The sequence below is a fragment of the Lolliginicoccus suaedae genome, assembly GCF_008312885.1.
GTDB classification, from domain to species: Bacteria; Actinomycetota; Actinomycetes; order Mycobacteriales; family Mycobacteriaceae; genus Lolliginicoccus; species Lolliginicoccus suaedae.
Map to the genome: position 1 here is coordinate 342038 of NZ_VSSO01000004.1, position 56834 is coordinate 398871.

A 56834-nucleotide genomic window follows, 5' to 3' on the forward strand; every position below is an offset into this window, starting at 1 on the left:
CGCCGTGACAGGGCGGCGCGCTAACCAACTGCGCCACAGGGCCATGCATCGTAACTCTACTACGCCTAGACCTAGGAGAGCGTACCCCCTACGGGATTCGAACCCGCGTTACCGCCTTGAAAGGGCGGCGTCCTAGGCCTCTAGACGAAGGGGGCCTGCCAGTTGCCTGGCCGGCATCCCCAACAGGTTTCCGTTGGGAGCGGGACTAGCATAGGACAGAACTTGGAGAAAACACAAAACGCGTGGTCAGTCGCTGTTATCGCTGGTAATCGCGCCCCACGGCATCCCCGGAGGCCATGCCAGCGCCACGCACGGCGATGCCATCGGACGCCAGCAAGGAGGCCCGCGCTCCAGTCGACAGCTCCGCAGCTGCCGATCGTGGGCACGGCCTTGCGGAGCCACGCGGCCGCGAGCTCACCGTGGGCCTGGAACGGGCATTCGCCCCGGCTGCCCGGCCGCATGCAGGGAGCGTGGTCCGCGCCATAGCGCCATATACCCCAGAGGGTATACTCTGGGCCTAGAAAGCACCGGCGGAACGACGGGAGAACGCATGGCCACCACCATCACCGTTGCCACGCTCGGGATCGCCATCGGCATACTCCTTGGCCTCCTCGGCGGAGGCGGCGCCATCCTTGCCGTCCCCGCCCTCGTCTACGTCGTTGGCATGCCCATCCACCAGGCCGTGCCGCTCTCCCTGATCGTCGTCGCGCTCGCCTCCGCAACCGGAGCGCTCCCCCGCATCCGCGCCCGCGCCGTCAACTGGCGCCTCGCGGGCATCTTCGCCGCCACCGGCATCCCCGCAGCATTGCTCGGCGGATGGCTCGGCCGCGCCATCCCCGAGGACCTGCTCCTCGCCGGATTCGCCACCATCATGGTGCTCGCCGCCTACCGCATGCTCCACAGTCCCGACCACACCGGCACCGCGTGCGCAGTCACCGATGAGGGCAGCGGGCCACCCCATATCAACTGGAAGCGCTGCTCCTCCCGGTCGATCCCCGCCGGGCTGGGCGTGGGCGTGCTCACTGGCATGTTCGGCGTGGGCGGCGGATTCCTCATCGTCCCGGCGCTCGTGCTGCTCCTCGGCCTGCCCATGGCCACCGCCGTCGGCACGTCGCTGCTCATCATCATCGCGAACTCGCTGGCCGGGCTCGCCTCCCACCTCGGCACCGTCGAGCTCGACTGGACGATCACGGCGGTCTTCGCCGCCACCGCCATCGTCGGCTCGCTCGCCGCGCAACGCTTCGCCAGCCGCATCAGCGCGCACCAGCTCCAGCGCTGGTTCGCCTACCTCGTCCTCGCCCTCGCTGCCATCATCCTCGGCGACGTCGTCATCGGGCTCTTCCGCTAGACGCCCAGCTCTGCTAGGTGCCCGGCTCCGCTAGCAAACCAGCCACAGGATCCTCGCGGGGGTCAGCGCCCTTGCCGAATTCCACGACCGCATCGCCGTCCAGCACCACCGCCGCGTTCGCACCCCCGCGCAGCCTCGCGCCCAGCGCCACCGCGTCGAACGGCGCATCACTGCCGAGCACCACGACGTTCCCCGGACGACGCCCCTTCAACGTGGCCTGATCACCGACGAGCAGTACATGGCCGAACCGTTCCAGCACCGTCGCCACCTCCTCCCGCGCCTCGCGCAGCCCCCGCAGCGCCCCACAGTTGACGGCATACATCCCGCCCGGGGCGAGAACCAGTCGCGCAGCATCGAGGAAGCCCGTCGTCGTCAGCGCTCGCGGGGTCTCGTCGCCGGCGAAGACATCCCGCACGATCACATCCCTCGTGCCCGGCGAGAGCCCCTCCACCACCTCGCGGGCCTCCCCCACCCGGATCCGCAGCCTCGGTGCCCGCGGCAGGTCCGACCACTCCCGCGCCAGCCGCGCCAGCTCCGCATCGATCTCCACCACGAGCTGCCTCGCCCCCGGGAGCGCCTCCGCCACATACCGCGGCAAGGTGCACGCGCCCCCACCGAGATGAAGCACGCGCAGCCCCTCGCCGTCGCCCGGCCACTGGCATTCGATGGCGGCCGCGATCCATTGCATGTAGCCGAAGCCGAGCTGCCGGGGATCACCCTCCGAGATGAACGAGCTTGGCGCGCCGTTGACATACAGCACCCAGCCTCCCTCGCCCTCCGCCACGAGCTCGCACGTGCCCGAATCGATGGGGCGCGCACCGGTGGTCCACGGATCCGCGCCACTGGGATCCTGGCGGTCCAGGCCGGGGCGGCGGACGATCGGGCGGGCTGCTGGCGGGCGGGAGCCCTGGCTGCGGCGGGACTGGCGGCTCATGGGCCCATTGTCGCGCACCCGGCCGGGCTACCCGCGAATCGTGAAGATCCAGCCACGTGGGACGTGGCTGGATCTTCACGGTCGGGGCGATGGAAGCTCTGCCCCTAGACTGCGGCGTGCTCCTCGAGCCAGGCGTTGTAGCCGCCCACGAGGTCGCTCACGCCGTCGATGCCACGGGCGCGCAGCAGGCTAGCGGCGACGCTGGAGCGCCATCCGCCGGCGCAGTGCACCACGATGGGCTTGCCCGCGGGCAGCTCGCTGATGCGTGCGTCGAGCTGGGCGAGCGGGATGTGCACGGAGCCCTCGATGTAGCCACCCTCGCGCTCGCCGGGGTTGCGGATGTCGACGAGCGTCACCGAGTCGAGGTTGCCGACGAGGTCGCGCACCGTGTAGCGCGGCGCGGGAGCCACCCGCTCGGCGAGCGCTGCGGGGAAGCTGGTGCCGGTCACGTTGAGGTAGCCGATGACGTTGTCGTAGCCGATGCGGGAGAGCCGCATCGCGGCGTCCTGCTCCTCGCCGGGGTAGGTGACGACGATGATCTCGTCGTGCAGCCCGGCGACCATGCCGCCGGTCTCGGCGAAGCGGCCGTCGAAGCCGACGTTGACGGAACCACGGACGTGGCCGTCGGCGAAGTCGTCGGGCGAGCGGGCGTCGAGGACCACGCCGCCGTTGTCGAGGTGCTGGGCCACGTAGGCGGCGGTGAGCTCGGGGACCTGGCGGTCCTGGGCGAGCAGGGCGTGGTTGCGGCGGTTGAGCTCGGCGTCGGTGAGGAAGTAGCCGGGCACCGCGGGCTGGCCGTCGGTGATGAGCTTGACGAACTCGTCCTCGCTCATGGGCTGCACGGACAGGTTGGTGCGGCGCTGCTCGCCGATGGTGGAGGTGAGCTCGTCCGACAGGTTCTTGCCGCACGAGGAGCCTGCGCCGTGGGCGGGCATGACGATGACGTCATCGGGCAGGGGCAGCAGGACGTTGTGGACGGTGTTGTACATCGCGCGGGCGAGGTCGGTGTTGCTGCCGTCGCCGAGGTTGGCGAGGTCGGGGCGGCCCACGTCGCCGATGAACAGGGAGTCGCCGGTCAGGACGGCCGTGGGGCTCGCTTGGGCGTTCTCGCGGACGAGGAGGCTGATGGATTCCCAGGTGTGGCCGGGCGTCTCGAGGATCTCGATGTCGACGTCGCCGAGGCTGATGCGGTCGCCATGGTGGAGCCGCTTGATGGGGTACTCGGTGTCGGCGCGGTGGCCGAAGCCGATCCAGGCGCCGGTGGCGTCGACGAGCTCGAGGTGGCCAGAGACGAAGTCGGCGTGGAAGTGGGTGTTGATGATGCCGATGATGGTCAGCCCGTTGGCCTTGGCGTCGGTGAGGTACTCGGTGATGTCGCGCCGGGGGTCGACGACGATGGCATTGCCGGTCTTCTCGTCGCCGATCAGGTATGACGCGTGCGAGAGGCAGTCGATGTAGTACTGCTCCAGGATCATCCTGGCCTCCTCGTGGTGGGGTTCGCTCGGGGATTCTGTTCCGTAACCCCCTGGGGTATGCATCCCATGTAACCATATACCCCCTGGGGTATGCAAGGGTCGGTGGAGCCACGCTCGCCCGCCGGTGTGCTAAACAACCGCCACGTTCGCTAGCATGGGAGCCGCCCGCACAGGGCATGCCCCTTTAGCTCAGTTGGTAGAGCTACGGACTTTTAATCCGCAGGTCCTCGGTTCGAGCCCGAGAGGGGGCACACCACTCCCCCCGCCTGGACATTCCGGGCGGGGGATCCCGCTTCCCCGGCACTGGCGGCTAGTCCCGTTCCACCCCGCGCGGCTATCGTCGTACGTGACTGCCCGCTCCAAGGAAAGGTCCCGCCATGGCCGCGCTCGACGATCTGCTCCGCCAGGTCCCCATCAGCCAGATCGCCCGGAAGCTCGGGGTGGATGACTCCACCGCGGAGGGCGTGGTGAAGCAGGCCCTGCCCACGCTGCTCGGCAGGCTCGACCGCAACGCGCAGGACTCGCAGGGCGCGGAGTCCCTGGCGCACGCGCTCGACGGCCGGGACACGACGCTGGCGGACCGCGAGATCAACATCGACGAGGTCGACACGAACGATGGCGAGAAGATCGTCAACAGGATCCTCGGCGAGGACAAGGACACCGCCATCCATGCGCTCGCGGGCAGCTCGGGCGGCGGCGACGAGTCACTGGTGTCGAAGGTGCTGCCGATGATCGCGCCGATCGTCATGGCGTACCTGGCGAAGCAGTACATGGGCAGCAAGGGTGGCCTCGGCGGCATGCTCGGCAGCGTCCTGGGCGGGCAGCAGTCGCAGGGCGGCCTCGGCGGAATGCTCGGTGGGGTGCTCGGCGATGCGCTCGGCGGGGGCAACGACACCAACGATGACAAGAACAAGGGCGGCCTCGGCGGAATGCTCGGCGGGGGCAAGAACTAGCAGATGGTGGCATCCATGACGTCCCGCGCTCCGCTGCGCATCGGCTCGCTCGAGCTCGGCAGCCCGGTGGTGCTCGCCCCGATGGCCGGCATCACCAATGTGGCGTTCCGCACGCTGTGCCGGGAGATCGAGACAGCGCGGGCGGGCTCGACAGCGGGCTTGTACGTGTGCGAGATGGTGACTGCGCGTGCCCTGGTGGAGCGCAACGAGGCCACGATGCACATGACGACGTTCGGCCCGACCGAGACGCCGCGCTCGCTGCAGCTGTACACGGTGGATCCGCGCTACACCTACGAGGCGGCGCGGATGATCGTCGAGGAGGATCTCGCCGATCACATCGACATGAACTTCGGCTGCCCCGTGCCGAAGGTGACCCGCAAGGGCGGCGGCGCGGCGCTGCCGTACAAGCGCAACCTGTTTGGCCAGATCGTTGCTGCGGCGGTGCGGGCGACGGAGGGAACGTCGATCCCGGTGACGGTGAAGTTCCGCATCGGCATCGACGCGGATCACCACACGCACCTCGATGCTGGACGCATCGCGGAGGGCGAGGGCGCGGCGGCAGTGGCGCTGCATGCCCGCACGGCGGCGCAGCGCTACTCGGGCGTCGCTGACTGGGACGAGATCGCTCGCCTCAAGCAGCACGTCACCTCCATCCCGGTGCTCGGCAATGGCGATATCTTCGCGGCGGAGGATGCCGAGCGAATGATGGCGAGCACGGGCTGCGACGGCGTGGTGGTCGGGCGGGGCTGCCTCGGCAGGCCGTGGTTGTTCGCGGAGCTGAGCGCTCGGTTGAACGGCAAGCCGGTGCCAGTACCGCCGCGGCTGGGCGAAGTGGCCGAGATCATGCAGCGGCATGCCGAACTGCTCGTGGACCATCACGGCGAGCACCGGGGCACGCGGGAGATGCGCAAGCACATCGCGTGGTACCTGCGGGGGTTCCCGGCCGGCTCGGACCTACGGTCGGCACTGGCACTGGTGGAGAGCCTCGATCAGTTGAAAACGCTGCTCAGCGAGCTTGAGCCGGAGGTTCCCTTCCCTGCTGCGGCGGAGGGGCCACGGGGGCGGCAAGGGTCGCCGGGGAAGGTGATGCTGCCGGACGGCTGGCTGGAGGATCCCGATGATTGCGCGGTCCCGCAGGGCGCGGACCTGATGCATTCGGGCGGATGACCGTTCTGCAACACTCGCACCATTAGTAACAATTGCCACCATTCCTGGGGGCAGGGATCCGTCGATGATGGCGCGTGCACTGGTGTGCATGCTTACTCTAGTAGGAACGACACTGCCCGCGGACCGGCCCACCATCGCCGGGGTCGTGGCGCGCACCAGGACCCGAGGATGGATGAGTGAGCGAATCGCCTAGCAGCGGCACGCACCGCGCGGCTGGACAGGTCGGCGTGGTCATGCCGCCCTCGCCCGTCGCGCACCGGCATCCCCGCATCCTCATCGCCGCGCGCATCCTGGTCACGCTCGTCTCGCTGAGCGCGCTCGTTCTCACGGGGACCGTGTGGAACTACATCCGCAGCACGAACAACGATCTCACGATCGTCGAGGCGCTCGATATGGGCTCTGATGATGTGCGCAGCATCGACGACCAGGCCGGCGACGAGACCTTCCTCGTGGTGGGAGTCGATAGCCGCGCGGGCATCAACGCGCAGATCGGCGGCACCGGGTGGATGCACGAGGGTGCCCGCTCGGACACGATCATGCTCGTTACCGTCCCCGCTGACCGTCGCCGCGTCGTCGCCGTCTCCTTCCCGCGCGATCTGAACATCACCCGCCCGTCCTGCCAGCGGTTCGACAACGATTCCGCCACCTACTCCGAGGACTACGTCCCCTCGGAACGCAACGTCAAGCTCAACGACGCCTACTACACCGGCGGACCGAAATGCCTGATCAAGGCGGTCCAGCGGATCTCGGGAATGAACATCAACCGCTTCGTGGGCATCGACTTCGCGGGCTTCCAGGACATGGTCGACACCATCGGCGGCGTCGAGGTATGCGTCACCCAGCCGATGTGGGACGACGAGCTCGGGCTCATCATCCCGGAGGCCGGACGACAGGTCATCAACGGGCCCACCGCCCTCGACTACGTGCGCGCCCGCCACGTTCCTGCCGAGGGCACCAACGACTACGGCCGCATGCACCGCCAGCAAGTGTTGTTGTCCTCGCTGCTGCGCGAGGTGCTCTCCAGCCGCGTCCTGCTCGACCCCACCAAGCTCAACAGCTTCATCGAGGCGTTCGTCAGCCACACCTTCGTCGAGAATGTCGACTCGGAGTCACTGCTGATGCTCGCTCGCTCGATGCAGGGCGTCGATGCGGGGCAGGTCACGTTCCTCACCATTCCCACCGCCGGCCCAAACGAGCAGATGAACGAGATCCCCCGCGACCGGGACGTCGATGCGATCTTCGACGCGATCATCTACGACTGGCCGCTCCCCGGCGAGGAGGACCCCGCGCCGAGCAACAACGACAACACCGATGATGCTCCCGCCGCTTCCTCCGGGGATGCGCAGCCCGCCGCCGGGCAGGACGAGCCACGCGATGCGGAGGCGGAATTCCCCAGCCAGGTGAGCGTGCAGGTCTCCAATGGCTCGCGCACCTTCGGCCTCGCGGGGAACGCAGCGAGCGCGCTCGCGGGCTACGGCTTCCAGATCTACAGCGTCGGCGACCACTCGCGCGTGCTCAACCAGACCGTGATCCGCTACTCGGAGGGCAACGAGGCCGAGGCCGCTACCCTCGCTTCCTCCTTCAGCAACGCGGTGCTGCAAGAACGTCGCGGCCTCGGCAGCATCGTCGAGGTCATCCTGGGCACCGACTTCGATGCCTCGATCTCAGCACCGGCAAGCCCGGGAACTATGGTGTCGATCATGGACGACGGTGCCGTGGTGCCGCAGGTGCCGCTTCCCGACGATCTCTCCGTCACCAACGCCGGTGACCTTTCCTGCACCTGAATTCACGCGTCGTTCAACGCGCACGAATGACGATTCCCGCTCGGCAACGTAGGCTAGGGCACCATGCGAGCTGCCTACACCGAGAAGATCGCCGACCTGTCGCTCTCTCTCGCCACGATGTGCCGACAGGCCGATGCGGCGATGGCGTCGGCCACCCAGGCGCTGCTGCAGGCCGATCTTGCGATCGCCGAGAAGGTCATATCCGACCACGATGAGCTCGACGCGATGCGAGCCTCGTGCGAGGAGAAGGCATTCGCGCTGCTCGCCCTCCAGGCACCCGTAGCCGGGGACCTGCGCTCGGTGGTATCCGGCATCCAGGCCGTGAATGATCTCGACCGGATGGGGCGCCTCGCGCTGCACGTCGCGAAGATCACCCGGCGCCGCCACCCCAAGCAGGCCCTCCCCGAGGAGGTCAAGGCCTACTTTGCCGAGATGGGCCGCGTGGCCGCTCACCTCGCCAAGGGCGCGGCGGAGGTGCTCGAGAACCACGATGCCGAGCAGGCCCTGCAGCTGCTCGACGAGGACGATGCGATGGACGACCTGCACCGTCACCTGTTCAGCGTGCTGATGGATCGGGAGTGGAAGCATGGCGTGGCGGCGGCTGTCGATGTCACGCTGCTTGGTCGCTACTACGAGCGGTTCGCCGATCACTCCGTCGAGGTTGCCCGCAAGGTCATCTACCTCGTGACAGGCAAGATCCCGGAGGACTCGGTCTAGCAGGTCCGGCAACCAGCCAGGCCGGGGGCCTGGTCCGCTCTAGACGGTGTAGGCCACGTCGGTGAAGAACCGCTCGAAGCCCAGCTTCTCATAGGTGCGCAGGGCGGCCAGGTTGTCGGACTCGACGTACAGGCTCACCATCGGCAGCCCCTTGTCCTGCAGGTAGCGCATGCCCTCCAGGGTCAGGGCGCGCCCGATTCCACGGCCATGCGCTGCGGGATCGACGCCCACGATGTACACCTCGCCCATCGCCGGTTGATCACCCTCTGCCGCGTGGATCTTCGTCCAGTGGAACCCCAGCAGGCGATCAGCGTTGTCCTGGCAAGCATCGCCCGCGTCAAGAGCGAGGAACAGGCCGCGCGGATCGAACCACGGCAGGCCACGGCGCTCCACCACGTCGCGCACTGACCATCCGCCTTGCTCCGGATGCCACGCGAATGCCGCATTGTTGACCCGCACGATCTCGCGGTCCAGGGTCGCATCCCTAGCGCTGTCGGCATAGCTCATGATCCGCGCGCCCTCGATCGCGACCGGCGCGGGCAAGGGTTTGGATCCCTCGCCGAGGGGACGGCGCATCTGCAGCAGCTCCCGGGTACGCGCGAGCCCCCGGACCTGGGCCAGCGCGCGCGCCGCCGGAAGATCGCCGTGGGACCACACCTGCGCGCCATGCTTGCCGATCGCGCTAGCAGCCCCGAGCAAGACACTGCCCGCTCCCCTGCGCCGCTCCCCCGGATGCACCACGAGCTCGATGTTCGCCGTGCCGTTCTCCCAGCGCACCGTGGCGACGCCGATGATCCTGCCGTCGTCGAGGAGGGCGATGTTGCGTGACACGATCTCCTCCGCGAGCGCCCGCAGGCCCTGCTCGGAGACCGGATCGGCCTGATCGTGGGCCCGCGCCGCACCGAGCACCGCGGCGACGTCGTCCTGGTCGTCACTATCGAGCGGCACGAGCTCCATCGGCGGCACTACCTCACTGGTCCTCGTCGGCTGCTTCGTCCTCCGCGATGCCTGGCTCGTCGCTGGCATCCCTGGCGGCCGGTTCCTGCACTACCTTGCTGGACTTGGTCGGTCGCACGGCCTTGTAGCCCACGTTGCGGACCGTGCCGATCAGCGACTCGTACTCCGCACCGAGCTTGGCGCGCAGCCGCCGCACATGCACATCGACGGTACGGGTGCCGCCGAAGAAGTCGTATCCCCACACCTCCTGGAGCAGCTGCGCGCGGGTGAACACCCGGCCAGCGTTGAGCACCAGGTACTTGAGCAGCTCGAACTCCTTGTAGGTGAGATCGAGCGGCCTGCCCCGCAGGCGCGCGGTGTAGGTGCCCTCATCGATGATCAGATCGCCCAGGGTGACCAGTCCGGTCTCCTCCTCGGGCGCCGCCATCGTGGTGCGGCCCACCAGCAGCCGCAGGCGGGCATCGAGCTCGGCAGGGCCGGTGCCGGGCAGCAGGATGTCCTGGATCCCCCAGTCTGAGCTCACCGCGACCAGTCCGCCCTCATTGAGCACCGCGATCACCGGCACCGAGGCGCCCGTGCTCGCGAGGATCCGGCACAGCCCGCGCGCCGAGGCAAGATCGCTGCGCGCGTCGACCAGCGCCACATCCGCGTTGCTCGTCTCCAGCAACGAGGACACGTCAGCCGCCGCGGGGCGGACCGTATGGGGCAGCAGAGCCAAGGACGGCAGGACCGCTTCCGGGTTTGGATCGGCCGTCAGCAAGAGCAGCTCCACGCCGTCCCCTTTCCTCATCTCCACTGGTAGCCAGCAGCCCAAGGTGCCCTGCCACGAGGCATGAGCATGGCTCGAACCCACACAGACTAACGCGTCAGTCTCACAGTACGGACGTTCTACCGCCCGGTGTCAGTAACAATAAGGGAGTGCGCAAGTTGATCCTAGGTGTCCTCGTCCTTCTCGCCGCTGCCATCATCGCCGAGCTCGGAACCGCAGCATATACCGAGCACAGGATCTCCCGTGCCCTGCGCGATAGTGCTCAGCTCGACTCCGATCCACACGTCATACTGCGGGGATTCCCCGTGCTCCCACAGATCATCTCCGGCCAGTACGACAAGATCGACATCCAGGTCGACCATGTGCCCACCGACTACGCCGGGCGTGTCTCACTGGAGGCAGCCCTGACTGGTGCGCGGATCACCCCGGGCCGCTGGTACCAGCAGCGCATCACCGCGCTCTCCGCCGAGGAGCTCACCGGACGGGTCGTCATGGGCCAGACCGAGCTCGGGCGCCGCTTCGACCTGCCCGACCTGCGGCTGTCCTTCTTCCCCGTCACGTTCATCGACGCGTTCGATGCCGCCACCGAGGAGGTCATCAACAGGTTCCGCCCCGTCATGCTCACCGCCACGCCACCCGGATCGACCGACGGCGAGCCCGTCACCGTCGAAGCACGCCTGCGCCTCGACGGCAACATGCTCACCATCGCGCCCCTGCGCTTCTACAACGGCCCCAACCGCGATCGCGAGATCCCCATCCCCGAGGAACAGCGCGAGCAAGTCCTGCGTTCCTTCGAGATGACCATGACAATCCCCGAGGTGCCCTTCAGCCAGCAGCCCGCCTACGCCTACCCGCAGGGCGGTCGCATCATCGTCGAGGCGATCACCGAGAACGTCACGCTCGACCTCGACCACGACAGGGCCCCCACCACCGCAGGACAGCCATGACCGGAATCCTCATCCTCGGCACCGCCACCGCCATCGCCACCGCTGTGGGCCTGCTCTGGCAGCGCCGCCACGGCAGCGTCATCGCGACCAGCCCCGCGGCACATCCCCGCGAGCCACACCATGAGGGGCTCGCCGAGGCCGGAGTGCTCCCTGGCCACGCCACGATCGTCCACTTCACCGCGGACTGGTGCGGCCCGTGCGCCGCCGTGCGCCGCGTGATCGAGGACACCCTGCCCGAGTTTCCGGACGTTGCCCACATCGAGCTCGACATCGACGCGCACGCGCAGCTCAGCCGGGATCTCAGCATCCTCTCGCTGCCGACGACGCTGCTCTTCGATACCCACGGCCACCAGCGCTTCCGCATCCCCGGGGTGCCCACGCGGGAAGCCCTCGCCGACGCGCTCGTCTCAATAAGTGGACAGGAAAGCTGACAAAACGAGAGAGCGCGGTATGGTGAGAAACGTGCAGACCAACCATGAGCTCATGCTCACCCGACGCCGCACGGTAGACCTGTGCCGCCTCGGTGGTTGTTGTTGTCTCTGTTCCTGAGCTGGAACAGCATGTGACGCGCAAGCGCCGCTGTTCCGCCACGCCCAGACGAATACCCGTCCAGGCCCATCGTTGACCCCGTGCCGCGCGCGGGAACCTCAACACCAGGAGCAGACCCCATGGCACTCACCCAGACCACACCCGGCATCGACGTGCGCGGTCCCCGCTTCGCCGCGTGGATCACCACCGCCGTCCTTGCCATCGTTCTCGCCACCAACTGGTGGCCACTCCTCGCCGCCCAGGCCGTCATCTTCGGCATCGGCGCTACCCGCGGCCCCCGGCACTCCCCCTACGGGATGCTCTACAGCCGCATCGTGGCGCCCCGCCTCGGCCCGGTTACCGAGCGCGAGCCCGCGGCGCCGGTACAGTTCGCCCAGTTCGTTGGGCTCACCTTCGCCGCCGCCGGACTCGTCGCCTACCTCGCTGGCGCCATCCTCGCCGCACAGGTGCTCGTCGGCTTCGCGTTCGCGGCGGCGTTCCTCAACGCGGCCTTCGGCATCTGCCTCGGCTGCCAGATCTACCCCCTCGCGGCTCGCCTCGCCCCCACCGGGCGCGGAACCGCAGCGTAACCATCCGCGCACACCCCTCACGAAAGGAAACCCATGGCTCGCTCCGACGTCCTGGTCACAGCTGACTGGGCCGAGCAGAACCTGAACCAGCCCGGCATCGTGCTCGTCGAGGTCGACGAGGACACCTCCGCCTACGACGGCGGCCACATCGAGGGTGCTGTCAAGATCGACTGGAAGCAGGACCTGCAGGACCCCGTGCGCCGCGACTTCGTCAACCAGGAGCAGTTCAACGCGCTGCTGTCCGCGAAGGGCATCTCCAACGACGACACCGTCGTCCTCTACGGCGGCAACAACAACTGGTTCGCGGCCTACGCCTACTGGTACTTCAAGCTCTACGGCCACCAGGACGTCAAGCTCCTCGACGGCGGCCGCAAGAAGTGGGAGCTCGACGGGCGCCCCCTCGTCACCGAGGTCCCCGACCGCGAGGCCACCGACTACAAGGCCCAGCCGCAGGACGTCACCATCCGTGCGTTCCGCGACGAGGTCATCGCCGCCATCGGTGGCAAGAACCTCATCGACGTCCGCTCGCCCGACGAGTTCTCCGGCAAGATCCTCGCGCCCGCGCACCTCCCCCAGGAGCAGTCGCAGCGCGCCGGCCACATCCCCACCGCCATCAACGTGCCGTGGAGCAAGGCCGCCAACGAGGACGGCACCTTCAAGAGCGACGACGAGCTGCGCGAGCTCTACAAGACCGAGGGCCTCGACGACGGCAAGGACATCATCGCCTACTGCCGCATCGGCGAGCGCTCCAGCCACACCTGGTTCGCGCTCCGCGAGCTCCTCGGCTACGACAATGTCAAGAACTACGACGGCAGCTGGACCGAATACGGCTCACTCGTCGGCGTACCGATCGAACTGGGAGCAGCAAAGTAATGTGCGGAGCACCTGTGCAGGGCCACAACCTGCCCTCCGGCGTTGACGCCGAGAAGGAAACAGTCATCACCGGCAAGGTCGTCAACCAGGACGGCACCGCGGTAGGCGGCGCCTACGTCCGCCTCCTCGACTCCACCGGCGAGTTCACCGCCGAGGTCGTCGCCTCCGGCAGCGGAGACTTCCGCTTCTTCGCCGCCCCCGGCAGCTGGACCGTCCGCGCCCTCTCCAACGCCGGCAACGGCCAGGCCACTGTCGCTCCCGAGAGCAACGGCGTCCATGAGGTGAACATCACCATCGGCGCATAGCAGCACCCGTGCTGGCCCGGGTTCGTCCCTCGTCCAGCGCGCGCTAGCCACCGGCACAGCCATCCACGGATGGACACGTCGGCACCAACGCTGGCCCGTACCGTCACGAACGGTGCGGGCCAGCGTGCTGTTCGCGGGGGCTTGCTGGGGTGCTGGCCGGGTGGCTTGGGTGGCTGGCGGCCGGGGCGCGGGTGGCTAGCTCCGGTGGCTTGGGGCCCCGCCACCTCTCCCAGTGGAAACGTTTCCCGCTTGGAGCGGGAAAAGTTTCCACTGGGAGAGCAGCACAGCACGGCGGGCGCGGCGGGCACGCAATCCTCGTCCAGCCGCCACCCACAACCGGCTGTTGCCACCCTTGCGCTTTCCAGCCACGCAAATATCCGTGGCAGCTCAGCAAGTTCCGTGGCAGCTGCGCGCCAAGCGTGGCAGCTCCGCCGGGATCGAAGCACAAGCCCCAAGCCCTACCACCAGCCCCGTGTGGTCGCGCGCGAGGCGGGCGGATACACTCACACCCGTGGTGGTTTATATCTTTGAGGCACTCCTGGTCCTGTCCAGCCTGCTGATCACATGGTTCTCCGTGTACGTGGTGTATCGCCTCGTCACGGACGAGCAGAAGCAGTGAGCGACGCGCACAATCAGAGCGATGGCGCTGCCGCTCATGAGCCAGCTGATCGAGACGCGGCTGGGTTGAGCGCTGCGGCGCAAGCTGACGGTTCCGGCATGGCGCCGGCGCCGGGCAGTGGCAATGCCGCGGTCGAGGCTGCGGCGGAGCGTGCCCGGGAGACGGCTGCGCGGAATGTGCCGTCACTGGGCGGCTTGCCCCTGCCCGCCGATACCGCGAACCTGCGCGAGGGCGAGAACCTCAACGATGCGTTGCTCGCGCTGATCCCTCTGGTGGGGGTGTGGCGCGGCACTGGCGAGGGCAATCATCCCGAGTCGGGTGATTATCGCTTCGGCCAGGAGATCATCGTCACGCACAATGGCGGCGAGTACCTGGCGTGGGACTCGCGCACCTGGGTGATCGACGATGAGCAGAACTTCGTGGCCCCTGACCTGCGCGAGTCTGGTTTCTGGCGCATGGCGGAGCAGGATGGCGAAGAAGTCATCGAGCTGCTGCTGACCCATACCTCGGGCGTCGTGGAGCTGTATTACGGCGAGCCGTTGTCGCAGTCGTCGTGGCAGCTCGCCACTGATGTGGTGATCCGTTCGCAGTCAGCGGCCTTGATGGGCGGCGCGAAGCGCCTGTACGGCATCGTCGAGGGTGGCGATCTCGCGTACGTGGAGGAGCGCATCAATCCCGATGGCGAGCTGGTGCCACGCTTGTCGGCACGCTTGCAGCGGTACGTCGGCTAGAGCGCGCCCCCGCCGCGAGCAGCTAGCCGCGCCCGATGTAGGGCATGGCCGTCGCCATGAGTGTCATGAACTGCACGTTCGCGTTCAAGGGCAGGTCGGCCATGTGGCGGACTGCCTCGGCAACATGGCGGGCGTCGAAGGTCGGTTCCTGCTTGATGGTGCCGTCGGCCTGGCGAGCCCCCGCCGCGAACCCGTGAGTCATGTCGGTGGCGGCGTTGCCGATGTCGATCTGCCCGCACGCGATGCCGTCGGGGCGCCCATCGAGCGAGATCGATTTCGTGAGCCCCGTGATGGCGTGCTTGGTGGTTGCATAGGCGGCTGTACCGGGACGCGGCACGTGCGCGGAGATCGAGCCGTTGTTGATGATGCGTCCGCCCCGGGGCTGCTGCTGCTTCATGGCCCGCATGGCCTCTGCCGCGCACAGGAAGTAGCCGGTGATGTTGGTGGTGAGGGTTGCCGTCCAGTCCTCCACGGCGATCTCGTCGAGCGCGCCCACCGGCCCGAACGTTCCCGCGTTGTTGACGAGCACATCCACCCTCCCCCAGGCATCGAGCACCGCGGCGAACAGGGCGCGCACCGATGCGGGGTCCGTGACATCGGCGGGGACGACGAGCGCGCCGGAATGGTCGTTGGCGGTCTCGCGGAGGGGCGTGGCATTGCGCCCGGCGAGAGCGACGCGGTAGCCGTGGTCGAGCAGCTCGCGGGCGATGGCACGGCCGAGTCCGCTACCGGCTCCGGTGACGACCGCTACTGCGGGGATAGCTGCGTCGGGGGTTGCCACGGTGGGGGCTCCTTTAGGATCAACGTCAATGAGTGCGCATTCCTATACTGTCAACTGCTCGATCCTGCTGACGCATCTGCCCCTGCTCGAGCGCCCGGCGGCGGCGCGGCGGGCAGGATTCAGCGCGGTGGAGTTCTGGTGGCCGTTCGATTCCCCATGCCCACCGGACCGGGACGTCGATGCCTTCGTCAGCGCCATCCGCGATGCGGGCGTGCGGTTGTCCACACTGAACTTCGCGGCGGGCGATCTCGCAGCGGGCGAGCGGGGGCTGCTGTCGGATCCGTTCCACAGCCGGGAGTTCCTCGATAACGTCGACGTCGTCGTTGGCATCGGCGAGCAACTCGGCGCAACGGGATTCAATGCGTTGCCGGGCAATCGCAAGGACGGCCTCTCTCCGGGCGAGCAGGACGAGCTGGCGGTGGAGAACCTCGGGCTCGCGGCGCGCGCGGCGGAGCGAATAGGCGCGACAGTGCTGGTGGAGCCACTCAGCGGCGCGCCCCGCTACCCGATCCACACCCCCGGTGAAGCAGTCACGCTGATCGACCGCGTCGAGGATACGTGGGGGATCCGGCCTGGGCTCCTTGCCGACCTCTACCACTGGGCGGTCAACGGGGTGGAGATCGAATCGGCGATCGAGCGGCATCGGGCTGACATCCGGCACGTGCAGATCGCCGATGCCCCGGGGCGTGGCGCGCCGGGCACAGGGTCGATACCGTTGCGTGAGCACGTGGAGGATCTGCGAGCAGGCGGCTACGACGGCTGGGTGTCGCTGGAGTACCTCCCTGGCGATGCGACTGGCAAGGGGCAGGATTTTGCCTGGATGAGCGAGTGGAGATGAACATGGGATGCCCGTGCGGCAGCGGCAAGGACCTCGAGGGGTGCTGCGGCGCGCTGCTGAGCGGCGAGCGAAAGGCCGGCACCGCCGAGGCGTTGATGCGATCGCGGTACACGGCTTTCGTGCTGGACGACGTGGCCTACCTGCAGCGGACTTGGCATCCCACGACGCGGCCGCGACGCCTGGAACTCGACCCTAGCCAGGAATGGCTCGGGCTGCGCATTCTCGGTACCCAGCGCGGCAGCCTGCTCGATTCGACCGGCACCGTGGAGTTCATCGCGGACTATCGCATCGCCGGCAGGCGTGATTCCCTCCATGAGCGGAGCCGGTTCACCCGCGAGAAGGGTCAATGGTTGTACGTCGATGGGGATTTCCCGGGCGAGGAGTAGGGGCGGCGGCCCGGCCGCCCACAAATGCGATGGAAACCGCCAAACGCGATAGAAGCTGACCTGGGTTTTCCGCAGCTTCTATCGCGTTTGCAGTGGTGGCGGGAGGGGGCTACTCGCGGATCGTCATGCGCGAGACCTGCGCTCCGGATATATCGAAGATGAACGTGCTTGGCCCGTTGTATCCATTGCCGCCGACGATCGTCGTGACCGTCGCGGAGTCGCCTGCCACGGCGGAGTGGGTCACGTCGAGCGTGATCTGCTTGCCGATGTATTCACGATCGCTCCACTCCTTGATCGCTTGCCGGCCGTGGAACTCGCGGCCCCAGTCGTCCACGACGCCATCGTCGGAAAAGCTCCCGAGGAAACCTTCGACATCGCCAGAGTTGGTCGCGGCGATCAGTTGCTGGACTGCTGCGGGCAGTTTGCTGGTCATCGTTCCTCCATCAAGATCTAGCGGGTGGTGTATCCGCCGTTGGCGAAGATCGTCTGGCCGGTGATCCAGTGGCCCCCGTCGACGAGGAACTCGACAATGGGGGCGATGTCCTCGATGCGCGTCAGGCGATTGCCCATGGCCTGGGACTTGTGGAAGGAAACACGCTCGGGCGTCTCCTGCCCGTAGAAGAAGGGCGTGTCCATGGGCCCCGGGGCGATGTTGTTCACGGAGATGCCTCGACCGGCGAACTCCTTCGCGGCGGCGCGGGCGAAGTGCTCGACGGGGGACTTCCCGCCAGCGTAAGTGGAGTAACCATCCGTGAATGCTGCGAGGAGGGCGGTCAGGATGGTGACGACGCTGCCGTCGTCGTTGAGCCGGCGACCAGCTTGCTTGATGAAGAAGTAGGCAGACTTGGCGTTGATGTCGAACATCGAGTCGTATTCATCCTCGCTGGTCTCGACGATGGGCTTGCGCAGTACTTTGCCCACCGTGTTGATCGCGATGTCGACGCCGCCAAAGGCGCTTTCGGCGGCGTCGAAGAGTTCCGCGATGCTCGCGGGCCGGGTCAGGTCCGCCTGGAACTTGAATGCCTTGACGCCCGCGGCCTGTGCTGCGGCCACGGTCTGGTCTGCATCGGCCTCGGTGCTGTCGCTGTTGTAGTGGACCGCCACGTTGACGCCCCGGTGCGCGAGCGTCGTGCTGATCAGGCCTCCGAGGTTCTTGGCTCCGGCCGCGATGACCGCCGACTTGCCTTCCAATGTGTTCATGCCACTGCTCCTGCTCGATTGGCTGATTGCGTACTCCACGCTAGGAGCAGCTACCACAAATAAGAAACAGTTCTTTGGGGTAGATTGACACTCTATGGTTGTTAATCGCCAGCCTCTGGACCTGCGCCGCCTGCAGCAGTTCCTCGCGGTCGCGGACGCGGCCGGATTCACGCGCGCGGCCCAGGAGCTCCACCTGAGCCAGCAGGCCCTGAGCAGTTCCATTGCCCGGCTCGAAGCAGAGCTAGGAGTCGCGCTCTTCGATCGCACGACTCGCCAGGTCCAGCTCACCAAGGCCGGCCGGGCACTGTACGACGGTGCGGAAGTCCTGCTCGCGGCCGCCGATCACCTCGTGCGGCAGGCCCGCGACGCTCCGGCCCCATCACTCCGGCCGTTCGTCATCGGGCACACCCCGGCCGTCACCCCTGCTGAAGTCCATGGCCTGCTCGAGCCGGTCCTGGCCGCGCTACCAGAACTGCCGATCACCGTGACCCAGATGTACCCGGGATCGTTCCACCAGGCGCTTCTCGAAGGCCGGATCGATGCAGCGCTGCGACGCGGCGTCGCCGTCCCCCAAAACCTCGCCGCCGCCACCATCGCCTACACCCCAGCGCGGATCGCCGTCCGGGCCACCCACCGCCTCGCTGCCTGCCGATCGATCGCCGTAAGCGACCTGCGCGGCGAGCGCATCATCGTCTGGGGGCCGCCCGGAGCGTCCTTCTACACCGACTTCATCCTCAGCACCTGCCGACGAGCCGGGTTCGAGCCGACGATCACCGTCAACCGGGTGCAAGGCACGCCTCCGGCATCGGCCGTCCTGGACAACGAGGGAATCGCGTTCGTCACCGACCCACCCGGGCCCGTGATGGACGACCAAGCAATCGTCATCGACCTGGCGGACCCGCCCCTCGTTCCTGTCCAGATGCTGTGGCTACCGAACACGGTGTCGGCAGCGCGCGATCTACTGGTCACACAATCGCAGGGTCAGTGAACCCGCTGGCTCGGCCGCTATCGCGCTTGCGGTGGCGGGTCGATCAGGCCGAGAGACGCCGCGTGGAAGATCAGGCCTGCTGTGTCATCCACGGCGAAAGTGGCCCGCAACCGGTCGCGGGCGCGAAGCACGGTGCGATCGGCCATTCCCAGGGATTCCGCGACACGGGCCACCGGCACGCCCGAGCACAGCTGGTTCAGGATCACGAGCAGCGGGGACCGCGGGAACCGGGCGAACTCGCCGTTCAGCACTTCTGGGCCAAGTGGCGCATTGTCGGCGTAGAACCGCAGCTCCGCCTCGGCCGAGTGCACCAGCGCGAGACGGCCGCCGTCGATCACCACGCCCCTGCCTGGAAGCTCGGAGACAGTTCGCACCGGGATTCCGCGTGCTTCGAGAGTCTCGATGTAGGGCTTCCACTCCGGGGCGGAGGTGAACCGCGAATCGCGGACGACCCGGATCGACACGCCCCGGTGCGACAGGTACGCGAGGGTGTGGTGCAGGAAGCTCGCTGTGTCCGCGATGGGATAGGTGTGCAGCAACGTGACGTCGCGGTTCGCCTTGATCAGGATTTCCTCGACCATCGCGGAGAACGTGTCGATCGACGTCGGCACCGCGGCCTGCACCCGCGTGCAGCGCCACGCGTCGATCAGTTCGCGCAGGCCGGCAAAGCCGCCGATCGCGTCGAGCCCTGGAATTATCGTGGTGGCAGGACGCGCATGCAGCGCCTGGATCACTGAGCCAGCCGCCCATAGAACGGGGTGGACGAGCCGATACGCGCCCTCGTTGTCGCGGGAACGGCGCACGAGCCCAACGGCTTTGAGCCGCTCCACCGCAGCCTGTGCCTCGTCGTGCGCCAGCCCGGTCGCGGCGGTGATCCTAGCGGGAGCGGCATGCACACAACTAGCCAGAGCCACGCAGGCCCGGTAGTCATCGTTCATTGTGCGGTGGGCCTCTCGCCGGGGGCATGGTTGCTCTTGTCGCGACCTCTACCACCCTATCCGACGGGCCGTACGCCAACGGTGATGGCGCTAACAGTTCAGGTGCGAGCTAGTCAGTCGCGCAACGATTCCAGGTGACGTCGGGCCGCGGCGGGCACGCCTTCCGGGTCCAGGGGCTCCACGCTCGCGACGTAGCTGCCCTTGTGGTTGATCGCGTAGAACTCTGCCCCGTTGGCCCAGACGATCGTATCGACCGTGAATGGCAACTCGTCGCCGTCGCTGTCAACGGCGATGATGTTGTCGACTTTCCTGGCGTCGGGCTCGACCACGATGTAGGCCTTGTGCTCGCGCGCGAGAGGGTTGAAGCGATCCAGGTTCTCATTCAGACCGATGCTGAGGTACAGCCCCACTGCCACGACAGCGATGCTCGCGACAACCGCAGCAAGGCCGATGGCTAGCTTCCGTGTTGCTGGTTTCATGGGTTCTCCTACGCTGCGGATGCTGTTTCGCTGATCGAATGGGTGTCGTCGCAGGCTGCGGTGACTGTCGGATCGTGGGTGGCGATGACGACGGTGGCTCCTGCGTTGGCGAATCCCCGGAGCATGTCGATGACCATCTGCCCATTGCTCGGGTCGAGGGCGCCGGTTGGTTCATCGGCGAGGATGACCGGCGGGTTCTTCACCAGGAGCCGCGCGAGCGCGACGCGTTGCTGCTCGCCGCCGGAGAGGCTGAAAGCCGGGGCCTTGCCGCGCCCGTCGAGCCCGACGGTGGCGAGCGCATCGTTGATCGCGGCCTTGGTAGCGGGCTTGACGAGGAGCGACGGAATCGCGAGCCGGACGTTGTTGTAGGCGGAATCATTGTCGACCAGTGCGTAGTCCTGGAAGAGATAGCCCACGGTGTCGCGGCGGTAGATCCTGCGCCGACGAGCGCCGAAAGTGGTGATGTCCGAGCCGTCGATGGTGATCGACCCGGCGTCGGGCTTGTCGATGAGTCCGATGCAGTTGAGCAGGGTTGATTTTCCCGAGCCCGACTTGCCTGTGATCGCCAGCATCTTGCCGGACGGGATGGTCAGGTCCAGGTCGCGCCAGAGGTGGTGCTTCCCATAGGACTTCGACAAGCCCGAGATGGTGATGTCCATGTTCTTCTCCTACTTCTGGATCTCCGAGGTGCCGAGGCGATGCTCGCGCTGGCGGACCGCTAGTGCCGCCGTCAGTGGCGCGATCAGCGCCAGCAGGGTGACGAGCGTGATGGTCAGCGGGGTGACAGGGGTGAGGTAGTGCGCGAGCACAGGGCTCGAGGCAAGCACTGGGTCGGCCAGGATCTCCTGGTTCTGCGACCAGGACCGGTAGAGAAGCGCGTACGGCAGCGCGAACAGCAGTGCCTCCCCCGTCCATAGCCAGCCGCGCGAAAGCAGCGGCGACCAGCCCGAGACGAACTGCACCCGCAGCCGCTGGGCATTGCGCAGCTCATAGACGATCACCGACACCACCGCGAGAATGAGCAGCAGTGCTACCGCGACCACGGCGTTGAACTGGAACTTGCGCACCTCGGATACCCATGAGGCCTGCATGGCCTGCCACGCATCGTAGGCACGATTGAACTGCAGCACGCCGTACGAGCGCGGGTCATCCCGCAGCTCCGCCACCGCTTGCGGGGTGAGCAGGATCGAGCCGTTGCTGGCCGCCGCACCAAGATTGGAGAAAGTGTCGGTGGGCGCAGCATCAGCGCGGATCACGACGATCGGTTCGTCGAACAGCACTCGGCCGCCCAATATGTCCGGATAGAACATCTCATAGTCATCGGCGAGAACGGTGCGAGGCGGCGGCGCGCCCTCCGGAGCGCCGTAATCCGCGGCGGCGGCCTCAATGATTGCCTGGAGGTGCCGCTCCCCCGCGAAACGTGGTGGCACAACAATCGTGGTGTTTGCTGTTCCCACGGCTGGCAGGTCACCGATCAGATCGGCCCCCTCCAGATAGGTCCGCGCGGCAGCAGAGTTCAGCCGGAACAGATTATCAACACCCGCGCTCGCGAGAGTGGAATCAAAATTGCGGCTCGCGTAGCGGACCTGCCCGGATGCTTCCATCTCGTGCAGGGCTTCACCGAGATCCACATACATCTGGTCAAGATCATCATGGATATCCGCTCCGAGCTGCCCCGGCCGGATCACTGAATCCTCGCTGTAGGGCTGCCAGGCGGCGTCCTCCCGCGTGAACTCCTCGTAGTGCTGGTACCCCGCCACCGCCCCGGTAATGATCGACACCCCCACCACGACGGCCGCGACACGCACCGCGTAGACCGCCGGGACCAGCAACACCTGGCGCACCCGGCCCTTGATCCCCTCCACCAGCGGAGCCGAGCACACGCCCAGCACAGCGATCCAATGCACCAGCAGCCACACCACCAGCAGCACGAGCAACCCTCGGGACAGCCAATGCCAGAAGCTACCAATCTCGGCGAACTGGTTGTAGGCATACAGCGCGGCAAAACCCATGCCCAGGGTGGCCGCGAGCGGCACCGCCCCGTGCCGTGCGGTCATGACCAGATCGCGCAGGTACAGCCCACCGACCGAGGCTCCGTTGAGACGGCTGATGGCGTACCGCTTCGACGACAGCACCACGCCAGCGGAGATCAGCACGATCGTGGTCAGCACTGCCAGCGCGATCAGGGTCATATGCGCCGGGGTCCGCAGACTCTCTCCGATACCGTTCGCCTGCCACGCGCGCGCGGGCACGCCATGATCGGACAACGCCTGAACCAGCGCCGCGTTGATGCCTTCCGGACCTAGCACGTAGTAGGCACCGGCGATCTCGGCACGCATCCGTGGCGCGAGCGGAAGCGTCTCGAGCTCCTCGCCGCCAGTGAACTCCCGATATCCGGTGGCGAGGACATCGCCGCCACGCCCGGCGTCAAGCACATACAGGTTCATGCGCGAGTTGTCGACGAGATCGTAGTCGCTGGCGACGACCAGGGCGTTCTCCCGGTCAGCGATCCCGGCGACCGCAGCGATGGCCCCCTCAATGTCGGCATTTGCCGCCGGCTGGGAAGCGTTGACACCCGAGCGCGTATTCCCGATTGCGGCATCCAGGCGCACCGCGAACAGGAACGCCACGACCATCGCGAGCGCGGCAGCGCTGCACAGGCCCAGCACGAACATCCGATAGGGTCGACCCACAATCATCCTTGTCTGCCAGGGGCGCGCCCAGTGCCTGGGCGCGCCCCGTTGCCACAGTTCCTGGCCTTAGCAGCTCAGCAGAACTTGTAGTAGCCCTCCTGAAGCACTTCAGGATCCTGGACTTGAGATGCGTACGACGTATCGCCAGGCGCTACGCAGCCCGACCAAATTTTGAAACCAGTCTCCGTATTAACCACGCTGCTACCATGATTGACATCCGGGTGCCAGTAATTGGACCACACACTAGATGTGCTGTAGCCGACATACCATTTTCCGCCATCGACGTACATGATGGCCGCATTTGCCGTACCTGCTGACGCAACAGCGATCAGCCCCGCCGTGATTGCCGCCTTCGCGAGTTTCATGGCTTCCTCCTGCATTCCGCTCGACCTTCGAGCAAGCTCAGCATTTCAGCCGACGACCAAGCTGGCAACGCGACTATCAGCAGGATCATCTGCCCGAAATGGCATGTCAGCGCCACTTTCGAGCGCGCCTTCGGATGGCCACCAGCGATCGGCGCACGCTCCGGCCCCGAGGATGGCACCAAAGTGACAAATCGACGTGACTAGGATTACCGAGTAGCTTTTACCACGACAATGGTGTTTCATTTTCTGTCCATTGCAATTCACATGCAAGACATCTATGCGTGCTGAAACATGCATAGTGGCTCGAGCAGGTCCGGGAACAAGCTGTGTGCACTAATGCGACGCGATCAGATATTGGTTCCCAGTGCGCTCGGCTGGCCCGAATCTGCGAATGAAAGTCAACAGATGTCCGGTTTCAGGGCGCAATCTGTTGACTTTCGCTCGCAGATTCTCGGCCGCGGTCGCCCACGCAACAGCCCCCGCGACCGTGCGCGCTCACAAGGCGGGGGCGCGGTGCCAGCTGGACGTGCTGGCGGTCCCGGGGGCTGGGTTGCTGCTGTGGATTCGCTCGCCGCTCGCGCGACAGGGCGGTCCCTGGCGCGGCTGCTAGCGGGCAGCCACCTCACGTGTCCTATAGCCAATCAACTCTGGACCACCTCCTCTCTCGTGTACTTCCTTGTTTACTCCCGGCACTGGGGGGTCGGCAAGTGTTTTTTCGAGGGGCTGTGGGTCATGTCCAGCCCCCGCCCGCCGCCGCCCGATCGTTACGCCCCGCGTCACCGCCACTCACGAGTTAACGGCGTGAGCTTTTTCGTTTCATCTGTTGACACATGATGGATCTATGTCAAACTCAAGGTGTGATGTGCTGCACACCGCGGTGCGCACGGAGAGGATCACCATGAGCGTCACCCATCCCACTCCCGCCGACCTGGGCATTACCTGGCGGGATCGCAAGCGCTACTTGTTCATCATCAGCGCGCTGCTGCCGCTGCTCATCTTTGTCGCCTGGGGCCTGGTCGAGCTGACCGGCTGGGAGGTCTTCTGGTTCATCGGCCCCATCGTGTTCCACGTCCTGATGCCGCTGGCCGACACCTGGGTGCGCAAGGATCCCGAGAATCCCCCGCCGGAGCTGGTGGGGTGGCTGGAGAACGATCGCTACTACCGGGCAATCATCTACATGCTGATCCCGCTGCAGTACACGGCGACGTTCCTGGCCGCATGGATCGTCACGCAGCAGGACATCTCCTGGGTGGGCTACCTCGGCCTGAGCTGGTCGGTGGGCTACCTCACCGCGCTGGCTATCAACGCTGCCCATGAGCTCGGCCACAAGAAGGAAACCGTCAACCGCTGGATCGCCCGGATCGCTCTGGCGCCGTGCTGCTACGGGCACTTCTACGTCGAGCACAACCGGGGACATCACGTTCGCGTCGCTACGCCCGAGGATCCCGCCTCGTCGCGGGTCGGGGAGTCCTTCTGGACGTTCCTGCCCCGCACAGCCATCGGTGGCATTCGCTCCGCCTGGAACCTGGAGGCTACCCGGCTGCGCCGCCGTGGCGATCGGGTGCTGAGCGTGCACAACGACGTGCTCAACGCCTGGGCGATGAGCGTCGTGCTCTGGGGCGCCATGATCGCGCTGCTGGGGCCTGCCCTCATCCCGTTCATCGTGATCTCGGCAGGGGTGAGCATCCTGATATTCGAGTCGGTGAACTATCTCGAGCACTATGGCCTGCTGCGGCAGAAAACCGCGTCGGGCCGCTACGAGCGCTGCGCGCCGCGCCACAGCTGGAACTCGTGCGCCATGCCGAGCAACCTGATGCTGCTGCAACTGCAGCGTCACTCGGACCACCACGCGAATCCCACCCGGGAGTACCAGGCACTGCAGCACATGGAGGACGCGCCACAGCTGCCAAGCGGCTACGGCACCGTCATGACGCTCGCGCTGTTCCCGCCGCTGTGGCGCCACGTCATGGACAAGCGCGTGTTCGATTTCTACGGCAACGATCCGTCCCTGATGAACATCCATCCGCCGAAGCGGGAGAAGGTCCTCGCGCGCATCGCGAAGCACAAGGCGCACGCCTGACCACTGGCACGAGCACCACTAGCGGCGCCTGCACCACCTCTGGAGCGGGCACCGCCGCCGTTGAACGCCCCGCCACCCGTGTAGAACAGAGGGGTGCCGAACACGTCCGATGATGCGCCCCGCCCCTACCCGGAGCAGGCGCGCGAGCTCCTGGTCGATGTAGTGCTCGATTCCGCTGATCGGCTGATCCGCGCCGGTGGCTGGGCACGAACCCGCATGGAGGCAATCGCGCAGGCCTCGGGCGTGAGCAAGCCGACGCTGTACCGGGTGTTCGGCACCCGCGAGCAGCTCGCGAGCGCCTACCTGGACCGGGAGGTCGATCGGCTCACCGGCGTCATCCGCGGGGCGCTCCCCGGTCCCGCCCACCGCACGGATGATCCCGTGGGCACCGTTCGCGGGATGCTGGTGCTGGTGCTCGAGGCGCTGTCGGACAATCCGATCGTCAAGGCGATCCTGACCGAGGATTCCTCGGCCGCGAGCCTGCTTCCGTTGCTGACCGTCCACGGGGACCGGTTGCTCGAGCGAGCCGCCGCGCGCATGGTGGAGCTCTCCTCGGAGTGGCTACCCGAGATCGCGGAGCCCGACCGGCGCGTGCTCGCCGATACGATCATCCGCCTGCTGCTCAGCTACAGCGTGCTGCCGGGGCGCAGCATCGAGGACACTGCCGACACCATCATTGCCCTGGTGCGCCCGTTCCTCGAGCAGGCCCTAGCCAGCTAGCCCAGCCGCACCCACTGATCCGGCTCGACGGTCGGCGCGAGGTGGCTGGCAACGATGACGGTGCGTCGCGCATCGATCAACCCACTGCCACGGTCGAGCAGCGCATCGAGCAGTCGGACGGCGCTTACGGCGTCGAGGTGCTCGGTGGGCTCGTCGAGCAGCAGGATCGGTGCGGGCGAGAGCACGGCGCGGGCGAGAATGAGCCGCCTGCGCTGCCCGCCGGAGAGTGCTTCCTCCCCGCCTTCGAGGATGGTGCCGAGGCCGTCGGGGAGGGTGGCGAGCCACTCTCCGAGCCCGACTGCTTCGCAGGCCGCGAGGAGGTCCGCATCGGTGGCGTCGCCGCGGGCGAGGAGGAGGTTGTCGCGCACGGTGGTGGCGAAGATGTGCGCGTCCTCGGCGAGGAACAATGCGCCGTCGCGCACGTCAGCACCAGGCGTCTCCACGGTGCCAGAGACGGGTGGGATGAGCCCGGCGAGGGTGAGCAGGAGGGTGGTCTTGCCGGTGCCACTCGGCCCGGTGACGAGGATCCGGCTACCGGTGGGCCAGGTGGCGTCGAGGGGCGGGGCGAGCGAGGTGGACCAGCCGTGCTGGAGGCCACGCAGCTCAAGGCCGCCATCCACCACACCCGAGACAGCCGCGCCACGGGAAACTGCCGGGGCGCTCGAGAAAGCCTCGCCCGTTCCGGCATCGTCGAGCAGTCCGAGCAGCCGGTGGGAGGCGTTGCGGGCACGCAGGGCATGGATCGCGGCGTCGGGCAGGGCGCTGGTGGCCTCGAACGCGGCGAGCGGCAGCAGCACGAGGATGCCGAGCGAGGTCAGGGCAATCTCACCGTTGCCGTAGAGCTCGAGGCCGATGAGCAGCGAGCCGATGACGCTCGCGGCGATAGCGAGCGGTGTCGCGGCGCTGGCAAGTGCGGTGGTGGTGGCGCTGCGGTCGATGCTCGCGTCGGTGCGGCGCAACGCGTCGGCGGCGCGGTCGAGGGCGGGCCGGAGCTGCCCGGTGACGCGCAGCTCGGCGGCGTGGTCGAGGACGGTCATGGTGGCGTCGCGGTGCTCGCCGCGATGGGTGTCGGCGGCATGCTCGCGGATGGTGGCGGCGCGCGCGGCGAGGGCGGGGGCCACTGCTCCGGAGAGGAGCAGCGCGAGGGCGAGGATGGCGGCGGCGAGCGGCGAGATGAGGGCGAGCCCGCCGACGGCGATGAGCGCGAGGAGCAGTGCCACGGCGACGGGAATGAGGACGCGGACGACGGTCTCGCCCAGGGTGTCGATGTCCTCGCCGGTGCGGGCGAGGAGTTGTCCGCGGCGGGCGGCGAGGGCGGCGCGGGGGTTGCCGGTGGCGAGGCGCCGGTAGAGGGTGGTGCGGGCGGCGACGGTGCCGTGCAGGGCGATGTCGTGGGTGGCGAGGCGGTCGAGGTAGCGGAAGACGCCGCGGCTGATGCCTAGGGCGCGGACGGCGACGACGGCAACAGTGAGGTCGAGGACCGGCGGCATCGCGAACGCCCGCATGATGAGCCAGGCGGAGACGGCGGCGAGGGCGAGGGCGGAGCCAAGGGTGATGGTGGCGGCGAGGATCGCGAGGAGGGTGCGGTCTCGGGGGATATCGAGGAGCGCGAGGCCGCGGCGGAGGTCGTACCAGGTGGGTCGCTCGCGTGACGCTGGATACATAGGTGTCCTATTTTTCCCGGCCGCAACATTCGCGTGCCATCGTTTCCCTCCATGACCACTTACGCGACGCCCGGCACCGGCGATCCCGCTGCCGGCTCCACCTCGTTCCTCGGGCATCCCCGGGGCCTGGCCACGGTGTTCACCATCGAGCTGTGGGAACGCTTCTCCTTCTACGGCATGCAGGCCATCCTGCTGTACTACTTGTACTACAGCGTCGCCGACGGCGGGCTGGCCATCAGTTTCGCCGCCGCCACGTCCATCGTCGGTGCCTACGGCGGTTTCGTGTACCTGTCGACGATCCTCGGCGCGTGGGTCGCGGACCGCATCCTCGGTGCCGAGCGCACCCTGTTCCTCAGCGCCCTGCTCATCATGGCCGGGCACATCTCCCTGGCGGTGCTGCCGGGCCTCGTGGGCCTCGCGGTCGGCCTGGTGCTCGTGGCGGTGGGCAGCGGCGGGCTCAAGGCCAACGCATCGGTGATCGTGGGCGAGCTGTACGCGCGCACCGATCCGCGCCGCGATGCTGGTTTCTCGATCTTCTACCTGGGCGTGAACCTCGGCGCGCTGGTCGGTCCGCTGCTCACCGGGCTGACCCAGTCCGCGTGGGGCTTTCATGCGGGCTTCTCCGTCGCGGCGTTCGGCATGGCCATCGGCCTGGCCGTGTACTGGCGCACGCGCGATTGGCTGCCGGTGAGCGCGGCAACGGTGTGCGATCCCGCCCCCGCAGGAAGCGCGCCGCGCATCGTGGCCGCGCTGCTCGGCGCGGTAGCGCTGGTGGCGCTCGCGGGATTCACAGGCATCCTCACGCTGGAGAACCTCTCCACCGCGGTCGTGACGGTCGTGGCAGTCGCGGCGGTCGCGTACTTCGTGGTGATCCTGCGCAGCCCGAAGGTCACCGGCGAGGAGCGCAGCCGGGTGCGCGCGTTCATCCCGTTGTTCCTCGCCAACGTGGCGTTCTGGGCGTTGTTCCAGCAGCAGTTCACGGTGGTCGCGACGTTCGCGGACAAGCGGCTGGACCGCGAGGTGCTGGGGTGGACGTTCCCGGCGGCGTGGGTGCAGTCGATCAATCCGGTGTTCATCGTGCTGCTCGCCGGCGTGTTCGCGTATGCGTGGACGCGGCTGGGCGAGCGGGGCCCGTCCTCGCCGTGGAAGCTCGGCGCGGGCACGGTGCTGATGGGCGTGGCGTTCCTGCTGTTCCTGCCGCTCGCCGGGGGCGGGCCGGGCAGCGCGCCGTTGCTGGCGCTGATCGGCATCCTGCTGGTGTTCACCATCGCGGAGCTGCTCCTCTCCCCCGTCGGGCTGTCGTTGACCACTCGTCTGGCGCCGTCGCGGTTCCGGTCGCAGATGATGGCGCTGTACTTCCTGTCGGTGGCGATGGGCTCCGCGCTGGCGGGCACGCTGGCCCGGTTCTACGACCCCGCGCGCGAGGCCCCCTACTTCCTGTCACTGGGCCTGGTATCGATCGTGGTGGGACTGGTGACGCTGGCGCTTGTGCCGTGGATCCGTCGCGCGTCGGTGGGCGTGCTCTGAGGAGTAGCTCCTGCCGGGCAATCGCCGGTTGATGCGCGCACCTCGATGACGCGGTCGGCGGCGGCGAGCACGCTGGGATCGTGGGCGATGAGGACGACCGTCGCTCCTCCCTGGTGAGCGCGCCGCCGCACCGCATCGAGCACCCGGCGCGCGGCGCGCGCGTCGAGGTGGGCGGTGGGCTCGTCGAGCAGCAGCACCGTGGCCTGCCGCGCGAGCGCCCGGGCGAGGGCGAGCCGCTGGCGCTGCCCCACCGACAGGCCCGTGCCACCGCTGCCCAGCAGGGTGTCGATACCGTTGGGTAGCTCGGCGAGCACGTCGGCGAATCCTGCTTCCTCGATGCCACGCGCGAGCGCCTCGGGCGGCAGCGGGCCAGCGAGCTCGAGGTTGTCGCGGACGGTCCCGGGAACGAGCACGGGGCGCTGCGGCACCCATGCAACGTTGCTCCACCACTGGTCGAGGCCGAGGCGGGAGACAGCAATACCGTTGATCGCCACTGTTCCCTCGTCGGGGCTGGCGAGCCCGAGGACGGCGTGCAGCGCCGTCGACTTGCCGGATCCGTTCGGCCCTGCCAGCACCGTCACCGCACCGGGCTGGAACACTGCATCGAGGTTCGCTGGGGCATGGCCATCCCGTGCTCGCATCGACAGCCCGCGCGCGGTGATGGTGAACGGCGCCGCGACCACCTCGTGCGCCTCCCGGCCAGCGTGATGCTCACGGTCAAGGATGGCGAGGGCGCGCTGGGCGGCCTCGGCCCCGTCCTCGGCGGCATGGAACTGGCTGCCCACCATCCGTAGCGGCAGGTATGCCTCGGCGGCGAGGATCAGCGCGACGAGCGCATCGTCGAGCTCCATGTTCCCGAAGACGAGCCGGAGCCCGACGCTGACGGCGACGAGTGCGACGCACAACGTGGCGAGCGCCTCGAGCACCATCGAGGAGAGGAACGCGATCCGCAGCGATCCCATCGTCGCGGTGCGATGATTCTCGCCGAGCTCCTGCACTAGCTCGGCCTGCCCGGCCTCGCGGCGGTGGGCGCGCAGCGTTGGCAGGCCCGCGATCAGATCAAGCAGCTGTGCTTGCAGCGCGGTCATCGCGCGCAGCTTGTTGCGGGCGCGGTTCCTGGTGAGCAGCCCGATGAGGATCATGAACAGCGGCACCAGCGGCAGGGTCACCGCGATGATGATGGCCGCGGTGAGGTCATGCAGCGCAATGGTGACGAGCACCGCCGGGGGCACCAGCACCGCGAGCACCAGCGTGGGCAGGTAGCCCGAGAGGTACGGAATCAGCCCGTCGAGGCCACGGGTGACCAGCAGCGCGGCCTCGTCGCGCGTTTCCGCGCGCCGCCGCGGCGGGAGTTCCGCGACGGCGTCGAGCACATCGGACTTGAGGCCGGAGACCACTGCGGCGGCGCTGCGCTGCGCGTGGCGGGCCTGTGCCCAGGCTGCCGCGGCCCGGATCGCGGCGATCACGGCGAGCGCGATGAGCTCGGTGGTCCAGGGATCGAGGGCGCGCAGCCCGGGATCGTGGGCGGCCCCGGCGAGGATGCGGGCGAGCAGGATCGCGGTGGCCAGGATCGTCGCGGTGGTGATCGCACCGGTGATCACGGTGAGCACCAGGTAGGGGCGCACCGGCCGGGAGAGCCGCCACAGGCGCGGATCGAAGGGCTTCACCGCGGCCCGCTCACCGAGTGGCCTTGAGCCCGATCGAGTCGGGGATCTGCTCGACGCTGATGCGCTGGCGGAACACCCAGTAGGTCCAGCCCTGGTAGATCATCACCACCGGGGCGAGGAACGCGGCCGCCCAGGTCATCACGGTCAAGGTGTAGGACGATGAGGCCGCGGACTCGACGGTGAGGCTGAACGCGGGGTCGATCGTCGAGGGCATCACGTTGGGGAACAGTGCGGCGAAGAGCATCCCGGTGGCCGACAGCACTGCGAGGAACGTGGCGACGAACGCCCAGCCCTCGCGCTCGCGGGCGGTCAGCACGACTGCCGCGACGAGTCCGGCCGCGGCGAGCGCCACGAACACCAGGGACAGCGACGAGCCGTAGGCGAGCTGCGTCCACACCGCGAAGCCACCGGCGACGACGAGGGTGGCCGGGGCAAGGAGGGCGGCGAGGCGCACCGCGTCGGCCCGGACCTCCCCGCCGGTCTTCAGCGAGATGAACACTGCCCCATGCAGGAGGAACAGCAGCGTGGTGGCGAGCCCACCGAGCAGGGCGTAGGGGGTGAGGATGGCCTCCCACACGCCCACGATCTGCTTGTCCTCGTTGATGGGGGTGCCAGAGAGGATCGTCGCGAACGCCACGCCCCACAGCACCGCCGGGATCCACGAGCCGAGGATGATCCCGGCATCGCAGCGGGCGCGCCAGCGGTCGTCGTCGATCTTGCCGCGGAACTCGATGGCCACCGCGCGGAAGATCAGCGCGAGCAGGATCAGCAGCAGCGGCAGGTAGAAGCCGGAGAACAGGGTCGCGTACCAGTCGGGGAACGCGGCGAACATGGCACCGCCGGCGGTGATGAGCCATACCTCGTTGCCGTCCCACACGGGCCCGATGGTGTTGAGGACGGTGCGGCGGCGCTTGTCGGCGTTCATGCGGCTGTTGCGGCCAAGGACGGGCATGAGCATGCCCACGCCGAAGTCGAAGCCCTCGAGCACGAAGTAGCCGGTGAACAGGAAGGCGATGAGGATGAACCAGAGCGTCGTGAGTTCCATCGTGGCGGTCCGTCCTAGTAGGCGAACGACAGCGGCTTCACGCCGTCGTCCTCGTCGTGGTCGTCTTCGTGGTGGGGGTGGCGGTCATGCTCGAGCGGTCCTTCCACGACGTAGCGCCGCATGAGGGTGAACCAGACGAGCGCGAGCGCCCCGTAGACGGCGGTGAACGTGAGCAGCGAGAACAGCACGAGCGCCGGGGGGTGCCCGGAGACGGCCTGGTCCACGGTGAGGCGGATCTGGTCGACGCCGTTGAGGTTGGGCGCGACGACCCACGGCTGGCGGCCCATCTCGGTGAACACCCAGCCCGCGCTGTTGGCGAGGAACGGGGTGGGGATGGCGATCAGCGAGAGCTTGGCGTACCAGTCCTGGTCGGGGACGCGCCCGCGGCGGGTGGCCCACAGCCCGGCGGCCGCGAGGATGGCGGAGCCGGCGGCGAGGCCGATCATCATGCGGAACGACCAGTAGGTGACGAACAGGTTCGGGCGATAGTTGCCGGGGCCGAAGCGCTCCTCGTACTCGGCCTGCAGCTCGGTGACGCCCGGCAGCTCGGCGCTGAAGTCGTTGGTGGCAAGGAACGAGGTGAGCGCGGGGATGGTGATCCAGTGACGAACGCTCTCGCAATCGTTGTGGTCGCCGACGGTGAGGATGGAGAACGCTGCGGGCTGCTCGGTGTGGCACAGTGCCTCGGCCGAGGCCATCTTCATGGGTTGCTGCTCGAACATCAGCTTGGCCTGGATGTCACCGGTGACGCCGAGGGCGACGCCGGAGGCGATCATTACCAGGAGCGCGACGCGGGTGACGGGCCGCCACATGACGCGGGCCTCCTCGCGAAGCTCCGCGGCCATCTCGGGGCTGGCGTCGCGGGCCTGCTTCATGCGGCGCACCATCCACCAGCCGCCGATGCCGGCGACGAACGTGCCAGCGGTGAGGAATGATCCGGCGATCGTGTGGGGGAACGCGGCGAGGGCGGTGCTGTTGGTGAGCAGCGCCCAGATGCTGGTCAGCTCTGCCCGGCCGTTCTCGGGGTTGATCGTGGCCCCCACCGGGTGCTGCATGAAGGAGTTGGCGACGATGATGAAGTAGGCGGACATGTTTACGCCGATGGCCACGAGCCAGATCGTCGCGAGGTGGACGAGCTTGTGCAGCCGTCCCCAGCCGAAGATCCATAGGCCGAGGAACGTGGATTCGATGAAGAACGCGGCAAGGCCCTCGAGCGCGAGCGGCGCGCCGAAGACGTCACCGATGAAGCGGGAGTACTCGGACCAGTTCATGCCGAACTGGAACTCCTGCACGATGCCAGTGACGACGCCGAGGGCGAAGTTGATGAGGAAGAGCTTGCCGAAGAACTTGGTGAGCCGGTACCAGTGGTCCTTCTTGGTGATGACCCACATGGTCTGCATGAAGGCCACGAGCGGCGCGAGGCCGATGGTCAGCGGCACGAAGATGAAATGGTAGACCGTCGTGATGCCGAACTGCCATCGCGAGATGTCCACGGTGTCGAGGAAGTCGAGGCCGAACACGAGCTTCTCCAAACCGGGGCGGCGCTGCCCCACCGAGCGGCTGTTGTGCTGACGATACGACGCCGCTGGATTCTGCGGCGGGCATTACACGGTCAGCAATCCCCACGGTACTACTACTTTCCGTAGTAAGAACTACTCGATGTAGTAGACCTTGGTCACAGCATCAACAGCCGTCTAGCCTTCCCGCTCGGCCGCCCGAGACCGCTAGTCCCGCTCCACCGCGCGATCCACCAGGCGCGCCACGTCCCCCGCCACCGGCGGCTCGGGCATGCGAAGACCGTTGACGCTCGTGATCCGCGCGCTCAGCGTGACGCTCGACATCATCCACGCGCCATCCGCGTTCAGCAGGTCCACCACCGTGATCGGCTCGACCGCGGTGCCGAAGCCATGCTCCTCCGCGATGTCGAACACTGCCTGCTGCGTCGTGCTCGGCAGGATCCCCAGCGAGGCCGGTGGCGTCACCAGCGTCGTGCCCCGCAGCAGCACCACCGCCGCGCTCGGCCCCTCCAGGATGTAGCCATCGGAGCTGACGAAGATCGCATCCTCCGCGCCGTTGTCCACGGCGTACCGGATCGCCGCCATGTTCATCGCGTACGAGAGCGTCTTCGCGCCGAGCAGCAGCCAGGGCGCGTGCTCCTGCAAGTCGCTGGCATACCCCCGCTCCAGCGTCAGCACGCCCACGCCACCGGCTCGCGCCTTGAGCATCCGCTGGCCCAGCGGACTGATGAGCACATAGCCCGTGGTAGCGCTTCCCGCATGCTCCCGGCCCCGCGAGTACACCAGGCGCAGCGCGCCCTCGCGCCGATCGCCCCACACACGCACCGCCATGCTGATCGCATCACGCCAATCACCCGCATCGACCACCGGCAGCCCGAGCGCCCGCGAGGACCGCGCGAGGCGCGCGAGATGCGCGTCCAGGTTGCACGCCCGGCCATGCCGGACCAGCAGCGTCTCGAACACACCATCACCACGCAGCGCGGCGAGATCATCCGCGTGGAGGAACGGCTCGTCCGCATCGCGCAGCTCGCAATCGAGAGTCACCAGAACCTGCTCAGCCATAGCCATGAAGCGTATTAGCCGCTCGGGCCGTAGGATCGATGACGTGGCCGTAAACGATGCAACAGATCCACAGCGCCCACCGACCCCTGCAGCGGCCCCGGGCTATACAAGTCCGCTACTGGCCCTGCCTGGGGCGATACCCGCCCCCGAGGACTCGCCCGACCACGGCGTGGCCTGGCATTATGGGGATCCCCTGACCGAGCAGCGGCCAGCCCGCGATGGCATCGCCGTCATCGACCGCTCGCACCGGGGAGTGATCACGATCACCGGGCCAGATCGCCTCACCTGGCTCCACTCCCTCGCCAGCCAGGACTTCACCAGCCTCGCCGACGGTGAGACCACCGAATCCCTCCTGCTCGACGTCAATGGACGCATCGAGCACCACTTCATCGCCACCGATCTCGATGGCACCCTGTGGCTCGACACCGAGCGCGAGCGCACGGCCGAGCTGCTCGGCCACCTCACCAAGATGGTGTTCTGGTCCAAGGTCGAAGTCCACGAGGCCGACATGGGCGTGCTCACCCTCCTCGGCCCCGGCGTCGCCAGCATCGACGCGATCCCGGCACCGGACCGCGCCGCAGCACTGCCCGGCGGGGGCATCGCCCGCCCCCTCCCCTGGCCCGTCGAGGGACAGCGCTGGGACCTGATCGTGCCCCGCGAGTCATTGCGATCCTGGTGGACCACGCTCACCACCGGCGGCGCACGGCCGGCGGGCAGCTGGACCTTCGAGGCGCTGCGCGTCCCCGCGATGCGCCCCCGCGTGGGCATCGACACCGACGAGCGCACCATCCCGCACGAGGCCCGCTGGGTCGGCAGCACCGCCGAGCATGGCGCCGTGCACCTCTACAAGGGTTGCTACCGGGGCCAGGAGACCGTCTCGCGCGTGCACAACCTGGGACGCCCGCCCCGGCACCTCGTGCTCCTGCACCTCGATGGCTCCGCCGACGAGCGCCCCGCGACCGGCGACCCGGTGCTCGCGGAGGGGCGCACGGTCGGCCGCATCGGCACCGTCGTGGATCACCACGAGGACGGAGTGCTCGCGCTCGCGCTGCTCAAGCGGTCCGTGCCCGTCGACACGACGCTCCATGCCGGCAAGGACACCATCGCCGCCTCCATAGACCCCGATACCTTCCCCCGCTACGAGGAGGTACAGCCCGGGCGGGCTGCCGTGGACCGGCTGCGTGGCCGATGAGCACCACAGCGCGGTTCGTGCCGCTCGTCGACGTAGTGCGCTCCGGCTTCACCGAATGCACCCACTATGGCGCGCTCATCGCGCTCGGCCCCGACGGGGAGAGCATCCTCGAGCTCGGCGACGCCCGCTCCCCCCTCTTTCCCCGCTCCACCAACAAGCCCCTGCAATCCGTGGGGCTGCTCCGTGCCGGCTACCAGACCGCATCGAGCGAGGAGCTGGCTCTTGCCTCCGCCTCGCACTACGCCGAGCCCCAGCACCTCGCCATCATCGAGCGCATGCTCGATGCGGCCGGCCTGCACGAGGAGCAGCTGGGATGCCCGCCCGACCTGCCCTTGGACGAGCAGGCGCGCGCGAAGATGCTCGTGAACGGACTCGGACCGCGGCGGCTCTGCATGAACTGCTCCGGCAAGCACGCGGCGATGCTCGCTACCTGCCAGCGCAACGACTGGCCGCTCGGCACCTACCTGCAGGCCGATCATCCCTTGCAGGAGGAGATCGCCAGCACGGTCCGCGACCTCACCGGCGCCGCGGATGCACCGCTCGGGATCGACGGCTGCGGCCTGCCCATCATTCCGGTGCCCCTCGACGGGCTCGCCCGTGCTTTCGCCCGGCTCGTCACCGCGCCCAGTGGCAGCCACGAGCATGCCGTGGCCGCAGCGGCCCGCGCGCATCCCGAGCTTCTCTCGGGCACCGGGGCGCCCGATGCGATCATCATGCGGGCGATACCCGGCATGCTATGCAAGTCCGGCGCCGATGGGGTCTTCGCCGGAGCCCTTCCCGATGGCAGATCGTTCGCGTTCAAGATCTCCGACGGTCACGAGCGCGCCCGCCTGCCCCTCGTGCGAGCGGTCCTTGAGCTTCTCGAGGTCGCCCAAGCCGCGGATCTGCCCGACTCCCCCGTCCTTGGCGGAGGTCACACCGTGGGCGAAATCCGCTCCAGGGTTTTACCTGTAGCGCGCTGAACTGGTAGTTTCACCCACTGCTGCGAGGTGACGAACGCATGGCGCAGGATTGTTGACTACGTCGTTGCGGCATAAATTCGCATCTCGCGGTAGAGTGTGTGCCAGGAAGAATCATCAGACACGAACGGGGTCGCCAAATCCCCAGGCCACCCCGACATCGCGCGAGGGGGTCAGCCATGGGCCGCGGCCGGGCAAAGGCGAAGCAGACCAAGGTTGCACGGGCATTGAAGTACAGCTCTCCGAACACCGACTTCGATCAGCTTCAAAAGGAGCTGTCCGGGTCGCCGTCGCAAGGACATCGCGACGGTCGGAACGCTGATGATCCGTACGAGCCGGATTACTCGCGCTGGGTCGACGACGATTATCAGAGCTGGGGCCGCTGAGCAGCCAAGCTTCCCGCAGTTGAAAAATCGTTAAGGTGGGGCACTCGAGAGTGCCCCACCTTTTCATGTCACAACGGTTGCTGGTTGGCGATCGGTTTCTCGCGCTGCTTCTATGGTTTGGCCCGATGATCGCCGGGTATCGCCAGGCGAGCTTCCCCCGCCGGGCATCGCCGCCCGAATCTGCCACCCTTCACGCGCAGCCGCCACGACTAGACCCCAGCGACCACGGTTGCTTCCGTGGCAGGTCCCCCGCAAAGGTGGCCGCTAGCGACCATGGGTGGCAGCTGCGTCCAGGCAGGTAAGCAGGACGAGGGCCGCTGCGCACCGGCAGCAGCGCGCCTCGCCTCGCAACCGGTGGCAGTTCCGCTAGCTAGAACCGCGGGTGGTTGCCGAGAAGCAGGGCGCGGAGGCCGCTGCCGTTCTCGGTGTCGTTCGCGCGGCGCACGGAGCCGATGGTCCAGCAGTCGATGTGGCGTGCGGTGAGCACCGCGAGCGCCCGGTCGACGTCCTCGGGGGCAACGATGGCTACCATGCCGACACCCATGTTGAAGGTGCGCGCCATCTCGCTGGGATCAACCTTGCCGCGCTGCTCGATGAGCCGGAACACCGCTCCCGGGCTCCAGGTGCCCCTGTCGAGGTCGACGACGAGGCCCGCGGGGATGACCCGCGACAGGTTCTCGGCAAGACCGCCACCGGTGACGTGGCAGAAGGTGCGCACATCGGTCTCGGCCGCGAGCGCGAGGCAGTCCTTGGCGTAGATCCGGGTGGGCTCGAGGAGCTCCTCGCCCAGGGTCCGCCCGAATTCCTCGACGTGGGCCTCCAGCGACATGCGGGTGATGTCGAGGAGCACCTTGCGGGCCAGCGAGTAGCCGTTGGAGTGCAGGCCGGAGGATGCCATGGCGATCGCGACATCGCCGGGGCGCACCTTGTCCGGGGTGAGCACCGCGTCCGCCTCGACAACGCCCACGCCAGTGGCGGAGAGATCGTAGTCGGACGCGCCCATCATGCCGGGGTGCTCGGCGGTCTCGCCGCCGAGCAGCGCGCATCCGGCCTGCACGCAGCCCTCGGCGATGCCGGAGACGATCGCGGCGACCTTTTCCGGGATGACCTTGCCGACAGCAATGTAGTCCTGGAGGAACAAAGGCTCGGCACCGCACACGACGAGGTCATCGACGACCATCGCGACGAGGTCGAGGCCCACGGTGTCATGCTTGTCCATCGCCTGCGCGATCGCGAGCTTGGTGCCCACGCCGTCGGTGGACGAGGCGAGCAGGGGTTCCTTGTAGGTGGTGCGCAGCGCGAACAGCCCTGCGAAGCCGCCGAGGCCACCCACGACCTCGGGCCGGGTTGCCTTCCGCGCGAGCGGCTTGAAAAGTTCTACTGCCCGCTCGCCTGCATCAATGTCTACGCCGGCCGCGGCGTAGGATGCTCCGGAATCGTGGGTGTTGTCATCGATCATGGGGTCCGTTAGCTCCGCCCGTGGGATTGTCACACGTTACGGGGCTACGCTACCGGACTCGAGGCCCCGGTTACACCTCGCTGGCAGCGAGGGCCTGCCCCGAGCGACCATCACCCGGCATGGCCGACGCGTGCGCGACCCTGGGCGCGAGTCAGGAGATCGCGGTGTAGTCGACCCCGGTGAGCTCGACGGACCGCTCCCACAGGGCTTCGGCGAGCACGGTGTCGGCTGCCTGGGCGCTGCGGGGGCAGCGCCGCACGGGGCCTCGCACTCCGCCGAACTCGGCCGGACCGAGGTAGTCATCGTTGCGCGCATCAGGCATCGCCGCGGCATACAGGGTGCTGTAGGCGCCCTCCTCGGCCGACTTGGCGGTCAGGGCCACGATCTGGCGCATCATGCGGCGCAGGCCGAGCGTGGGCACGATGGGGTCGAACAGGTCGGTCGCGGCTGCCCCCGGATGCACCGCGATCGAACGCGCGTTCGAGCCCGCCCTATCGAAGCGGCTTGCCAGGGCGCGCGAGAACAGCAGGTTCGCGAGCTTCGACTGCGCGTACGCATTGATGCGGAAGTACCGGCGACGCTGGTAGTCGAGATCATCGACGTCGAGCTTGGCCTGCTGGTGCATCAACGAGGACAGGGTGACGACGCGCGACCCGGACGAGGCGAGCAGCAGCGGCAGCAGGTGCCCGGTGAGCGCGAAGGGGCCGAGGTGATTGATGCCGATCTGCGACTCGAAGCCGTCCTTGGTGGTGCGGTAGGGCACTGCCATCACGCCGGCGTTGTTGATGAGCACGTCTACCGAGCTGGTGTGCTCGGCGATCTCGTCGCTGCACGCGCGGATGGATTCGAGGTCCGCGAGGTCGAGGTGGACGAGGACGGGTTTCGCCGCGGTGGCAGCGGCGCTGATGTCGTCGAGGGCGGCCCGGGCGCGGTCGAGGTTCCGGCAGGCGATGATGACGCTGGCTCCTGCATGGGCAAGGGCGCTGGAGGTCTCCTTGCCGAGCCCGCCGTCGCCGCCAGTGATGACGATGGTCCGGCCGTTGAGATCGGGCAGGTCGGCCGGAGTGAACTCCGCCACGGCCAGGGGCTCGAGGCTATCTCCTGACCGGGATGCCTGTGTCTGGTTTGCAACCATCGTTCCTACTCCCTGTGACGTGCCCCACATCCTTGATCTTAGCCACGAAGGGGGCACCTATGCCAGGGTGATTTGCCGATGACAGGCCAGCGATGCGGGCGCGACCACCCGGATGGAGCGGCGCGAGGGGGCTCTCGGCCCTACTGGACGCCCAGCGAGGGAGACGTGGACGAGGTGGTCCTACCGCCCTTGGCGTCACCCTCCGTGGAGTCGAACATCGCCTCGAGCACGTTCTTGCCGATGCGGCTCTCGTCCGGCAGGGCGATGGGATAGACGCCGTCGAAGCAGGCCCGGCACATGCGCGACGCCGGCTGCTCGGTCGCCGCGGTCATCTCGTCGACAGAGATATAGCCCAGCGAGTCGGCGCCGATGGAGGAGCGTACGGCCTCGAGCATCTCCTCGGTCGAATCAGCGCCATTGGCGATGAGCTCCGCGGGGGAGGCGAAATCGATGCCATAGAAGCAGGGCCACCTGACTGGCGGCGACGCGATACGGACATGGATCTCCAGAGCACCTGCCTCGCGGAGCATCCGGACGAGAGCGCGCTGCGTATTGCCCCGAACGATCGAGTCGTCGACCACCACGAGGCGCTTGCCGCGGATCATGTCGCGCAGGGGGTTGAGCTTGAGCCGGATGCCGAGCTGGCGGATCGTCTGGGAGGGCTGGATGAAGGTGCGGCCCACGTAGGCGTTCTTCATCAGGCCCTGGCCGTACGGGATGCCGGAGCCCTGCGCGTAGCCGACCGCTGCCGGGGTGCCGGACTCGGGAACAGGGATCACCAGATCCGCCTCGGCGGGATGCTCCTTGGCGAGCCGGCGCCCGATCTCCACGCGGGTGGCATGCACGGAGCGGCCCGAGATCACGCTGTCGGGACGGGCGAGGTACACGAACTCGAACACGCATCCCTTGGGCTCCGGCTGGGCGAAGCGCATCGATCGCACGCCATCAGCATCGATCGCGAGCAGCTCGCCGGGCTCGATCTCCCGCACGTACGAGGCACCGACGATGTCGAGCGCGGACGTCTCGCTGGCCACGACCCAGCCACGGTCGAGGCGACCCAGGCAGAGCGGGCGCACGCCATGCGGATCACGCGCGGCATACAGCGTGTTCTCGTCCATGAAGGTGAGGCAGAAAGCGCCCTTCAGCTGGGGGAAAAGCTCCATGGCTGCCTGCTCGACACTGGTGTCGGCGGCGGCGTGGGCGAGCAGCGCACCGACGATGTCGGAATCCGAGGTGGCGGCCTTGCGGCGGCGACCGCCGAGCAGACCTGCCTCGCGCGCCTTGCCAGCGAGCTCCGCGGTGTTGACGAGGTTGCCGTTGTGGCCGAGGGCGATGCCCGTGCCGGCCGAGGTGGTGCGGAAGATCGGTTGCGCGTTCTCCCACGTCGTCGCGCCCGTGGTGGAGTACCGGCAGTGCCCGATCGCGACGTGCCCACGCATGGCGATCAGCGTCTGCTCATCGAACACCTGGCTCACGAGGCCGAGGTCCTTGAACACCAGGACCTGGCGACCGTCCCCGACAGCGATGCCCGCTGCCTCCTGGCCGCGGTGCTGCAGCGCGTACAGGCCGTAGTAGCTGAGCTTGGCCACATCCTCGCCCGGGGCCCAGACACCAAAGACCCCGCATTCCTCGCGTGGCTCCTGCTCCTCCACGTCGAGCGCGGGCTGGTAAACGTCCACATCAGGGTTCGTGGCGGTGTCGAGGCTCGGGTTGATCGTCACAGCGCAGTGCTCCCTTGGCGAGGGGTCGGAACGATTCGAGTCTACGGTCCCCGACCGTGCTCCGCGAACTTCTCACAAGGGCACGATCGGCATCCATCGGGTGATCTCGGTGGCGCGCGAGCCCGACGCCTCCCCCTGCCCGGCCGCGCACAGTTGCTCCAGGGACGACAGGCCAGTCGCTAGCAGCAGCCAGGCGCGCGGCGGAAGCTCGACCACATTGGGCGGGGTCCCGCGGGTGTGGCGCGGGCCGTCGATGCACTGGATCGCCACGTGGGGCGGTACGCGCACCTCCACGCTGTGCCCGGGCGCGCTCTGCTCGAGGGCCTGCGCGCACGCCCGCACAGCGGCCGCTACCAGCGCCTTTGGCGGCACATCGGTGTGGTCCGGATCGCGCAGCCAATCGGCCACCGCGAGCACCGCGGCGCGCACGTCCTCGGGCCGCGCGGAGTTGCCTCGTCCTCGTGCCATGTTCCTGCCCCTTGGGATCGGCTACTGCTTGGCATCCACGATATGGGAGGCGGGTGCCCCTCCGGCGGTCACGGCGGGGCGGCGCGCTGCGGGAGCGACAACACCGCTGGTGACAGATGTCAATGAGGTGAACACCACACCGCCGGGCAGGGCCGAGCGACGCTCTGCTGGCCCCGAGGGCGCGGACCCCCGCGTCACCCGACTGGTCCTTCCTCCCCGATCGGGCTCTGCCGGGGCAGCACGAACCGCGACAGGGTGTCCATGATCGTGTGCGCTTCCTCGGTGTCCGCATCGGTCCAGCCGTCGGGCGCGGCGATCGCGAGCCAGCCGTCGAGGATGAAATCGCCATAGAGGTGCCCATGCCCGTACGGGATGCGTCCCGCGTTGACGAGGTCGGAGGCAACCTGCCAGAACGTGACGATGGGGCGCCACTGCATCGCTGGGGAGACATCGTGCCCGCGGGGCTCGCGCAGCCAGTCGGGCCGCTGGAACAGCAGCTCGGGCGACCACCACACCACGGGGTCGGTGGGGTGCTGGAGGTAGAGCACGCGCGGCTCGAGCCAGGGCGCGGCCTCGAGCTCGTCGGCGGTGGGCAGGTCCTCGGGCTTGTTGGCGAAGCGCACGATCAGTCCGCCCGCGTATGTGGGCTGGATCTGCGGGGTCCCTGGATCACGCCGCTCAGTGATGGCTCCCCAGAGCCGGTTGGCGTTGACCGGCCCCACCCAGAGCGCCCCGGATGCCTTCTCGCGCAGGTCGGCGAGCCCGGCGAAGGCGGCCTCGGAGCCATAGGAGCCGAGGCTCTCGCCGTAGACGTGCAGCTCGGGCCGGTCCTCGGGGGCGCGGCGGGACCATTCCGCATGAACGGCATCGAAGAGCTTCTTGCCTGCTTCCTGCGCGATCTCCCGGTCGACGAGGAAGGACATCGCACTGGGAAGGAACGAGTACTGGATGGTGACGAAGGCCGTGTCGCCCCGGTGGATGAGCTCCAGCGACTGGGTCGCGACCGGATTGATCCAGCCCGTGCCCGTAGTAGTAGCGACAACGAGCACTTCCCGCTCGAACGCGCCGGTGCGCTCGAGCTCAGCAAGGGCAAGCTCGATGCGCTCGTCGATGCTGGGGGCGGTATCGATGCCCACGTACACGCGGATGGGCTCGACCGCGGGCTCGCCGGTGGCCCGCTCGAGCTCGGCGGCCCGCAGCCCGCGCGAGACGATGCGGCGCCCTTGCAGGCCGAGGGTCTCCCAGGCTGCGAACGACGCGGGACTGCCCGAGCGCTCCGGCTCGATGGGCTGGGCGACGTTGTCCTCGATCTCGGCGTTCTGCACGGAGAACACCGAGTTCGCGGCGATGACCATGCCGCGGACGAGCACGCCATCGACGAGGGTGATGATCAGTGCGGAGACGAGGACGATGCCGATCGCGTCGACCAACGGCCGGGGCAGGCGAAGGAGCCTTCGCAGGGCGCGCCCGACGGTACGCACGATGATGCGGAGCAGCCGGACGGTGAGAACGATGCCCAGCGCTATCGCGACGGCAAGCAGCCCGGCACGGACGTGGGAGGTTCCCGAGGGCGGGTCCATATCGATGAGCGCGCGGATCTGGCGCTGCCACTCGGCGGAGGCGATGATGGCAGTGACCATCAGGAACAGCGTCACCACGGTGGTGATTCCCCGCAGCGCCCATCTCGCCCGGCGCGACAGCGGGGGCCATTCCAGGAGTGGCTGCACCACGGAGCGCGCGAACCAGGCGATGACCACTCCGGCGCCATATCCGGCGGCGAGGCTGATGCCGGATACCAGCCCCTGGTAGGTCCACTCCCGGGGCAGCAGGGAGGGGGTCATCGACCAGGCGAAGAAGACCCCGGCGAGCACGAGGCCAACGAGCTCGAGGCGCAGCAGGAGCCAGGCGCGGCGCACGGGCTCGGGGGCTCGTCGCGCGATCTCGTCGATCAGCTCGGTGGGCGCGAGGGGAGGCGATGCGCTGCTCACGCCTCACCTCCCCGTCACGGTCCGCTCGCCCGGGCTGCTGATCGAGCCCGGGGAAATGGCTCAGGCTGGCACTGGCTTCAAGCTGGCACTGGCTCAGGCGATAGCGTGCCCGAACAGCCGTGGCAGGGTGCCACCGCGATGCTCGGCGAGCTCGGCGAGCGTGAACGCGCCCACACCCTGGATCTCGACGTCGTCGGAGCCGTTGACGACGACACCAATGCGCTGCCAGGGCATGCCGCGCATGGTGCACATCGAGGTGAAGCGGGGCTCCTCGGTGCGGGGAACGGCCACGAGCACGCGCCCGGTCGATTCCGAGAACAGCTGCACGAACGGGTCCGCGTCCTCGGGCAGCACGATGCGGCAGCCCGTCTCGGAGGCGAGCGCCATCTCGATCACGGCCTGGGAGAGACCGCCCTCGGACAGATCGTGCGCGCCGTTGATGAGGCCGTCGCGGCTCGAGGCGACCATGATCTCGCCGAGCAGCCGCTCATGCTCGAGGTCCACCTGGGGCGGCACTCCCCCGAGGTGATCATGCGCGACCTGTGCCCACACCGAGCCGTCGAGCTCGTCACGCGTCTCGCCGAGCAGGATGAGCGATTCACCGTCATCGATGCCGAACGATTGCGGGGTGCGGCGGTGCACATCGTCGATCGTGCCGAGCACGCCCACCACGGGCGTGGGCAGGATGGGCTGGCTGCCGGTCTGGTTGTAGAAGCTGACATTGCCGCCGGTGACGGGGATGCCGAGGGTGGCGCAGCCGTCCGCGAGGCCGCGCACGGCCTGCTGGAACTGCCACATGACGCCCGGGTCCTCGGGGGAGCCGAAGTTCAGGCAGTTGGTCACGGCCTTGGGCGTGGCACCGGTGGCGGAGACGTTGCGGTAGGCCTCGGCGAGAGCAAGCTGCGCGCCGCGGTACGGATCGAGCTTGGTGTAGTGGCCGTTGCAGTCGGTGGCCAGCGCGATGCCCCGGCTGGTCTCCTCGTCGATGCGGATCACGCCGGCGTCGGCATGCTCGGCGAGCACCGTGTTGCCACGCACGTAGCGGTCGTACTGCTCGGTGATCCAGGCGCGGCTGCACAGCTGCGGCGAGGAGATCATCGCGATGATCGTCTCGCGCAGCTCCTCGGGCGCGGCGGGGCGAGCCAGTCCCGCGGTGGTGCTCGCGACCAGGGCGTCCTGATCCGCAGGGCGGGCCAGCGGGCGCTCGTACACCGGGCCCTCGTCGGCGAGGCTCTTGGGCGGCGCGTCGACGACGGTCTCGCCATGCCAGGTGATGACCAGGTGCTCGCCATCGGTCACCTCACCGATATCGGTGGCGATGACATCCCACTTGCGGCACACCTCCATGAACGCCTCGACGTTCTCGGGGGTGACCACCGCGCACATGCGCTCCTGGGACTCCGAGGACAGCACCTCCGCAGCGGTCATGTTCGCCGCCCGCAGCGGCACCTTGTCGAGCTCGATGTGCATGCCGCCATCGCCTGCCGCGGCAAGCTCGGAGGTCGCGCAGCTCAGGCCGGCGCCACCAAGATCCTGGATGCCCACGACGAGGCCCTTGTGGTAGAGCTCCAGGGTGCACTCGATGAGGACCTTCTCGGTGAACGGGTCGCCCACCTGCACCGACGGCAGCTTCTTGCGGCCACCGCCGGACTCATCGCCATCGAAGGTCTCCGAGGCGAGCACGGACACACCACCGATGCCGTCGAGGCCGGTGCGGGCGCCGTACAGGATGATCTTGTTGCCCGCTCCCGACGCGAACGCCAGGTGCAGGTCCTCCACGCGCATCACGCCCGCGCACAAGGCGTTGACCAGCGGATTGCCCTGGTAGGAGGAGTCGAAGACGGTCTCGCCACCAATGTTGGGCAGGCCGAGGGAGTTGCCGTATCCACCCACTCCGCGCACCACGCCATCGACGACGCGCCGCGTGTCCGGATGGTCGGCAGCGCCGAAGCGCAGCTGGTCCATCACCGCGATCGGTCGCGCGCCCATCGCCAGGATGTCACGCACGATGCCGCCGACGCCGGTGGCCGCGCCCTGGTAGGGCTCGACGTAGGACGGATGGTTGTGGCTCTCCACCTTGAACGTGACGGCCCAGCCGTCACCGATATCGACCACGCCAGCGTTCTCGCCGATGCCGGCGAGCATCGATGACTTCATCTCCTCGGTGGTGGTCTCCCCGAAGTAGCGCAGATGCACCTTCGAGGACTTGTAGGAGCAGTGCTCGCTCCACATCACCGAGTACATCGCGAGCTCGGCATCGGTGGGGCGACGACCGAGGATCTCACGGATCCGCGCGTACTCATCGTCCTTGAGCCCCAGCTCCCGGTATGGCTGGGGGATGTCCGGGGTCGCCCCGGCGCGGGAGACCGTATCGATACGGGCCTGCTGCGGCTCGGCGGTGACGGAATCGGAGGCAGACTGTGCTGGTGACGACACGGAGGCTGGGGTCCTTTCGACGCGGTGGCCCGCCGTCGCTGAGTCTGGCGGCGTGCCACCGTGGAGTCTACCGCGATCATCGCGGCACGCCGGAATCGCGTGATGAGCTGGAATCCCGGAGCGCAACAGCTCCCGGCGCGCCTGCCGCGCGTGCCAGGATGTGGAAATGCGCGGCGATCCCGACATGGCCCCGGCCCGCACGCCCGTTGCCCTGATAGCGGCGACCGGGCTGTCGTGCGGCGCGGTCATCCATGCGCTGCGCCATCCGGCCCCTTCGGGAGGCCCCCTGCTGCCCTACCAGTGGACCGCCGCGCTGCTCGCCCTCGTGATGCTCGCCGCGATCGCCATCACTGGGCTCGCGATGGTCTTCGTGTGGCGGCACCCTCCCGGTCGCCCGCCACCGCTGCCAGCCTCCCCACTGCGACGGTTCCCCCGCGCACCGGGCCGCGCGCCCGCCGGCCGACGCATCGCCGCGTGGTTCGCGCTCGCCGCCGTGCTGGCCACCGCGGCGCTCCTGCTGCTGCGCCAGCCATCCGCCACCATCCGGCTCGCCCCGCCCGGCACAACCGAAACGAGCACGCCCCCCTCCGGCGAGGCCCCCGGCGCTGGCGAGCAACTGCCCGATGCCGCGGGCGAGCCAGGACTCGGCCTGTGGTTCCTCCTCGGCACGGCTGTGCTGCTTGCCCTGCTCGTGCTAGGCATGGGCCTGGTGCTGCGCCTGCCGCGCGGTGGCGCCCTCATCGAGCCCACGACGACCGAGCCCGCGCGCGGCACTCGTGGCTCCGCGCTGCGAGCCGCGACGGAGAAGGGGCTCGCAGCGATCGGCCAGTCCGCCGGCGGCCCGCGCGAGGCGATCATCGCGTGCTATGCCGCGATGGAGCAGGCGCTGCGCGATGCGGAGGATGCCTCGCCCCGCGCGTCCGACACTCCTCGCGAGGTCATCGAGCGCGCCTCGCGGCTCGGCTACCTCCGCGAGGAGCCTGCGTCGGTGCTCGTCGACCTGTTCACCGAGGCCCGCTTCAGCCAGCACCCCATGACCGGCTCCGACCAGCAAGCCGCCACCACGGCGCTGTCGAGCATGCTCGCCGACCTGAGGAGGACGCTATCCGCGCACTCCTCCTGACCGGGCTCGGCACGGTCGTCGCGAGCCAGTTGCTCGCCGCCCTCCTCGGCCGCCACGACCTGCTGCTCGTCCTGCCCTCCCTGATCGTGGCCTGCCTCTTCCTCGCCCTGCTCTACCAGCTCGCCGTGCTGGGTGCCGACGCCCCGGTGGCCAGCGCCGAGGATGATGCCCAGACCGCCGCGCGCGGCCTGCTCGAGCGCTGGCTCGCCCGGGCCCGCTTCACTGCCGAATGGGCCGACGGCTCCGAGCAGGAGTGGAACGTGCACCTGCGCCCCATGCTCGCCCGCGAGTTCGAGGAATCGTTCCACCTCCACGCCCGCCATGATCCCGATACCTACACCAGCACCGGCCTCGCCCTGTTCGGCAGCACCCTATGGCCGTGGGTGGACCCGCGCGAAGTAGCTCCCGCGCGTCAAGCAGCTGGCCGGCCCGGCCCGGGGCGCGCGGCCCTCACCGAGATCCTCTCCCGATTGGAACGCAGTTGAGCCCCCACGATTCCAGCGCCGCCACCACGACAGAGCGTGCCAGCGCCGTGCTCGCCGAGATGGAGAAGGTGATCGTCGGCAAGCGCGAGGCCCTCACCCTCATCCTCATCACCGTGCTCGCTGGCGGGCACGCCCTCATCGAGGACCTGCCCGGGCTCGGCAAGACACTCATCGCTCGGTCGTTCGCGGCCACGTTCGGGCTGCGCTTCACCCGGGTGCAGTTCACCCCTGACCTGCTGCCCTCCGACCTGCTCGGCTCCACCATCTACGACATGCGCTCCGGGGCGTTCGAGTTCCGGGAGGGGCCGGCCTTCACCAATGTGCTGCTCGCCGACGAGATCAATCGCACCCCGCCCAAGACGCAGTCCGCGCTGCTCGAGGCCATGGCCGAGGGGCAGATCACCGTCGATGGCATCACCCACCAGCTGCCCGTCCCGTTCATCGTGCTCGCCACCGATAACCCCATCGAGTACGAGGGCACCTATCCGCTGCCCGAGGCGCAGCTCGATCGCTTCGCGGTGCGGCTGAGCGTGGGATACCTCGGCGAGGAGGACGAGCAAGCGATGCTGCAGCGCCGCCTCGACCGGGGCTCGCGCCCCGCCACCGCCCGGGCCATCCTCGATGCCGGGGACCTGCTCGACATGCGCGAGACGCTCGAGCGCGTCACCGTCCACCCCGACGTGCTGCGCTACGTCGTCTCCTTCGCCCGCGCCACCCGCTCCCACCCCAAGATCGAGGTGGGCGCGAGCCCGCGCGCCGAGCTCGACCTCGTCCAGCTCGCGCGCGGCCGGGCCGTGCTCGCCGGGCGCGACTACGTCATCCCCGAGGACATCAAGGCCCTGGCGGTGCCCGCGGTCTCGCACCGCATCACGCTGCGCCCGGAGATGTGGGTGCGCCGCATCCGGGGCGAGCAGATCGTCGAGGAGATCCTCGCGCGGCTGCCCGTTCCCCGCATCAGCGGTCGCTCCGCGGAGCAGTGATGCACGCTCTCCGCTGGCAACCGTCCACGCTGCTCCTCGCCATCGCCGCGTGCGGCGCGCTCGCGCTGTCGGTCGCCTTGCTGTCCGGCACCTGGGCGCTAGCGCTGTTCGCCGCGCCCTTCCTCGGCGCGCTCCTCGCTACTCCCTCCCGCGCTGCACCCATCGCTCGTTCGGTGACCGCACCACCAGAAGGCCATCCCCATCGATTGTTCGAGGAAGAGCCAGCCACCCTCGAGCATGCCCTCGGCCTCGACGGCGCCGGGTCCCTCCATGCCTGGCCGCTCCCCCTCCCTGGGCTCGCTGTCGAGACGACCGGGGAGCCCCAGCGGGTCACCGCGACCCCTTCCCGGTGGGGCAACTATCGCGTGGATCTCTCCTGCCTGGTCATCGCGCCCCACGGGTTGTGGGCGGCCGAGCGCACGGTGCCGATCGGCAGGCTGCACGTGTACCCGCTCGCCCCGCCACGATCGATCGCCCTGCCACGAGTTCCCTTGCCCGATCGCATTGGCACCCACTTGACGCGCCGCCGGGGCTCGGGCATCGAGTTCGCCGATACGCGCGCTCACCAGCCTGGCGACCCGTTGCACGCGATCAACTGGAAGGCCAGCGCCCGAGCGGGCCGGCTATACATCAACGAGCGCTTCACCGACCGCGCCGCGGACATCGTCGCGCTGATCGACACCTATCCGCACGCGCCGGGGCCCGCCAGCGACAGCCTCGACCGGTCAGTGCGCGGCGCGACCCAGATCACCGCATCCGCGCTGCAGCGCGGCGACCGGGCCGGCGTCACGACGCTCGGGTCCCGCGCGCACTGGATCACCGCCGAGCAGGGCCGCACGCAGTTCTATCGCATCATCGATGTGGTGATCGGAGCGGGCTCGGAGGCTCTCGCCGTGCCGGGAACCCTCGCGCCGCTCGACGCGCTGCCGCCCGGCGCGATCGCCATCGCGTTCTCGCCACTGCTCGAGTCGCAGTTCTCGCTGGCACTGATGGAGCTGCGCCGGCGCGGCCATCCCGTCGTGCTGGTCGATGTGCTGGAGGGCACGCTGCCGTTCGAGGAATCCATCGACTCGCTCACCGAGCAGCTGTGGCGCCTCGAGAGGCGCAAGCTGGCCCGCGATCTCGAGTCGGTGGGCGTGCATGTGGTGGCCTGGAACGCGAGCGACGAGGACGGCGCTGACCTGCAGCAGGCATTCCAGTTGCTGCACCGCAGGACGCGTGACCAGGGGCGGGGCAGGCGCCGATGATCCGCAACGCCCTGATCGTGGCCGTGCCCGGATGGGTGGCGATCGCCGCCACGGGCTTGCTGGCGCTGCATGCTCTGCCCGACGTCGGTGCCACGCGGTTGGCACTGGGCATTGGCGCGGCGCTGGCCGGGGCCGTCGCGGCCGTGGTGGCGAGCAATCCGCGGTGGGGCGGGGCGGGAGCTCTCGCGACGGTCGTGGTAGCGATCGGCCTGCTCGTGCTGCCGGGGACCGAGCCTCCGCTGGCAGGGACGGGACTGATCGTCCTCGGGGCATGGGCGGCGCTGCTGCATGTGGTCGCCGCGTGGTCCGCGCGGCACGGCATCGCTGCCGGTCCGCTGCTCCGCCAGCTTGCCCCGCCCGCCGCTGCAGCGAGCGTGCTAGCCCTTGCTGGAGTCGTTGTGCCGCTGCTCTCGCCGTGGATGGTCGTGCTGGCGGCCCCGGCAGCGATCACGGCGATGAGCCTCGCGGTGCTGCGCGCGACGTGGTTTCCGCGAGCCGGGACGGCTAGCGCACCGGGGCGATGATCTCGTTCCAGCTCGGCACGCCAGGATCCTGGCGCGGGCCGGGGCGCGCCGGAGCCGGCGCCTGCAACCATCCAGGGAGACCGAACAACCAGTTCGCCCGGGCCGCGAGCAGCGCGCGATGCAGCAGCAGGGCGCCTGCCACGCCCGCAGCGGTGATCACGATCGGCCCCCATGCCTGCACCGTGCTCGCGGAGGGCACGAGCCCATTGTCGAGAGCGAGGTAGGCGAGGGTGCCCATCGCGATCTCATGCATCAGGTAGATCGGCAGCGTGACCGTTCCGAGGTAGGCCAGTGCCCGCGCGGCGGGCCCCCACGTGATGCTCGCCGCGGCCAGGATGCCGACCGCGAGGCCGAGCAGCGTGAGAAGGATGCTGCCGAGCGCGGTGGCCGCGAGGCCGCCTTGCAGGGACAGGTAGTACATCCCCGAGTACGCGAGCGCCAGCACGGCGACCAGGCCGAGCGAGGCATGGCGGGCGAGCACGGTCAAGAAGTCGCGACCACGCACACCGATGAGGAAGAACAGGAAATAGGCGGCCATGTTCTGCCAGGTCCACGGCAGCAGGTCCTGCGCATAAGCAAGCCAAGAGACCAGGAACGCGATTCCGAGCTGAACCCGGACATCAAGATCATTGAGAAGTTTCGCCGCAGCAAAATAGATCGCTAGCGCATAAACGAACCACAACCCATTGTGCGGCACGAGAATACCGGTGAGCAGCCGCAAGGGGTGCTCCTCCTCGTGCGTCAAGCTTGCCCCCGGCACCGCGGAGAAGTAGGCGAACCGCAGCACCACCCAGAGGCCATACAGGTAGAGCATGAGCACGATGCGGCGGCGCCATACCTCGTTCCACGGCCGCGCCAGGATCCCGGCCGCGAAAAAACCCGAGGCCAGGAAGAACAACGGCATGCGAATGGGCTGCAGCAGCGCATTGGCGGCGACCCACCAGTCGGAGCCGTAGCCGCGCGTGACGGCGAAGTTCGTCGCATGAAAGAGAACGACCAGCAGGATGCACGCGCCCTTGGCGACATCCACCCACACCACGCGGCCAGCTTGCTTGGTGGTCGTGGCGGTCACTGGGCTCCTCCTGCTCGGTCCGGGCGTTCCGGAATACGGTACGGGCCGGCGACTCACCCGCGGCACCCAATTGTGACTCTGCTCACGTGCCAGATCAGTCACATTTCTGTAGCGTCGTAATAAATGAATCGGCAATGCGTTTGTTTTACTAACTCTTTGGAGAACGTTTTGGCCCGGAAGAACAATGAAGCAACAATAGCTCGAGCGGAGCGCGATCATTCTTGGCTAGCGCCATCAATGATTCTCCTGGGGATCGCCGCGACGATCGTCGCCGTTGGTGTGGTGGTGCACGATGCCGCTTCAGGCCAACTCATCGATCTCGCGGTGTTCCAAGCGGCCGGGCAAGCCTTCATGGATGGGACACCGCTCTACAGCAACGACTTCGAGCGCCCCTACGGATTGCGGTTCATCTATGCGCCGTTCGCCGCGATGCTCTTCGCGCCACTCGCGCTCATCGATGAACCAATGCTGCACCTGGCCTGGACCATCACCAGCGTAGTCCTGGTGTGGGCGATCCTGCTGATGCTGCTCCGCCATGCCTGGCCGGCATTGCGCGCGACGCCCGAGCGTTCCGCGACGATCGCCACAGCGTTGCTCGGCGTGGCGCTGGTGCTCGAGCCCGTGGTCTCCACGAAGTACTTCGGCCAGATCAACCTCGTGCTCATCGCTCTGGTCGTCGCCGATCTCACGGGAACCATCCCGCGTCGCTTCCGCGGCATAGCTACCGGCATCGCTGCCGCGATCAAGGTCACCCCAGCCGCGTTCGGACTGGTGTTCCTGCTGCGCAAGGATCTCGGATCCGTCGCCCGCGCCATCGCCACTGGCCTCGCGACCATCGCGATCGGCTTCCTCGCGCGGCCCGAGTCCTCGATGTGGTACTGGACCTACGAGTTCTTCCGCACCGACCGCGCGGGCGGGCACTCCTACGGCCCCAACCAGGCACTGACCGGCGTGCTGAGCCGCATCGGGCTCGAGGGCACCGCCAAGGACGCCCTGTGGATCGTGGGAGCCCTACTCATCGTGGCCGCCGCGACCTGGTGCGCCTGGCGATTCACCCGCCGCGGCGACCACATCGTCGCGCTCGGCCTGGTCGCGCTCGCCTCGCTCGCGGCCGCACCATTCGCCGTCACCCACCACTGGGTATACGCGCTGGTGCTGCTGCCGATCGCGGTCGCCCCTGCCTACCGGTCCTGGCGCCCGCTGATCATCACCGCGATCGTGGTGTTCATCCTCGCCCCGCACCGCTACGCCATCGACGAGCCCAGCGGAATCGCCGCGAACGCCTACAACCTCGTCGTCGGTAACGGGCAGTTCTGGATGGCGATGGTCCTGCTCATCGCGGCGTGCATCGTGGCACGCCGCAGCATCACGGGCCACGGTTCTGCGGGACACATTGCTGCGGGCTCAGGCGACCGCGACGAGGACCCTCGCTCGGGCACCGCCAGCGACAGGAAGGAGCACTCGCTGGCCGAGATGCCGCGCTAGCTGCCCCGCGAGGCAGTCAGGCGGTGAGGACCCCGTCGAGCACGGACAGGAACATGCCCATCCCGTCGTCGCTCGGCCCGGTCAGCGCCTCGGTGGCATGCTCGGGATGCGGCATGAGGCCCACGACCCGGCCGTTCGCCGACGCCACGCCCGCGATGCCTCGCTGCGACCCGTTCGGGTTGGCTCCCGCGTAGCGGAACACCACGCGGCCCTCGCCCTCGAGCTCATCCAGGGTCTCCCCGGAGGCCTGGTAGCGGCCCTCGCCCGACTTCAGCGGAATGAGGATCTCCGCGCCCGGCTCGTAGCGCGACGTCCATGCCGTCGCGCTCGACTCGACGCGCAGCCACTCATCGCGGCAGATGAAGTGCAGGCCCTCGTTGCGGGTCAGCGCGCCCGGAAGCAGGCCAGCCTCGCACAGCACCTGGAAGCCATTGCAGATGCCCAGCACCGGCATGCCACGGCGGGCAGCCTCGACGACCTCGCCCATGACTGGCGCGAAGCGCGCGATCGCGCCGCACCGCAGGTAATCGCCGTACGAGAAGCCGCCCGGCACGATGACCGCGTCCACGCCCTTCAGGTCAGCGTCGGCATGCCACAACGCGACATCCTCGCCGCCTGCAAGCCGTACCGCCCGCGCCGCGTCAACGTCATCGAGCGTGCCGGGAAACGAGATCACTCCAATGCGCGCGCTCACGCCTCGACCTCCACCCGGGCAACTTCCCAATCCTCGATCACGGTGTTCGCCAGCAGCGACTCCGCGATCCGCGCCACCGTCTCATCATCCACGGTGTCGGCGACCTCGAGCTCGAACCGCTTGCCCTGGCGCACCGACAGCACGCCATCGAAGCCCAGGCGCGGCAGCGCGCGCTCGATCGCCTGCCCCTGCGGATCCAAGATCTCAGCCTTCGGCATGACACTGACAACTACACGAGCCACCCGGCACTCCTCGCCACCTCGATACCACTGCAAGCACTGCACCACGCGCGGAGCGCGGCCAGCCCTAAGCGTACCGGTTCCCGGGAGCAGTTTTTGCCCACGACCATGGCCCCGCCCCCGATACTGGAACACATGCGGTTGACCCATTTCGGACATTCCTGCCTGCTCGCCGAGATCGCCGGCACCCGTGTGCTGCTCGATCCCGGCACGTTCTCCCACGGATTCGAGGGCATCACCGGACTCGATGCCATCCTCATCACCCACCAGCACCCCGACCACATCGACACCGCGCGGCTGCCCGATCTGCTCGCCCACAACCCCACCGCCCGGCTCATCGCCGATCCCTCCACCGCCAGCAGCCTCGGCGATGCCTGGCAGGCCGCGCTCCCCGGCCAGCAGCTCGCCATCGGAGACATCCAGGCCACCATCGGGGGCGGGCGGCACGCCGTCATCCACCCCGACATCCCCGTGATCGACAATGTCTCCTACCTGCTCGGTACCGCGGAGCGACCGGGCCAGCTCCTGCATCCCGGCGACTCGCTCTATGTGCCGCCGCAACCGGTGGAGGCTCTCGCCATTCCCGCCGCAGCACCGTGGATGCGTATTGCCGAGGCCATCGACTATTTGCGGGCCGTGCGGCCGGGCACCGCGATACCCGTGCACCAGGGGATCCTGTCCGATGATGGCCTGGGCGTCTACTACTCGCGGCTCGCCGAGATGGCCAGGCCCGGCACGAGGTTCCGCGCGCTCGAGGGCGAGGTGGAGACCAGCATCGAGCGCGACGGCTGAGTCGGCCGGTTGGCGGTGGCGGGCCGTGTCCGACGTCGAGCGATGTCCGCAAGAGCACCGGAAAACGACAAACGCGATAGAAACCGCCCTGAATTCTGGGTGGTTTCTATCGCGTTTGCGGCAGCGGACCAGCGGGCCGAAGAGCCCCCGCCGAAGGGCCGACCGCGCGCTACAGGTCGGCGATGGCCTCCAGCGGCTTGGTGCGCGCCGCCCGGTTCGCGGGCCAGAGCGCGGCGAGCACACCAACCACGGCGGACCCGAAGAGCATGAGCACCACCTGCCCCCACGGCACGGCGAGGATGCGCAGCCCCTCGTCACGGAGGGTCTCGACGAACGCCCAGCCGAACAGGATGCCAAGGACCACACCGAGCACTGCGCCGAATACCGCGATGAGGGCGGACTCGATGTAGATGGTGCGCCGCACCTGCTTGCGATGCATGCCCACGGCACGGAGCATGCCGATCTCGCGGCGGCGCTCGACCACCGACAGCGCGAGCGTGTTGATGATGCCGAGGATGGCGATCACCACGGCGAGCGCGAGGAGCGCGTAGAGCAGCGACAGGATGAGGTTGATCTGCTGGGCCTGCGAGTTCTTGAACTCCTCGCGGTCCATCACCTGCACCACCACGAAGGGCTCGACCGCCTGCTCGATGCTCTCGCGCAGCCCGGCCGCGTCGGTGCCATCCTCGGCGAGGACCATCACGAACACGGTGGTCTGCACGAACGCGGGGATCAGCGCGTTCATCGCCTCGTCGGAGAGCACCATCGACGCGGTGAGGTTGTTGCGCTCGAAGATGCCGATGACCTCGGCATCGACGGTGCCATCGCGGGCCGGGCGCTCGATGCTCGCGGTGTCGCCCACGGCCAGGCCGAATCGTTCCGCGGTGGCCTCGTCGACCATGACGCTGCTGCCCTCGAGATCACTGTTGCCCTCGACCATCGGAATCTCGATGACACCGTTCACGCCGCCGTCGAGGTTGGTCCCGGTGATGCTCTGCCCGTCGATGAACGCCGGTGCGATCTTCAGCGCGGCGGCCTTCTCCACGCCCCGCACCCGCTCCACGGCGGGCGCGACCACGCCGGGCACGCCGGTCATCTGCGGCCCGCTGAGCACGTAATCAGCCTCGACACCCTGGTCGATGAGGTCGTCGATGCTGGCCTTCGCCGAGTTGCCGAGCACGCCGATGACGGTGACGAGGGTGAGGCCGAGGGTGAGGGCGAACGCGGTGGCGGCGGTGCGCCGCGGGTTGCGGATCGCGTTGGTGCGGGCGAGCTTGCCCGTGGCCCCGAACGGCTTGCTGAGCACGCCCAGCGCACCGATGGCAGGCTTGGCGAGGCCCGGGGTGGCGAGCAGCACCGCGACGATCAGCAGTCCCGCGCCGATGCCCACCCGGATCGCTCCGTCCTGCCCGGTGTACTCGGTGCCCCAGATCAGCAGCGCGAGCGCGGGCACGCCGATCACGGCGCCAATGAGGGTGCGCGAGCGGGTGGAGTCGCTCGACGCGGACGTCTCCTCGCGCATCGCCGCGACCGGTGGGATGCGCGAGGCGCGCCGCGCGGGCGCGTAGGCACTGACGATGGTGACGAGGATGCCGACCGCGAGGGCGACGATCACGGTGCGCGGCTCGAGAGCCAGAGCGCCGCCGGGCAGCCCAAGGCCAGTGGCGTCGAGGACGATGCGCAGCCCATAGGCGATACCGACGCCCGCGGCGAGGCCCAGGATGCTGCCGATGATGCCGACGACGAGAGCCTCGAAGATGACTGATCGGCTGATCTGCTTGCGGCTCGCGCCGATCGCCCGC

Annotated in this window: 54 protein-coding genes and 3 tRNA genes (2 of these 57 running past the window's edge); 28 read left to right on the forward strand and 29 right to left on the reverse strand. The window is 68.3% G+C overall.

What is annotated here, in order from left to right:
- Nucleotides 1-43 (reverse strand) — tRNA-Asp (locus tag FXO18_RS13355) (it extends 31 nt beyond the left edge of the window).
- 39 nt (nt 44-82) lie between these two features.
- Nucleotides 83-155 (reverse strand) — tRNA-Glu (locus FXO18_RS13360).
- 395 nt (nt 156-550) lie between these two features.
- On the opposite strand from FXO18_RS13360, the gene FXO18_RS13365 reads away from it, so the two are divergent.
- Nucleotides 551-1348 carry a sulfite exporter TauE/SafE family protein gene (locus FXO18_RS13365; RefSeq protein WP_149361608.1) on the forward strand — a complete coding sequence of 266 codons (798 nt, stop codon included), beginning with the start codon at nt 551-553 and terminating at the stop codon, nt 1346-1348.
- A gap of 13 nt (nt 1349-1361) precedes the next feature.
- On the opposite strand, the gene FXO18_RS13370 is transcribed toward FXO18_RS13365, so the two are convergent.
- The gene (locus FXO18_RS13370) at nt 1362-2282 is read right to left on the reverse strand and encodes a spermidine synthase (protein ID WP_187774361.1); all 921 of its coding nucleotides are present in this window, start codon (nt 2280-2282) and stop codon (nt 1362-1364) included.
- A 104-nt stretch (nt 2283-2386) separates the two neighbouring features.
- Nucleotides 2387-3757 carry an MBL fold metallo-hydrolase gene (locus FXO18_RS13375; RefSeq protein WP_149361609.1) on the reverse strand — a complete coding sequence of 457 codons (1371 nt, stop codon included), beginning with the start codon at nt 3755-3757 and terminating at the stop codon, nt 2387-2389.
- 178 nt (nt 3758-3935) lie between these two features.
- On the opposite strand from FXO18_RS13375, the gene FXO18_RS13380 reads away from it, so the two are divergent.
- The 5 genes from FXO18_RS13380 to phoU all read left to right on the forward strand — a co-directional run bounded on the left by FXO18_RS13380 (nt 3936) and on the right by phoU (nt 8378).
- A tRNA-Lys gene (locus tag FXO18_RS13380) sits at nt 3936-4008 on the forward strand.
- 126 nt (nt 4009-4134) lie between these two features.
- Entirely contained in the window at nt 4135-4710 is a 576-nt protein-coding gene (locus FXO18_RS13385; protein ID WP_149361610.1) for a DUF937 domain-containing protein, read from the forward strand.
- Between the two features lie 15 nt (nt 4711-4725).
- Entirely contained in the window at nt 4726-5877 is a 1152-nt protein-coding gene (gene dusB / locus FXO18_RS13390; protein WP_149361611.1) for a tRNA dihydrouridine synthase DusB, read from the forward strand.
- Nucleotides 5878-6053: 176 nt separating this feature from the next.
- Nucleotides 6054-7661 (forward strand): LCP family protein, encoded by a 1608-nt coding sequence (locus FXO18_RS13395; RefSeq protein WP_149361612.1) that lies wholly within the window; start codon nt 6054-6056, stop codon nt 7659-7661.
- 63 nt (nt 7662-7724) lie between these two features.
- A complete protein-coding gene (gene phoU / locus FXO18_RS13400) occupies nt 7725-8378 on the forward strand; it encodes a phosphate signaling complex protein PhoU (protein WP_149361613.1) in 654 nt (217 codons plus the stop codon).
- Nucleotides 8379-8417: 39 nt separating this feature from the next.
- On the opposite strand, the gene mshD is transcribed toward phoU, so the two are convergent.
- Nucleotides 8418-9335 carry a mycothiol synthase gene (gene mshD / locus FXO18_RS13405; RefSeq protein WP_149361614.1) on the reverse strand — a complete coding sequence of 306 codons (918 nt, stop codon included), beginning with the start codon at nt 9333-9335 and terminating at the stop codon, nt 8418-8420.
- Between the two features lie 13 nt (nt 9336-9348).
- Complete coding sequence (locus FXO18_RS13410; RefSeq protein ID WP_149361615.1) at nt 9349-10107, reverse strand: winged helix-turn-helix transcriptional regulator; 759 nt, start codon at nt 10105-10107, stop codon at nt 9349-9351.
- Nucleotides 10108-10253: 146 nt separating this feature from the next.
- Here FXO18_RS13410 and FXO18_RS13415 point away from each other — a divergent pair, with 146 nt between their 5' ends.
- The 6 genes from FXO18_RS13415 (at nt 10254) to FXO18_RS13440 (ending at nt 14697) form a co-directional block, all read left to right on the forward strand.
- Nucleotides 10254-11051: an LmeA family phospholipid-binding protein gene (locus FXO18_RS13415; protein WP_187774363.1), complete on the forward strand. Its 798-nt coding sequence runs from the start codon at nt 10254-10256 to the stop codon at nt 11049-11051.
- On the forward strand, nt 11048-11482 hold the full coding sequence (locus FXO18_RS13420; RefSeq protein WP_149361617.1) for a thioredoxin family protein: 435 nt from the start codon (nt 11048-11050) through the stop codon (nt 11480-11482). Before FXO18_RS13415 ends, FXO18_RS13420 begins: the two co-directional genes overlap by 4 nt.
- Nucleotides 11483-11719: 237 nt before the next feature.
- Nucleotides 11720-12169 (forward strand): DUF4395 domain-containing protein, encoded by a 450-nt coding sequence (locus FXO18_RS13425; RefSeq protein WP_149361618.1) that lies wholly within the window; start codon nt 11720-11722, stop codon nt 12167-12169.
- Between the two features lie 33 nt (nt 12170-12202).
- Complete coding sequence (locus FXO18_RS13430; RefSeq protein WP_149361619.1) at nt 12203-13042, forward strand: sulfurtransferase; 840 nt, start codon at nt 12203-12205, stop codon at nt 13040-13042.
- Nucleotides 13042-13347, forward strand: a complete 306-nt coding sequence (locus FXO18_RS13435) for a DUF1416 domain-containing protein (RefSeq protein ID WP_149361620.1) — start codon at nt 13042-13044, stop codon at nt 13345-13347. The genes FXO18_RS13430 and FXO18_RS13435 overlap by 1 nt, the downstream gene beginning before the upstream one ends.
- 717 nt (nt 13348-14064) lie before the next feature.
- Nucleotides 14065-14697: an FABP family protein gene (locus tag FXO18_RS13440; protein WP_149361621.1), complete on the forward strand. Its 633-nt coding sequence runs from the start codon at nt 14065-14067 to the stop codon at nt 14695-14697.
- A gap of 22 nt (nt 14698-14719) precedes the next feature.
- Here the strand turns inward: FXO18_RS13440 and FXO18_RS13445 are convergent, their stop codons facing one another.
- The gene (locus FXO18_RS13445) at nt 14720-15478 is read right to left on the reverse strand and encodes an SDR family oxidoreductase (RefSeq protein WP_235900656.1); all 759 of its coding nucleotides are present in this window, start codon (nt 15476-15478) and stop codon (nt 14720-14722) included.
- A 28-nt stretch (nt 15479-15506) separates the two neighbouring features.
- On the opposite strand from FXO18_RS13445, the gene FXO18_RS13450 reads away from it, so the two are divergent.
- Both FXO18_RS13450 and FXO18_RS13455 read left to right on the forward strand, forming a co-directional pair.
- Nucleotides 15507-16316 carry a hydroxypyruvate isomerase family protein gene (locus FXO18_RS13450; protein WP_149361622.1) on the forward strand — a complete coding sequence of 270 codons (810 nt, stop codon included), beginning with the start codon at nt 15507-15509 and terminating at the stop codon, nt 16314-16316.
- The gene (locus FXO18_RS13455; protein ID WP_223114765.1) at nt 16313-16702 is read left to right on the forward strand and encodes a YchJ family protein; all 390 of its coding nucleotides are present in this window, start codon (nt 16313-16315) and stop codon (nt 16700-16702) included. The genes FXO18_RS13450 and FXO18_RS13455 overlap by 4 nt, the downstream gene beginning before the upstream one ends.
- Nucleotides 16703-16811: 109 nt before the next feature.
- Here the strand turns inward: FXO18_RS13455 and FXO18_RS13460 are convergent, their stop codons facing one another.
- Nucleotides 16812-17135 (reverse strand): nuclear transport factor 2 family protein, encoded by a 324-nt coding sequence (locus tag FXO18_RS13460; RefSeq protein ID WP_149361623.1) that lies wholly within the window; start codon nt 17133-17135, stop codon nt 16812-16814.
- A 17-nt stretch (nt 17136-17152) separates the two neighbouring features.
- Nucleotides 17153-17902 (reverse strand): SDR family oxidoreductase, encoded by a 750-nt coding sequence (locus tag FXO18_RS13465; protein ID WP_149361624.1) that lies wholly within the window; start codon nt 17900-17902, stop codon nt 17153-17155.
- A gap of 94 nt (nt 17903-17996) precedes the next feature.
- On the opposite strand from FXO18_RS13465, the gene FXO18_RS13470 reads away from it, so the two are divergent.
- Nucleotides 17997-18890 (forward strand): LysR family transcriptional regulator, encoded by an 894-nt coding sequence (locus FXO18_RS13470; protein ID WP_149361625.1) that lies wholly within the window; start codon nt 17997-17999, stop codon nt 18888-18890.
- 17 nt (nt 18891-18907) lie between these two features.
- On the opposite strand, the gene FXO18_RS13475 is transcribed toward FXO18_RS13470, so the two are convergent.
- The 5 genes from FXO18_RS13475 to FXO18_RS13495 all read right to left on the reverse strand — a co-directional run bounded on the left by FXO18_RS13475 (nt 18908) and on the right by FXO18_RS13495 (nt 23365).
- Nucleotides 18908-19828 (reverse strand): hypothetical protein, encoded by a 921-nt coding sequence (locus tag FXO18_RS13475; RefSeq protein WP_149361626.1) that lies wholly within the window; start codon nt 19826-19828, stop codon nt 18908-18910.
- Nucleotides 19829-19941: 113 nt separating this feature from the next.
- Entirely contained in the window at nt 19942-20307 is a 366-nt protein-coding gene (locus FXO18_RS13480; protein WP_149361627.1) for a hypothetical protein, read from the reverse strand.
- Nucleotides 20308-20315: 8 nt separating this feature from the next.
- The gene (locus FXO18_RS13485) at nt 20316-20966 is read right to left on the reverse strand and encodes an ATP-binding cassette domain-containing protein (protein WP_149361628.1); all 651 of its coding nucleotides are present in this window, start codon (nt 20964-20966) and stop codon (nt 20316-20318) included.
- A gap of 9 nt (nt 20967-20975) precedes the next feature.
- The gene (locus FXO18_RS13490) at nt 20976-23000 is read right to left on the reverse strand and encodes a hypothetical protein (RefSeq protein WP_149361629.1); all 2025 of its coding nucleotides are present in this window, start codon (nt 22998-23000) and stop codon (nt 20976-20978) included.
- A 74-nt stretch (nt 23001-23074) separates the two neighbouring features.
- Complete coding sequence (locus FXO18_RS13495) at nt 23075-23365, reverse strand: lactococcin 972 family bacteriocin (protein WP_223114745.1); 291 nt, start codon at nt 23363-23365, stop codon at nt 23075-23077.
- A gap of 898 nt (nt 23366-24263) precedes the next feature.
- On the opposite strand from FXO18_RS13495, the gene FXO18_RS13500 reads away from it, so the two are divergent.
- Together FXO18_RS13500 and FXO18_RS13505 are read left to right on the forward strand one after the other, a co-directional pair.
- Entirely contained in the window at nt 24264-25445 is a 1182-nt protein-coding gene (locus tag FXO18_RS13500) for an alkane 1-monooxygenase (protein WP_149361756.1), read from the forward strand.
- A 93-nt stretch (nt 25446-25538) separates the two neighbouring features.
- Nucleotides 25539-26165: a TetR family transcriptional regulator gene (locus tag FXO18_RS13505; protein ID WP_149361631.1), complete on the forward strand. Its 627-nt coding sequence runs from the start codon at nt 25539-25541 to the stop codon at nt 26163-26165.
- Here FXO18_RS13505 and cydC read toward each other — a convergent pair.
- Nucleotides 26162-27829, reverse strand: a complete 1668-nt coding sequence (cydC, locus tag FXO18_RS13510) for a thiol reductant ABC exporter subunit CydC (RefSeq protein ID WP_149361632.1) — start codon at nt 27827-27829, stop codon at nt 26162-26164. The genes FXO18_RS13505 and cydC overlap by 4 nt on opposite strands.
- Nucleotides 27830-27880: 51 nt before the next feature.
- On the opposite strand from cydC, the gene FXO18_RS13515 reads away from it, so the two are divergent.
- Nucleotides 27881-29356, forward strand: a complete 1476-nt coding sequence (locus tag FXO18_RS13515; protein ID WP_149361633.1) for a peptide MFS transporter — start codon at nt 27881-27883, stop codon at nt 29354-29356.
- On the opposite strand, the gene cydD is transcribed toward FXO18_RS13515, so the two are convergent.
- The 4 genes from cydD to FXO18_RS13535 all read right to left on the reverse strand — a co-directional run bounded on the left by cydD (nt 29260) and on the right by FXO18_RS13535 (nt 34647).
- Nucleotides 29260-31023 (reverse strand): thiol reductant ABC exporter subunit CydD, encoded by a 1764-nt coding sequence (gene cydD, locus FXO18_RS13520; RefSeq protein ID WP_149361634.1) that lies wholly within the window; start codon nt 31021-31023, stop codon nt 29260-29262. The genes FXO18_RS13515 and cydD overlap by 97 nt on opposite strands.
- A gap of 10 nt (nt 31024-31033) precedes the next feature.
- Nucleotides 31034-32068 carry a cytochrome d ubiquinol oxidase subunit II gene (gene cydB / locus FXO18_RS13525; protein ID WP_149361635.1) on the reverse strand — a complete coding sequence of 345 codons (1035 nt, stop codon included), beginning with the start codon at nt 32066-32068 and terminating at the stop codon, nt 31034-31036.
- A gap of 14 nt (nt 32069-32082) precedes the next feature.
- Nucleotides 32083-33588 carry a cytochrome ubiquinol oxidase subunit I gene (locus tag FXO18_RS13530; RefSeq protein ID WP_149361636.1) on the reverse strand — a complete coding sequence of 502 codons (1506 nt, stop codon included), beginning with the start codon at nt 33586-33588 and terminating at the stop codon, nt 32083-32085.
- A gap of 204 nt (nt 33589-33792) precedes the next feature.
- Nucleotides 33793-34647: an aminodeoxychorismate lyase gene (locus FXO18_RS13535; RefSeq protein WP_149361637.1), complete on the reverse strand. Its 855-nt coding sequence runs from the start codon at nt 34645-34647 to the stop codon at nt 33793-33795.
- Between the two features lie 43 nt (nt 34648-34690).
- On the opposite strand from FXO18_RS13535, the gene ygfZ reads away from it, so the two are divergent.
- The 3 genes from ygfZ (at nt 34691) to FXO18_RS13550 (ending at nt 37184) form a co-directional block, all read left to right on the forward strand.
- Nucleotides 34691-35839 carry a CAF17-like 4Fe-4S cluster assembly/insertion protein YgfZ gene (gene ygfZ / locus FXO18_RS13540; RefSeq protein ID WP_407936476.1) on the forward strand — a complete coding sequence of 383 codons (1149 nt, stop codon included), beginning with the start codon at nt 34691-34693 and terminating at the stop codon, nt 35837-35839.
- A complete protein-coding gene (locus tag FXO18_RS13545) occupies nt 35836-36801 on the forward strand; it encodes an asparaginase (protein ID WP_149361639.1) in 966 nt (321 codons plus the stop codon). Before ygfZ ends, FXO18_RS13545 begins: the two co-directional genes overlap by 4 nt.
- 176 nt (nt 36802-36977) lie before the next feature.
- The gene (locus FXO18_RS13550) at nt 36978-37184 is read left to right on the forward strand and encodes a DUF3073 domain-containing protein (RefSeq protein WP_149361640.1); all 207 of its coding nucleotides are present in this window, start codon (nt 36978-36980) and stop codon (nt 37182-37184) included.
- Between the two features lie 370 nt (nt 37185-37554).
- Here the strand turns inward: FXO18_RS13550 and purM are convergent, their stop codons facing one another.
- The 6 genes from purM to purL form a co-directional block, all read right to left on the reverse strand.
- The gene (gene purM / locus FXO18_RS13555) at nt 37555-38643 is read right to left on the reverse strand and encodes a phosphoribosylformylglycinamidine cyclo-ligase (protein ID WP_149361641.1); all 1089 of its coding nucleotides are present in this window, start codon (nt 38641-38643) and stop codon (nt 37555-37557) included.
- A 151-nt stretch (nt 38644-38794) separates the two neighbouring features.
- On the reverse strand, nt 38795-39778 hold the full coding sequence (locus FXO18_RS13560; protein WP_149361642.1) for an oxidoreductase: 984 nt from the start codon (nt 39776-39778) through the stop codon (nt 38795-38797).
- A 140-nt stretch (nt 39779-39918) separates the two neighbouring features.
- Complete coding sequence (gene purF / locus FXO18_RS13565) at nt 39919-41457, reverse strand: amidophosphoribosyltransferase (RefSeq protein WP_149361757.1); 1539 nt, start codon at nt 41455-41457, stop codon at nt 39919-39921.
- 114 nt (nt 41458-41571) lie between these two features.
- Nucleotides 41572-41967 (reverse strand): sterol carrier family protein, encoded by a 396-nt coding sequence (locus tag FXO18_RS13570; RefSeq protein ID WP_149361643.1) that lies wholly within the window; start codon nt 41965-41967, stop codon nt 41572-41574.
- A 194-nt stretch (nt 41968-42161) separates the two neighbouring features.
- Nucleotides 42162-43955, reverse strand: a complete 1794-nt coding sequence (locus tag FXO18_RS13575; RefSeq protein ID WP_235900657.1) for an alpha/beta hydrolase — start codon at nt 43953-43955, stop codon at nt 42162-42164.
- Between the two features lie 93 nt (nt 43956-44048).
- A complete protein-coding gene (gene purL / locus FXO18_RS13580; RefSeq protein WP_149361644.1) occupies nt 44049-46391 on the reverse strand; it encodes a phosphoribosylformylglycinamidine synthase subunit PurL in 2343 nt (780 codons plus the stop codon).
- 166 nt (nt 46392-46557) lie between these two features.
- On the opposite strand from purL, the gene FXO18_RS13585 reads away from it, so the two are divergent.
- From FXO18_RS13585 to FXO18_RS13605, 5 genes are read left to right on the forward strand one after another with little or no spacing between them, the layout of a single operon-like run.
- Nucleotides 46558-47514, forward strand: coding sequence for a DUF4129 domain-containing protein (locus FXO18_RS13585; RefSeq protein ID WP_149361645.1), 957 nt, complete (start codon nt 46558-46560; stop codon nt 47512-47514).
- Nucleotides 47515-47543: 29 nt separating this feature from the next.
- A complete protein-coding gene (locus tag FXO18_RS13590; protein WP_149361646.1) occupies nt 47544-47999 on the forward strand; it encodes a hypothetical protein in 456 nt (151 codons plus the stop codon).
- Nucleotides 47996-48979 (forward strand): AAA family ATPase, encoded by a 984-nt coding sequence (locus FXO18_RS13595; RefSeq protein WP_268884968.1) that lies wholly within the window; start codon nt 47996-47998, stop codon nt 48977-48979. Before FXO18_RS13590 ends, FXO18_RS13595 begins: the two co-directional genes overlap by 4 nt.
- Nucleotides 48979-50226 (forward strand): DUF58 domain-containing protein, encoded by a 1248-nt coding sequence (locus FXO18_RS13600; protein ID WP_149361647.1) that lies wholly within the window; start codon nt 48979-48981, stop codon nt 50224-50226. The genes FXO18_RS13595 and FXO18_RS13600 overlap by 1 nt, the downstream gene beginning before the upstream one ends.
- Nucleotides 50223-50750 (forward strand): hypothetical protein, encoded by a 528-nt coding sequence (locus tag FXO18_RS13605; RefSeq protein ID WP_149361648.1) that lies wholly within the window; start codon nt 50223-50225, stop codon nt 50748-50750. Before FXO18_RS13600 ends, FXO18_RS13605 begins: the two co-directional genes overlap by 4 nt.
- Here FXO18_RS13605 and FXO18_RS13610 read toward each other — a convergent pair.
- A complete protein-coding gene (locus FXO18_RS13610; RefSeq protein ID WP_187774364.1) occupies nt 50731-51822 on the reverse strand; it encodes an acyltransferase family protein in 1092 nt (363 codons plus the stop codon). The two genes, FXO18_RS13605 and FXO18_RS13610, sit on opposite strands and share 20 nt — an antisense overlap.
- A gap of 237 nt (nt 51823-52059) precedes the next feature.
- Between FXO18_RS13610 and FXO18_RS13615 the strand changes: the two genes are divergently transcribed.
- Nucleotides 52060-53307 (forward strand): glycosyltransferase family 87 protein, encoded by a 1248-nt coding sequence (locus FXO18_RS13615; RefSeq protein WP_149361650.1) that lies wholly within the window; start codon nt 52060-52062, stop codon nt 53305-53307.
- A gap of 16 nt (nt 53308-53323) precedes the next feature.
- Here the strand turns inward: FXO18_RS13615 and purQ are convergent, their stop codons facing one another.
- Both purQ and purS read right to left on the reverse strand, forming a co-directional pair.
- A complete protein-coding gene (gene purQ, locus FXO18_RS13620; protein WP_149361651.1) occupies nt 53324-54001 on the reverse strand; it encodes a phosphoribosylformylglycinamidine synthase subunit PurQ in 678 nt (225 codons plus the stop codon).
- The gene (gene purS / locus FXO18_RS13625) at nt 53998-54243 is read right to left on the reverse strand and encodes a phosphoribosylformylglycinamidine synthase subunit PurS (protein ID WP_149361652.1); all 246 of its coding nucleotides are present in this window, start codon (nt 54241-54243) and stop codon (nt 53998-54000) included. The genes purQ and purS overlap by 4 nt, the downstream gene beginning before the upstream one ends.
- A gap of 132 nt (nt 54244-54375) precedes the next feature.
- On the opposite strand from purS, the gene FXO18_RS13630 reads away from it, so the two are divergent.
- Nucleotides 54376-55032 (forward strand): MBL fold metallo-hydrolase, encoded by a 657-nt coding sequence (locus FXO18_RS13630; protein ID WP_149361653.1) that lies wholly within the window; start codon nt 54376-54378, stop codon nt 55030-55032.
- Nucleotides 55033-55201: 169 nt separating this feature from the next.
- Here FXO18_RS13630 and FXO18_RS13635 read toward each other — a convergent pair whose 3' ends face one another.
- Nucleotides 55202-56834, reverse strand: partial view of an ABC transporter permease gene (locus tag FXO18_RS13635; RefSeq protein WP_235900658.1) — the 3' portion only. The gene runs 911 nt beyond the window's last position; only the last 1633 of its 2544 coding nucleotides appear in the window; the start codon falls outside the window, past its right edge; it ends in the stop codon at nt 55202-55204.

Excerpts from the sequence above, each read along its gene's own strand:
- FXO18_RS13480 (WP_149361627.1), bottom strand. The coding sequence starts at position 20,307 with ATGAAACCAGCAACACGGAAGCTAGCCATCGGCCTTGCTGCGGTTGTC.
- FXO18_RS13485 (WP_149361628.1), bottom strand. The coding sequence starts at position 20,966 with ATGGACATCACCATCTCGGGCTTGTCGAAGTCCTATGGGAAGCACCAC.
- FXO18_RS13465 (WP_149361624.1), bottom strand. The coding sequence starts at position 17,902 with ATGAACACATTGGAAGGCAAGTCGGCGGTCATCGCGGCCGGAGCCAAG.
- FXO18_RS13430 (WP_149361619.1), top strand. The coding sequence starts at position 12,203 with ATGGCTCGCTCCGACGTCCTGGTCACAGCTGACTGGGCCGAGCAGAAC.
- FXO18_RS13550 (WP_149361640.1), top strand. The coding sequence starts at position 36,978 with ATGGGCCGCGGCCGGGCAAAGGCGAAGCAGACCAAGGTTGCACGGGCA.
- dusB (WP_149361611.1), top strand. The coding sequence starts at position 4,726 with ATGACGTCCCGCGCTCCGCTGCGCATCGGCTCGCTCGAGCTCGGCAGC.
- FXO18_RS13455 (WP_223114765.1), top strand. The coding sequence starts at position 16,313 with ATGAACATGGGATGCCCGTGCGGCAGCGGCAAGGACCTCGAGGGGTGC.
- FXO18_RS13615 (WP_149361650.1), top strand. The coding sequence starts at position 52,060 with ATGATTCTCCTGGGGATCGCCGCGACGATCGTCGCCGTTGGTGTGGTG.
- FXO18_RS13495 (WP_223114745.1), bottom strand. The coding sequence starts at position 23,365 with ATGAAACTCGCGAAGGCGGCAATCACGGCGGGGCTGATCGCTGTTGCG.
- FXO18_RS13365 (WP_149361608.1), top strand. The coding sequence starts at position 551 with ATGGCCACCACCATCACCGTTGCCACGCTCGGGATCGCCATCGGCATA.
- FXO18_RS13500 (WP_149361756.1), top strand. The coding sequence starts at position 24,264 with ATGAGCGTCACCCATCCCACTCCCGCCGACCTGGGCATTACCTGGCGG.
- FXO18_RS13375 (WP_149361609.1), bottom strand. The coding sequence starts at position 3,757 with ATGATCCTGGAGCAGTACTACATCGACTGCCTCTCGCACGCGTCATAC.
- FXO18_RS13600 (WP_149361647.1), top strand. The coding sequence starts at position 48,979 with ATGCACGCTCTCCGCTGGCAACCGTCCACGCTGCTCCTCGCCATCGCC.
- mshD (WP_149361614.1), bottom strand. The coding sequence starts at position 9,335 with ATGGAGCTCGTGCCGCTCGATAGTGACGACCAGGACGACGTCGCCGCG.
- cydC (WP_149361632.1), bottom strand. The coding sequence starts at position 27,829 with ATGTATCCAGCGTCACGCGAGCGACCCACCTGGTACGACCTCCGCCGC.
- FXO18_RS13560 (WP_149361642.1), bottom strand. The coding sequence starts at position 39,778 with ATGGTTGCAAACCAGACACAGGCATCCCGGTCAGGAGATAGCCTCGAG.
- phoU (WP_149361613.1), top strand. The coding sequence starts at position 7,725 with ATGCGAGCTGCCTACACCGAGAAGATCGCCGACCTGTCGCTCTCTCTC.
- purM (WP_149361641.1), bottom strand. The coding sequence starts at position 38,643 with ATGATCGATGACAACACCCACGATTCCGGAGCATCCTACGCCGCGGCC.
- FXO18_RS13605 (WP_149361648.1), top strand. The coding sequence starts at position 50,223 with ATGATCCGCAACGCCCTGATCGTGGCCGTGCCCGGATGGGTGGCGATC.
- FXO18_RS13450 (WP_149361622.1), top strand. The coding sequence starts at position 15,507 with ATGAGTGCGCATTCCTATACTGTCAACTGCTCGATCCTGCTGACGCAT.
- FXO18_RS13470 (WP_149361625.1), top strand. The coding sequence starts at position 17,997 with ATGGTTGTTAATCGCCAGCCTCTGGACCTGCGCCGCCTGCAGCAGTTC.
- FXO18_RS13420 (WP_149361617.1), top strand. The coding sequence starts at position 11,048 with ATGACCGGAATCCTCATCCTCGGCACCGCCACCGCCATCGCCACCGCT.
- FXO18_RS13630 (WP_149361653.1), top strand. The coding sequence starts at position 54,376 with ATGCGGTTGACCCATTTCGGACATTCCTGCCTGCTCGCCGAGATCGCC.
- FXO18_RS13585 (WP_149361645.1), top strand. The coding sequence starts at position 46,558 with ATGCGCGGCGATCCCGACATGGCCCCGGCCCGCACGCCCGTTGCCCTG.
- FXO18_RS13570 (WP_149361643.1), bottom strand. The coding sequence starts at position 41,967 with ATGGCACGAGGACGAGGCAACTCCGCGCGGCCCGAGGACGTGCGCGCC.
- FXO18_RS13385 (WP_149361610.1), top strand. The coding sequence starts at position 4,135 with ATGGCCGCGCTCGACGATCTGCTCCGCCAGGTCCCCATCAGCCAGATC.
- FXO18_RS13440 (WP_149361621.1), top strand. The coding sequence starts at position 14,065 with ATGGCGCCGGCGCCGGGCAGTGGCAATGCCGCGGTCGAGGCTGCGGCG.
- FXO18_RS13515 (WP_149361633.1), top strand. The coding sequence starts at position 27,881 with ATGACCACTTACGCGACGCCCGGCACCGGCGATCCCGCTGCCGGCTCC.
- FXO18_RS13545 (WP_149361639.1), top strand. The coding sequence starts at position 35,836 with ATGAGCACCACAGCGCGGTTCGTGCCGCTCGTCGACGTAGTGCGCTCC.
- FXO18_RS13425 (WP_149361618.1), top strand. The coding sequence starts at position 11,720 with ATGGCACTCACCCAGACCACACCCGGCATCGACGTGCGCGGTCCCCGC.
- FXO18_RS13460 (WP_149361623.1), bottom strand. The coding sequence starts at position 17,135 with ATGACCAGCAAACTGCCCGCAGCAGTCCAGCAACTGATCGCCGCGACC.
- FXO18_RS13370 (WP_187774361.1), bottom strand. The coding sequence starts at position 2,282 with ATGAGCCGCCAGTCCCGCCGCAGCCAGGGCTCCCGCCCGCCAGCAGCC.
- cydB (WP_149361635.1), bottom strand. The coding sequence starts at position 32,068 with ATGGAACTCACGACGCTCTGGTTCATCCTCATCGCCTTCCTGTTCACC.
- FXO18_RS13535 (WP_149361637.1), bottom strand. The coding sequence starts at position 34,647 with ATGGCTGAGCAGGTTCTGGTGACTCTCGATTGCGAGCTGCGCGATGCG.
- FXO18_RS13435 (WP_149361620.1), top strand. The coding sequence starts at position 13,042 with ATGTGCGGAGCACCTGTGCAGGGCCACAACCTGCCCTCCGGCGTTGAC.
- FXO18_RS13475 (WP_149361626.1), bottom strand. The coding sequence starts at position 19,828 with ATGAACGATGACTACCGGGCCTGCGTGGCTCTGGCTAGTTGTGTGCAT.